Origin of the sequence: Novosphingobium sp. B1, from assembly GCF_900176395.1 — a bacterium.
GTDB lineage: Bacteria > Pseudomonadota > Alphaproteobacteria > Sphingomonadales > Sphingomonadaceae > Novosphingobium.
The window spans coordinates 368,904-415,973 of record NZ_FWXL01000004.1 but is presented as its reverse complement, the minus strand read 5'-3'; the positions used below and the strand labels follow the sequence as shown (position 1 = coordinate 415,973).

General features: G+C 63.9%; 49 protein-coding genes and 2 tRNA genes (1 of these 51 cut by a window edge). 32 read left to right on the top strand and 19 right to left on the bottom strand.

Annotation, left to right across the window (positions count from 1 at the left end; genetic code table 11):
• Positions 1–691 (top strand): IS110 family RNA-guided transposase (locus B9A23_RS09980; RefSeq protein ID WP_084278689.1); only part of this gene is annotated, 691 nt, incomplete at its 5' end.
• A gap of 253 nt (positions 692–944) precedes the next feature.
• Here B9A23_RS09980 and B9A23_RS09975 read toward each other — a convergent pair.
• The 3 genes from B9A23_RS09975 to pepN are packed head-to-tail and all read right to left on the bottom strand — an operon-like array spanning position 945 to position 4,964.
• On the bottom strand, positions 945–1,592 hold the full coding sequence (locus B9A23_RS09975; RefSeq protein WP_084278688.1) for a glutathione S-transferase: 648 nt from the start codon (positions 1,590–1,592) through the stop codon (positions 945–947).
• A 4-nt stretch (positions 1,593–1,596) separates the two neighbouring features.
• The gene (pgeF, locus tag B9A23_RS09970) at positions 1,597–2,358 is read right to left on the bottom strand and encodes a peptidoglycan editing factor PgeF (RefSeq protein ID WP_084278687.1); all 762 of its coding nucleotides are present in this window, start codon (positions 2,356–2,358) and stop codon (positions 1,597–1,599) included.
• Positions 2,355–4,964, bottom strand: coding sequence for an aminopeptidase N (gene pepN, locus B9A23_RS09965; protein ID WP_084278686.1), 2,610 nt, complete (start codon positions 4,962–4,964; stop codon positions 2,355–2,357). The genes pgeF and pepN overlap by 4 nt, the downstream gene beginning before the upstream one ends.
• Positions 4,965–5,020: 56 nt before the next feature.
• Here pepN and B9A23_RS09960 point away from each other — a divergent pair, with 56 nt between their 5' ends.
• A complete protein-coding gene (locus B9A23_RS09960) occupies positions 5,021–5,869 on the top strand; it encodes a Rossmann-fold NAD(P)-binding domain-containing protein (RefSeq protein WP_084278685.1) in 849 nt (282 codons plus the stop codon).
• Here B9A23_RS09960 and B9A23_RS09955 read toward each other — a convergent pair.
• Both B9A23_RS09955 and B9A23_RS09950 read right to left on the bottom strand, forming a co-directional pair.
• On the bottom strand, positions 5,779–6,702 hold the full coding sequence (locus tag B9A23_RS09955; RefSeq protein WP_084278684.1) for a DMT family transporter: 924 nt from the start codon (positions 6,700–6,702) through the stop codon (positions 5,779–5,781). The genes B9A23_RS09960 and B9A23_RS09955 overlap by 91 nt on opposite strands.
• Positions 6,699–7,715: a threonine aldolase family protein gene (locus B9A23_RS09950; RefSeq protein ID WP_084278683.1), complete on the bottom strand. Its 1,017-nt coding sequence runs from the start codon at positions 7,713–7,715 to the stop codon at positions 6,699–6,701. Before B9A23_RS09950 ends, B9A23_RS09955 begins: the two co-directional genes overlap by 4 nt.
• 64 nt (positions 7,716–7,779) lie before the next feature.
• Here B9A23_RS09950 and B9A23_RS09945 point away from each other — a divergent pair, with 64 nt between their 5' ends.
• Positions 7,780–8,070: a GNAT family N-acetyltransferase gene (locus tag B9A23_RS09945; protein ID WP_084278682.1), complete on the top strand. Its 291-nt coding sequence runs from the start codon at positions 7,780–7,782 to the stop codon at positions 8,068–8,070.
• Here B9A23_RS09945 and B9A23_RS09940 read toward each other — a convergent pair whose 3' ends face one another.
• Together B9A23_RS09940 and B9A23_RS09935 are read right to left on the bottom strand one after the other, a co-directional pair.
• The gene (locus tag B9A23_RS09940) at positions 8,071–9,060 is read right to left on the bottom strand and encodes a sensor histidine kinase (RefSeq protein ID WP_084278681.1); all 990 of its coding nucleotides are present in this window, start codon (positions 9,058–9,060) and stop codon (positions 8,071–8,073) included.
• Between the two features lie 112 nt (positions 9,061–9,172).
• Positions 9,173–9,247: transfer RNA gene (locus B9A23_RS09935), tRNA-Thr, on the bottom strand.
• 152 nt (positions 9,248–9,399) lie between these two features.
• On the opposite strand from B9A23_RS09935, the gene B9A23_RS22760 reads away from it, so the two are divergent.
• Genes B9A23_RS22760 through B9A23_RS09895 form a run of 9 tightly spaced genes read left to right on the top strand, consistent with a single transcriptional unit; the run spans position 9,400 to position 17,077 of the window.
• On the top strand, positions 9,400–9,567 hold the full coding sequence (locus B9A23_RS22760; RefSeq protein WP_176217945.1) for a hypothetical protein: 168 nt from the start codon (positions 9,400–9,402) through the stop codon (positions 9,565–9,567).
• Between the two features lie 46 nt (positions 9,568–9,613).
• Positions 9,614–10,300, top strand: coding sequence for a 2,3-diphosphoglycerate-dependent phosphoglycerate mutase (gene gpmA / locus B9A23_RS09930; RefSeq protein ID WP_084278680.1), 687 nt, complete (start codon positions 9,614–9,616; stop codon positions 10,298–10,300).
• Between the two features lie 30 nt (positions 10,301–10,330).
• A complete protein-coding gene (gene purE / locus B9A23_RS09925) occupies positions 10,331–10,828 on the top strand; it encodes a 5-(carboxyamino)imidazole ribonucleotide mutase (protein WP_084278679.1) in 498 nt (165 codons plus the stop codon).
• Complete coding sequence (locus tag B9A23_RS09920) at positions 10,828–11,886, top strand: 5-(carboxyamino)imidazole ribonucleotide synthase (protein WP_084278678.1); 1,059 nt, start codon at positions 10,828–10,830, stop codon at positions 11,884–11,886. The genes purE and B9A23_RS09920 overlap by 1 nt, the downstream gene beginning before the upstream one ends.
• A complete protein-coding gene (locus B9A23_RS09915; RefSeq protein ID WP_084278677.1) occupies positions 11,883–12,392 on the top strand; it encodes a dihydrofolate reductase in 510 nt (169 codons plus the stop codon). The genes B9A23_RS09920 and B9A23_RS09915 overlap by 4 nt, the downstream gene beginning before the upstream one ends.
• Positions 12,389–13,312: a bifunctional riboflavin kinase/FAD synthetase gene (locus B9A23_RS09910; protein ID WP_176217944.1), complete on the top strand. Its 924-nt coding sequence runs from the start codon at positions 12,389–12,391 to the stop codon at positions 13,310–13,312. Before B9A23_RS09915 ends, B9A23_RS09910 begins: the two co-directional genes overlap by 4 nt.
• Positions 13,313–13,356: 44 nt before the next feature.
• Positions 13,357–16,146 carry an isoleucine--tRNA ligase gene (gene ileS / locus B9A23_RS09905; protein ID WP_084278676.1) on the top strand — a complete coding sequence of 930 codons (2,790 nt, stop codon included), beginning with the start codon at positions 13,357–13,359 and terminating at the stop codon, positions 16,144–16,146.
• Positions 16,146–16,664 carry a signal peptidase II gene (gene lspA, locus B9A23_RS09900; protein ID WP_084278675.1) on the top strand — a complete coding sequence of 173 codons (519 nt, stop codon included), beginning with the start codon at positions 16,146–16,148 and terminating at the stop codon, positions 16,662–16,664. The genes ileS and lspA overlap by 1 nt, the downstream gene beginning before the upstream one ends.
• Entirely contained in the window at positions 16,664–17,077 is a 414-nt protein-coding gene (locus B9A23_RS09895) for a DUF3035 domain-containing protein (protein WP_084278731.1), read from the top strand. The genes lspA and B9A23_RS09895 overlap by 1 nt, the downstream gene beginning before the upstream one ends.
• Positions 17,078–17,142: 65 nt before the next feature.
• On the opposite strand, the gene ung is transcribed toward B9A23_RS09895, so the two are convergent.
• Positions 17,143–17,826: a uracil-DNA glycosylase gene (gene ung, locus B9A23_RS09890; protein WP_084278674.1), complete on the bottom strand. Its 684-nt coding sequence runs from the start codon at positions 17,824–17,826 to the stop codon at positions 17,143–17,145.
• A gap of 170 nt (positions 17,827–17,996) precedes the next feature.
• Here ung and B9A23_RS09885 point away from each other — a divergent pair, with 170 nt between their 5' ends.
• Genes B9A23_RS09885 through B9A23_RS09870 form a run of 4 tightly spaced genes read left to right on the top strand, consistent with a single transcriptional unit; the run spans position 17,997 to position 21,235 of the window.
• The gene (locus B9A23_RS09885; protein WP_084278673.1) at positions 17,997–19,301 is read left to right on the top strand and encodes a UDP-glucose dehydrogenase family protein; all 1,305 of its coding nucleotides are present in this window, start codon (positions 17,997–17,999) and stop codon (positions 19,299–19,301) included.
• A gap of 57 nt (positions 19,302–19,358) precedes the next feature.
• On the top strand, positions 19,359–19,976 hold the full coding sequence (locus B9A23_RS09880) for a ribonuclease D (protein WP_084278672.1): 618 nt from the start codon (positions 19,359–19,361) through the stop codon (positions 19,974–19,976).
• Between the two features lie 25 nt (positions 19,977–20,001).
• Positions 20,002–20,646, top strand: a complete 645-nt coding sequence (lptC, locus tag B9A23_RS09875; protein ID WP_084278671.1) for an LPS export ABC transporter periplasmic protein LptC — start codon at positions 20,002–20,004, stop codon at positions 20,644–20,646.
• 28 nt (positions 20,647–20,674) lie between these two features.
• Positions 20,675–21,235 (top strand): LptA/OstA family protein, encoded by a 561-nt coding sequence (locus B9A23_RS09870; protein WP_084278670.1) that lies wholly within the window; start codon positions 20,675–20,677, stop codon positions 21,233–21,235.
• 25 nt (positions 21,236–21,260) lie between these two features.
• On the opposite strand, the gene B9A23_RS22230 is transcribed toward B9A23_RS09870, so the two are convergent.
• The gene (locus tag B9A23_RS22230; protein ID WP_139797407.1) at positions 21,261–21,527 is read right to left on the bottom strand and encodes a hypothetical protein; all 267 of its coding nucleotides are present in this window, start codon (positions 21,525–21,527) and stop codon (positions 21,261–21,263) included.
• Between B9A23_RS22230 and B9A23_RS09865 the strand changes: the two genes are divergently transcribed.
• The gene (locus B9A23_RS09865) at positions 21,500–22,360 is read left to right on the top strand and encodes a nucleotidyltransferase family protein (RefSeq protein WP_084278669.1); all 861 of its coding nucleotides are present in this window, start codon (positions 21,500–21,502) and stop codon (positions 22,358–22,360) included. The genes B9A23_RS22230 and B9A23_RS09865 overlap by 28 nt on opposite strands.
• Before the next feature lie 6 nt (positions 22,361–22,366).
• Here B9A23_RS09865 and B9A23_RS09860 read toward each other — a convergent pair whose 3' ends face one another.
• Entirely contained in the window at positions 22,367–23,014 is a 648-nt protein-coding gene (locus B9A23_RS09860) for an HAD-IA family hydrolase (protein ID WP_084278668.1), read from the bottom strand.
• Between the two features lie 146 nt (positions 23,015–23,160).
• Between B9A23_RS09860 and B9A23_RS09855 the strand changes: the two genes are divergently transcribed.
• The 3 genes from B9A23_RS09855 to B9A23_RS09845 all read left to right on the top strand — a co-directional run bounded on the left by B9A23_RS09855 (position 23,161) and on the right by B9A23_RS09845 (position 27,180).
• Positions 23,161–23,940 (top strand): universal stress protein, encoded by a 780-nt coding sequence (locus B9A23_RS09855; RefSeq protein ID WP_084278667.1) that lies wholly within the window; start codon positions 23,161–23,163, stop codon positions 23,938–23,940.
• Positions 23,941–23,979: 39 nt separating this feature from the next.
• Complete coding sequence (locus B9A23_RS09850; RefSeq protein WP_084278666.1) at positions 23,980–24,468, top strand: COG3650 family protein; 489 nt, start codon at positions 23,980–23,982, stop codon at positions 24,466–24,468.
• 393 nt (positions 24,469–24,861) lie between these two features.
• Positions 24,862–27,180: a CDC48 family AAA ATPase gene (locus B9A23_RS09845; RefSeq protein WP_084278665.1), complete on the top strand. Its 2,319-nt coding sequence runs from the start codon at positions 24,862–24,864 to the stop codon at positions 27,178–27,180.
• A gap of 36 nt (positions 27,181–27,216) precedes the next feature.
• Here the strand turns inward: B9A23_RS09845 and B9A23_RS09840 are convergent, their stop codons facing one another.
• Positions 27,217–28,539, bottom strand: a complete 1,323-nt coding sequence (locus tag B9A23_RS09840; RefSeq protein WP_084278664.1) for a sensor histidine kinase — start codon at positions 28,537–28,539, stop codon at positions 27,217–27,219.
• 192 nt (positions 28,540–28,731) lie between these two features.
• Between B9A23_RS09840 and rpmH the strand changes: the two genes are divergently transcribed.
• The 7 genes from rpmH to dapE all read left to right on the top strand — a co-directional run bounded on the left by rpmH (position 28,732) and on the right by dapE (position 33,892).
• Positions 28,732–28,866, top strand: a complete 135-nt coding sequence (gene rpmH, locus B9A23_RS09835) for a 50S ribosomal protein L34 (protein WP_039336437.1) — start codon at positions 28,732–28,734, stop codon at positions 28,864–28,866.
• 51 nt (positions 28,867–28,917) lie between these two features.
• Positions 28,918–29,319 carry a ribonuclease P protein component gene (gene rnpA, locus B9A23_RS09830; RefSeq protein ID WP_084278663.1) on the top strand — a complete coding sequence of 134 codons (402 nt, stop codon included), beginning with the start codon at positions 28,918–28,920 and terminating at the stop codon, positions 29,317–29,319.
• Positions 29,316–29,525, top strand: a complete 210-nt coding sequence (gene yidD, locus B9A23_RS09825) for a membrane protein insertion efficiency factor YidD (RefSeq protein ID WP_084278662.1) — start codon at positions 29,316–29,318, stop codon at positions 29,523–29,525. Before rnpA ends, yidD begins: the two co-directional genes overlap by 4 nt.
• A 33-nt stretch (positions 29,526–29,558) precedes the next feature.
• On the top strand, positions 29,559–31,370 hold the full coding sequence (yidC, locus tag B9A23_RS09820; protein WP_084278661.1) for a membrane protein insertase YidC: 1,812 nt from the start codon (positions 29,559–29,561) through the stop codon (positions 31,368–31,370).
• Positions 31,367–32,020: a ribosome biogenesis GTP-binding protein YihA/YsxC gene (gene yihA, locus B9A23_RS09815; RefSeq protein ID WP_084278660.1), complete on the top strand. Its 654-nt coding sequence runs from the start codon at positions 31,367–31,369 to the stop codon at positions 32,018–32,020. The genes yidC and yihA overlap by 4 nt, the downstream gene beginning before the upstream one ends.
• 67 nt (positions 32,021–32,087) lie before the next feature.
• Complete coding sequence (locus B9A23_RS09810; protein ID WP_084278659.1) at positions 32,088–32,762, top strand: glutathione S-transferase family protein; 675 nt, start codon at positions 32,088–32,090, stop codon at positions 32,760–32,762.
• Positions 32,762–33,892: a succinyl-diaminopimelate desuccinylase gene (gene dapE, locus B9A23_RS09805; protein WP_084278658.1), complete on the top strand. Its 1,131-nt coding sequence runs from the start codon at positions 32,762–32,764 to the stop codon at positions 33,890–33,892. The genes B9A23_RS09810 and dapE overlap by 1 nt, the downstream gene beginning before the upstream one ends.
• A gap of 43 nt (positions 33,893–33,935) precedes the next feature.
• Here the strand turns inward: dapE and msrA are convergent, their stop codons facing one another.
• Positions 33,936–34,472, bottom strand: a complete 537-nt coding sequence (gene msrA, locus B9A23_RS09800; protein WP_084278657.1) for a peptide-methionine (S)-S-oxide reductase MsrA — start codon at positions 34,470–34,472, stop codon at positions 33,936–33,938.
• A 78-nt stretch (positions 34,473–34,550) separates the two neighbouring features.
• On the opposite strand from msrA, the gene B9A23_RS09795 reads away from it, so the two are divergent.
• From B9A23_RS09795 to B9A23_RS09780, 4 genes are all read left to right on the top strand, one after another.
• On the top strand, positions 34,551–35,420 hold the full coding sequence (locus B9A23_RS09795) for a class I SAM-dependent methyltransferase (protein WP_368655934.1): 870 nt from the start codon (positions 34,551–34,553) through the stop codon (positions 35,418–35,420).
• A 53-nt stretch (positions 35,421–35,473) separates the two neighbouring features.
• Positions 35,474–36,322, top strand: coding sequence for an N-carbamoylputrescine amidase (aguB, locus tag B9A23_RS09790; protein ID WP_084278655.1), 849 nt, complete (start codon positions 35,474–35,476; stop codon positions 36,320–36,322).
• Positions 36,295–36,828: a 2-amino-4-hydroxy-6-hydroxymethyldihydropteridine diphosphokinase gene (gene folK, locus B9A23_RS09785; RefSeq protein WP_368655935.1), complete on the top strand. Its 534-nt coding sequence runs from the start codon at positions 36,295–36,297 to the stop codon at positions 36,826–36,828. The genes aguB and folK overlap by 28 nt, the downstream gene beginning before the upstream one ends.
• Before the next feature lie 36 nt (positions 36,829–36,864).
• A tRNA-Lys gene (locus B9A23_RS09780) sits at positions 36,865–36,940 on the top strand.
• Positions 36,941–36,961: 21 nt separating this feature from the next.
• Here B9A23_RS09780 and B9A23_RS09775 read toward each other — a convergent pair.
• The 6 genes from B9A23_RS09775 to B9A23_RS09750 are packed head-to-tail and all read right to left on the bottom strand — an operon-like array spanning position 36,962 to position 44,562.
• Positions 36,962–38,197: a TolC family protein gene (locus tag B9A23_RS09775; RefSeq protein ID WP_084278654.1), complete on the bottom strand. Its 1,236-nt coding sequence runs from the start codon at positions 38,195–38,197 to the stop codon at positions 36,962–36,964.
• Positions 38,194–38,493 (bottom strand): hypothetical protein, encoded by a 300-nt coding sequence (locus tag B9A23_RS09770; protein WP_084278653.1) that lies wholly within the window; start codon positions 38,491–38,493, stop codon positions 38,194–38,196. Before B9A23_RS09770 ends, B9A23_RS09775 begins: the two co-directional genes overlap by 4 nt.
• Positions 38,486–41,578 (bottom strand): efflux RND transporter permease subunit, encoded by a 3,093-nt coding sequence (locus B9A23_RS09765; protein ID WP_084278652.1) that lies wholly within the window; start codon positions 41,576–41,578, stop codon positions 38,486–38,488. Before B9A23_RS09765 ends, B9A23_RS09770 begins: the two co-directional genes overlap by 8 nt.
• 6 nt (positions 41,579–41,584) lie before the next feature.
• Positions 41,585–42,694 carry an efflux RND transporter periplasmic adaptor subunit gene (locus tag B9A23_RS09760; protein ID WP_084278651.1) on the bottom strand — a complete coding sequence of 370 codons (1,110 nt, stop codon included), beginning with the start codon at positions 42,692–42,694 and terminating at the stop codon, positions 41,585–41,587.
• Positions 42,695–42,754: 60 nt separating this feature from the next.
• Complete coding sequence (locus tag B9A23_RS09755; protein WP_084278650.1) at positions 42,755–43,795, bottom strand: sensor histidine kinase; 1,041 nt, start codon at positions 43,793–43,795, stop codon at positions 42,755–42,757.
• Positions 43,792–44,562 carry a response regulator gene (locus B9A23_RS09750; RefSeq protein WP_368655933.1) on the bottom strand — a complete coding sequence of 257 codons (771 nt, stop codon included), beginning with the start codon at positions 44,560–44,562 and terminating at the stop codon, positions 43,792–43,794. Before B9A23_RS09750 ends, B9A23_RS09755 begins: the two co-directional genes overlap by 4 nt.
• A 125-nt stretch (positions 44,563–44,687) precedes the next feature.
• On the opposite strand from B9A23_RS09750, the gene B9A23_RS09745 reads away from it, so the two are divergent.
• A complete protein-coding gene (locus tag B9A23_RS09745) occupies positions 44,688–45,983 on the top strand; it encodes a tyrosine-type recombinase/integrase (RefSeq protein ID WP_084278649.1) in 1,296 nt (431 codons plus the stop codon).
• Positions 45,984–46,269: 286 nt separating this feature from the next.
• Here B9A23_RS09745 and B9A23_RS09740 read toward each other — a convergent pair whose 3' ends face one another.
• Positions 46,270–47,070, bottom strand: partial view of a hypothetical protein gene (locus tag B9A23_RS09740; protein WP_139797406.1) — the 3' portion only. The gene runs 117 nt beyond the window's last position; the window shows 801 of its 918 coding nt (coding positions 118–918); its start codon lies beyond the right edge, outside the window; it ends in the stop codon at positions 46,270–46,272.

Genomic DNA, 47,070 nt, shown 5'->3' with positions numbered 1-47,070 from the left:
CACCGGCTTCTACAAGGAGGTGCATGTCAAATCTCCGGCAGCGCATGGCGTTCGCAGCGTCATCACCGCACGCAGCCATCTGGTGGAAGCGCGTGTCCGGCTCGACAACACGATCCGCGGTCTCTGCGCGACGTTCGGCTATCGGCCCGGCGCAGGTCAAGGGAAGGCCTTCCTCGAACGGATCATGCAGGCTGCCCACATCCCGGGCCTTGGCGACGCCATCGCATCCTTGCTGTCCGTGCGCGCAGAATTGGTCGAGCAAATCAAGGAAATGGACCGCCGCCTGCGTATCATCGCCAGCCAGTCACAGGCTTGCGAAATCCTGATGACCATCCCGGGCGTGGGCGTGCAGACATCTGCTGCCTTCGCCGCTGCAGTCGATGAAGCCGGACGCTTCCGACAATCACGCAATGCCGGGGCCTACTTCGGCCTTGTGCCCCGACGTCATCAGTCGGGTGAGCTCAACTGGACAGGCAGGATCACCAAACAGGGCGACAGCACGGTGCGCAAGCTGCTCTACGAAGCCGCCAACTCGATCCTCACCCGGAGCCGTGAGACCTTCGCCCTGAAAACATGGGCCATGAAGATCGCCAAGCGTCGCGGCTTGAAGAAAGCCCGTGTCGCACTCGCCCGTCGGCTCGCGGTCATCATGCATGCCATGCTGCGCGACGGCACTTTGTTCCAAGCTTGAGTTGGGGTAGAACCTGCTTGCCAGCGGTGAAGCGTCAAAGCTGATCCGAGGGCGGTGTCCCGAGAGGGAACGCAGGGACGAACGATCTGCGAAGGTAGTCAGATGGGCAGCAAAGCCCGCTTCGAGTCAATGCAACGTTCGCCTCTGTGAGACCCGATACAGCACGACCAAGCTCCGGCTCGGTCAGTGCGGACAGATCCATGAAACCCTCAAGGGATCACACCGCCCAGCTCTGCAATTACAGATCTACGGCCTAATCCTGTGCGGGCGCTGTCGGACCGCGGAACAAGGTGACGGCATCACCCTCGCGCCAGGGGGCATGGCGGACCATGACCGCGCCGAAGAGGCTGTCTTCGAGATGAGCAACCAACCAGCGTTGCAGATGCGGCAGCGGCAGGTCAGCAAACCAGGCACGGTCCACGGCCGCGAACTGCCTCACGAAGGGCATTATGGCCATGTCGGCAAGGCCGCGTCTGGCGCCGCATAGCTGGGGCTGGCAGGCAAGCCGGGCATCGAGCTTTTCAAGAAACCCGAGCCCTGCGGCCCGGTGTACCATGGCATCGCTTTCGTGCCGTTCGGGGTATTTGTAGCGGTCGAGAGCGTGTTTGAAGGGCCCATCGTTCTCGTTGACCAACTCGGGGTCCATTCGCTCGAGCCATTGCTCGGGATCGTGAACGCCCAGCACCCACGCCATCACGTCCAGGCTCTGCTCGAGCACGCCTCCGTCAGGCAGGACAACGACAGGCACGGTGCCCTTGGGCGAGGCCTCGAGCAGTGCTGCGGGTTTGGCCGAGAGCTTGATTTCGCGCAGTTCCACCGTCACGCCGCTGACCGCAATCGCGAGCCGCGCGCGCATCGCATAGGGACAGCGGCGGAAACTGTAGAGAATTGGTAGAGCCATCCCCTCAACCCGGCAGGGCGATCAGCGAGATCTGCCGACCGTAGCCCGGCTCGTTGCGGTGCGTGGCGCGGCGGAAGGAATAGAAGCGCTCCTCCTGCGCGTATGTGTCCTCACCAAGCATCCCGACCCTGGCCAGTCCTGCATCGCGCAGGCGCGAGGCGACGTAGCCTTCGAGATCGAACCAGACATGGCCTTCGCGGCCGGCGCGAAAGAAGCGTTCGTTCTCGGGCGATTGTTCGAGAAAACGCGTCTCGAAGGCAGCGTCGACCTCGTAGCTCTTCTGCGCGATGCAGGGTCCGACCGCTGCAGCTATGTTTTCGCGGATGGCGCCAAGAGCTTCCATTGCGGCGATGGTCGCATCGGTCACGCCGGTGAAGGCGCCCTTCCACCCGGCATGGGCCGCGCCAACCACGCCGGCATTGGCATCACAGAACAGCACCGGCGCGCAATCTGCCGTCAGCACGCCAAGCACGATGCCGGGGCGGTCAGTCACCAGCGCGTCGGCACGGGGTCGGTCCGCATCGGCCCATGGCTGGCAGACCGTCACCACGTCGGGCGAATGGATCTGGAAGCAGGTCTGCAGCATCCCGCCCGGCAGAACAGCGTCCACAGCGCGGCGGCGGTTCTCCGACGTCAGCGTCGGATTGTCCTCGCTGTAGCTGACATTGAGCCCGGCAAGATCACCCGTACTCACGCCGCCCCTGCGGCCGAGGAAGCCATGCGCGGCGCCCGACAGCAGGGGATGGGTCAGTGCTTCGACGCTCACGCTTCCAGGCTCTTGCTCACCTGCTCTCGCACGTCGCGCGACAGCGTCGGCTCGGCAGCGATCCGCTCGAGCTCGGCCCGCATCAGCGCAGCGCGGCCTTCCTCCACCTTCTTCCAGCGACCGAGATAGGGCACGAAGCGGGCGGCAACGTTGCCGTTGATGGGATCGAGCTTGAGGATGAGGTCGGCGATCAGGCGGTAGCCTTCGCCGCCTGCGCGATGAAACGCCTGCGCATTGGCTGCAAAGGCCATCCACAGCGCGCGGACGCGATTGGGATTGGTCATGGTGAAATCGGGATGCTGCGCCAGCGCCTTGACCTGATCGGGCACCTTGGGATTGAGCGAGCCGGCCTGAAGCGAGAACCACTTGTCGATCACCAGCATGTTGCCGGCAAAGCGCGCATGGAAATCTGCCAGCGCCGCGTCGCGCTCCGGACAATCGAGGCTGCACAGCACCATCAACGCGCCCTGGCGGTCGGTCATGTTGGTCGCGGCATCGTACTGCGCCTTGGCGCGGCGCGCGGCTTCGGCGGGATCGGCTGCGCCAAGGTAGACCAGCGCCTGCGTCTTGCACTTGCGTGCGCCCCGCGCTGCCGCCTCAAGGCTATAGGGCACGGCAGAAACGCGGTCATGCAGGGCCAGCCACTTGTCCTTCAGGGTCTCGCCCAGCCAGCGCTTCAGGCCCTCGCGCTCGGCAAAGATCCGTGTCGGGTCGGCGCGATGGAGCTGCTCGGCAAGGTAGGATTCTCCCGGCAGGATCAGCAGTTCGCCGCGCATCAGGTCATCCAGGGCCGCATCGTCGAGGATCGCGCCCATCGCCGCGCCGATGGCAGCTTGCGATTGTTCACGGTTCTCGAGCGTTCCGGCAACTGCTCCCACCAGGTGCCGCACGATCAACTGCTGCATCGCCTCGTAGCGGGCAAAGGGATCGTCGTCATGACGGGCAAGGAAGACGAGGTCGTCGGTGGTAACAGGCGCGTCGATTTCCACGGGCGCCGAGAAACCGCGGTTGATCGACAGCACCGGCAGTGCATCGAACCCTTCGAAGGTGAAGGTCTGCTCCGGCTCGGTCAGAACGATCAGCTCCTCGCCATGGTGCTTGCCGGTCGCGCGATCGAACAGTGCGAGGCGCAAGGGGATCACGAAAGGCTGCTTCTCGGGTTGCCCGGGCGTTGGCAGACATGACTGCTGGAGCGTCAGACCTACCCGTCCGCTCTCGAAACCTATGGCAACCCTTACCTTCGGCGTGCCAGCCTGTTCGTACCAGCGGCGGAACTGCTTGAGGTCCAGGCCTGCGCCATCTTCGATGGCCTTTACAAAGTCCTCGCACGTCGCCGCCTCGCCATCATGGCGGTCGAAATAGAGGGTGGTGCCCTTCAGGAACCGCTCCATGCCCGCCATCACGGTCATCATGCGGATCACCTCGGCGCCCTTGTTGTAGACGGTTGCGGTGTAGAAGTTGCTGATTTCCTGATAGGAATCCGGGCGGATCGGATGCGCCAGCGGGCCAGAATCCTCAGGGAACTGCGCAGCGCGCAAGATCCGCACATCCTCGATCCGCTTGACCGGCGCAGAGCCGCGGTCGGCGCTGAACTGCTGATCGCGAAGGACGGTGAAGCCTTCCTTGAGGGAAAGCTGGAACCAGTCGCGGCAGGTCACGCGATTGCCCGACCAGTTGTGGAAATACTCGTGCGCCACCACGCCCTCGATCGCGTCATAATCGCCATCGGTCGCGGTTTCGGGATCGGCGAGAATGTAACGCGTATTGAAGACGTTGAGGCCCTTGTTCTCCATCGCCCCGGCGTTGAAGTCGGACACCGCTACGATGTTGAAATCATCAAGGTCGTACTCGCGGCCATAGACGTCCTCGTCCCACTTCATCGACGCGATGAGCGAGCGCATGGCGTGGTCCGTCCGTGCCTCGTCACCGGGGCGGACGTAGATCGCCAAGTTGACCTTGCGGCCGGACTTTGTCGTGAAACTGTCGTGGTTGGCGACGAGCTCGCCAGCCACCAGCGCGAAAAGGTACGATGGCTTGGGCCAGGGGTCGTGCCATTCCGCCCAGTGCGTGCCATCGGCACCATCGCCCGAAGCGACGGGATTGCCGTTGGACAGCAGGACCGGGAACAGTGCCTTGTCCCCGCTCATCCGCACCGAATAGACCGAGAGCACGTCGGGCCGGTCAGGGAAGAAGGTGATGCGGCGGAAACCTTCGGCCTCACACTGGGTGCAGAGCAATCCGTTCGAGGCATAAAGCCCTGAAAGCTGGGTGTTTGCCGACGGATCGATCAGCGTCTCGATGCCAACATCATGGGAATCGCCGGGCAGTTCGATGACGAGGTCAGAGCCGTCCATGTGCCAGTCGTTATGGGCATGACCATCGACCGTGACGGCCTTGGGTTCGATCGCATCGCCGTTGAGGCGAAGCAGCGATGTGCCTGATCCTGCGGGGTTTTTCACAACTTTCAAGGTCGCCTGAACCTTCGTGGCATCCAGCGAAAGCGCGAAATCGAGCGCAATCTCGGGAACGAGCCATTCGGGCGGACGATAGTCCGCGCGGTGGATGACCTGTGGGGCGATGACGGGCTGGCCGGAGAGATCGTTCATGCCTGTGAACTTAGGAACGCGTGCGCAGCGGCACAATCGCGGTTATCAGGCTTTTGATGGGAAACTTGCTGATCTTCGGAATGGGCTACAGCGCGCAGGTCATTGCACAGCGGCTGCGTGCGCAGGGCTGGACGGTGTGCGGAACCGGAAGTGCGGGCGATATCGCCTTTGCCGACGGCCCGGCAGTAATCGCTGCGCTTTCGCAGGCAACCCACGTGCTCTCCTCGGTTCCGCCGCTCCGCGAAGGTGGCGATCCTGTGCTGCAGACTTATGGCGAGGCCATTGCCGCCGCACCGCTCGAAGCCATCGGCTACCTGTCATCTACCGGCGTCTACGGCGATGCGGGCGGGGCGTGGGTGGACGAAAGCTCAGTCGTTGGCACCGGGCGGCGCTCAGCGCGCACGCAGGCTGACCTCGATTGGCAGGCGCTATCGCCAAAGGTGCGGGTCTACCGCTTGCCAGGCATCTATGGACCGGGACGCAGCGCACTGGAGCGCGTGGCCGAGGGCAAGGCGCATCGCATTGCCATTCCGGGGCAAGTGTTCAGCCGGGTGCACGTCGAGGACATCGCCAGTGGCGTCATGGCGGGGTTTTCAGGGCCAGCGGGCGTCTACAATCTCGCCGACGATCTTCCGTGCAGCCAGAACGCGGTGATCGAGGAGGCGGCGCGGTTGCTGGGCGTTGCACCGCCGCCAATGCAGTCGCTTGAGGGGGCAAACCTCTCGCCAATGGCGCTCGCCTTCTATGCCGAGAATCGCCGCGTGGCCAATGGCAAGGCCAAGCGCCTGCTTGAGTGGAAGCCCGCCTATCCGACCTACCGCGAGGGGCTGCGCGCCCTCAGCGCCAGCACGAGGCCGAGCATGGCCAGCGCCGAGCCGGCGAGCGCCAGTACTGACCAGCGGTAACCTTCGAACACGGTCGAGAGCAGCATGGCAACGACCGGCACCAGCACGCCGTTATAGGCCCCGCGTCCTGCGCCGAGGCGCTGGAGCAGGCGGAAATAGAGTGGGAAGGTGAGGACAGACCCTATCATGCCGAGATAAAGGACGCCGAAGATGTAGCCCGGCCGGAAATCGAACTGCGGCGGTCCCTCCACTATCCAGGCAAACGCGGCGTCGAGAATCGCGCCGAACAGCAGGGCCCAAGCGAGCATCGGGATCATCGGAATCCCTCGGGCCATGCGGCTCGCTTGCAGGACGTTCGCCGAGGAGGCGCTGAACAGTGCGGCGATCGTCAGGGCTATACCGACGAGGACCTGGCCTTCGGGAGGGGCCATCCGGTATTCGTGTAACAACAACAGCACGATTCCGGCTCCTGCCACCACCGATCCACCAAGAAAGGCGCGGGTTACCGGTTGCTTGAGAAAGACCCAAGCCATCAGCGAATTGGGCACGACCAGAAGGCCGAAGACAACGGCGACGATGCCAGACGTCAGGTGGTGCTCGGCGCGATACACGAACTGGAAGTTCATCACGAATTGGAGCAGACCGAGCAGCGCGGCAACCTTGAGCGCGGTGTTAGAGACGCGCAGGGATTCCCGGCGAAACATGGCAACTGCGGCCATGCCGATGGCCGCCGCTATAAAGCGCCAGGTTACCGACCAGCTTGGCGGCACGCTGCCGATCTGGTCCTTGATCACCAGCCAAGTCGATCCCCAGATCAACGCAACAAGGAAGAAGGGGCCGGCAACGTCTAACTGCCAGAACCGGGCCTCACCCGGTTGCTCTGCTTCGGTCATAGCGCAGAGATTGCCCGCGCAAGCGCCGAGGCATGGGCCGGGTCGGTGTTCCATGCGGTGACAAGCCGAGCTGCGCCCGGGGCACCTTCGGGTGCGGTCCAGTCGTAGAAGTCGAAGCCCTGCGCGCGCAGGGTCGCCTGTTCGGCTGGCGAGAGCACGACGAAGATCTCGTTGGCCTCAACCGGATGGAACACGCGCGATCCGCAGGCCTGTGCGATTTCCTGCGCAGCGGCATTGGCGGCGCGGGCATTGTCTAGCCACAGGTCATCCTCGATCATGGCGAGGACCTGGGCCGCAAGATAACGCCCCTTCGACTGGAGGTGCCCGGCGCGCTTGCGGCGGTAGCGGACGACGTCGGCCAGTTCCATGTCGAAGAAGACCAGCGCTTCCGCATTCATGCCGCCGTTCTTTACGCACCCGAAGGTCAGCACGTCGACACCGGCTTGCGCGGTAACTTCTGCCGGGTGGCAGCCAAGGTGCGCGACGGCGTTGGCAAAGCGCGCTCCGTCCATGTGCAGGCCAAGCCCGCGCCCCTGCGCCAGCGAGCCGATGCGGGCGACTTCTTCGGGTGTGTAGACCCGACCGTATTCAGTCGCCTGCGTGATCGAGATCGCGTGCGGCTGGACCTGATGGACATCATTGCGGATAGGATCGATCACACGTTCGATGGCCTGCGGCGTCAGCTTTGCCCCTTCACCATCGGCCAGCATCAGCTTGGCACCGTGCGTGTAGAAGCCCGGCGCACCGCCTTCGTCCATCTCGATATGTGCCTCGCGGTGGCAGACAACGCCGCCGTGGGGCGGAACCATAGCGGATAGGGCCAGGCAGTTTGCCGCCGTGCCGGTGGCGACCCACAGCGCGGTGCATTCAGTGCCGAAGAGATCGGAGAATGCCTCGTCCATGCGTTTCGACAACGCATCGCCGTCATAGCCCGAATCGGGCGCATCGGCGGCGCGCATGGCGTCCCAGATCCTTGGATGGACAGCGGCGGTGTTGTCGGAGAGAAATTTCATCGGAAACCGCAATGTCGGCAGCGGCGTTTCGGGTCAAGCAGTCACAGAGGAACAGGAAACAACGATGGCCGACGTCAGCATCACCCACCTCGATCAGGGCGCGCGCGGGGAATACCACGCCAAGGTAGAAGGCAGCGATGCGATCGGGCGCCTGACTTATGTTCGCAATGGCGATGCGGTGGTGGCCGACCATACTCTGGTTCCGACCGAGATCGGCGGCAAGGGCGTGGCAGCCGAACTGGTCAAGGCGCTGATGGCCGATGCGCGCAAGTTCGGCTTCAAGGTCGTGCCGCAGTGCAGCTATGTCGAAGCCGCTTTCCGCCGCCATCCCGAATGGGCAGACTTGCGCGCATGATCAGGTGTTGGCGGGCGCACTTGCCGGCAGCGACAGCGTGGCGACAAGCCCATGGTCCTGCCAGTCGATCGCAAAGCGCCCGCCTCTTGCATTGCAGATTCGCTCGATCAGCGACAACCCCTGTCCGCCGCTGCGCGATGTGGCCACCACCTTCGCGTTGGAAATTTCCTGCCACGAAATGACATGGCTGGCGGGATTGCTGTCGTTGGCATCCTCGAACCGGGCGCTGAGGGCAATACGGCCGCCGTTGCCAATCGCACCGTGCTTGGTGGAATTGACGGTAAGCTCACCGACGACGAGCGAGATCACGTCGGCTTCGCGTCGCTCGACGATATGAACGCCCTCGCAGTCCACTTCGACGACTGGTCCGGAGGAATCGCGGAACGGCGATACCAGCGTGGCGAGTAATGCGCACAGGTCGGTCACTTCGGAATCGCCGTCAAACAGCGTCTGCGCAGTCGCCAAGGCCGAAATCCGTCCGACCATCTCGGTGGCAAAGGCGGTGTTCGCAGCGTCGCCGCGCGCAACCGTCCGGAGCATGGCGCAGACCATGGCAAAGCTGTTCTTCAGACGATGGCGCATTTCCGCCAAGAGAACTTTCTGGGCCTCGCGGTCGGCGTGAAGCTGGCTGACGTCGCGCGATACGGAAATGTATCCCGCATTGCTGCCATCACGCGAGCGGACGGGCGAGATGCTCACTTCCCACCAGCGTGGCGCACCCTTTGCCGTGGGACAAAAGGCCTCGAACCTGGCACTGCCCTGGCTTGCCTCGATGAGCGCATTGCGGATCATCTGCTGGGCATCTTCCGGCCACAGCGATGCCCATTCCCGCCCTGTCATGTGGCTGAAATCATCGATTTCCATCGCGCACAAGCCGTTGGGGTTCATCCACAGCAGGTTGCCCTGCGGATCAACCAGCTTCACGCAGTCGATGCTCTGCTCGATGACGTGCGACAGGCTTTCAGGAGAGAGTTCCGTCTTCGACAGCATTTGCGGCCTTACGTGCGAGTGTCGCGCAATTAAACCGCATCTGCGCGCGCAGTTCCATCTATCGGAAGTATGAAACGGCAGATTCTGGCGATTTCCGCACTGTCGGGGGAAATGGTGCTGCTGGGGAGGATTGAACTCCCGACCTCAGCCTTACCAAGGATGCGCTCTACCACTGAGCTACAGCAGCACACCATTTCCGCATGCCACCTCTGCACCGTCGAACGGGCGGGGTGGGCAGGGGCGGGCTAATGACGGGGGCATTGGGCTTTGTCAAGCGACGTTCGGGCGCAAAATCCGGGAAGTCTTGCAGTTGGTCGCTTATCCCGGCAATCGGGCAGCATGAGCGATGCAAAAACCCCGATGACGCGTGAAGAGCGCCTTGCGGCGCGGCTGCGCGAGAACCTGAGGCGCAGGAAGGCGCAGGCGCGTGCCATGGGCAGTGTCGATGGGGCTGCGAGCGAATCGGCCGATTCTCCGGAAACCGGGCTTTCCAATCCGGCCGCCTGACGCTAGGGGCGCGGTTCCCTTTTACAGTCAGTTACAGGATGCCCCGATGCCTCGCCTGATCCTGATTCGCCACGGCCAGTCGCAGTGGAACCTCGAAAACCGCTTCACCGGCTGGTGGGATGTCGACGTTACGGAAAAGGGCGCGGCCGAAGCCTTCGCCGCGGGCAAGCTGCTCAAGGACAAGGGTGTCCTGCCGACACTGGCCTTCACCTCGCTGCAGACCCGCGCGATCAAGACGCTGCATCTGGCGCTTGAGGCCGCAGGCCGGCTGTGGGTGCAGGAAGACAAGGACTGGCGCCTGAACGAGCGCCATTATGGCGGGCTCACCGGGCTCGACAAGGCGGAGACCGCCGCCAGGCATGGCGACGATCAGGTCAAGATCTGGCGCCGCAGCTTCGATGTGCCGCCGCCGGTGCTGGAAGCGGGCAGCGAGTTCGATCTGGCGTCGGACCCGCGCTATGCCGGGATCGCGGTGCCTTCGACCGAAAGCCTCAAGGACACTATCGCCCGCGTACTGCCATGCTGGGAAGAGAAGATCGCCCCTGCCCTGCGTGCTGGGGAAACGGTGATCGTTTCGGCCCACGGCAACAGCTTGCGCGCGCTGGTCAAGCACCTCTCGGGCATTTCGGACGAAGACATCACCGGGCTCGAGATTCCGACCGGGCAGCCGATCGTCTATGAACTTGACGAGAACCTCGCCGAGATCGAACGCTATTACCTCTCGGAGCGCTGAGCGCTCGGGCAAGACTGAAGGGGGCGGGAGATGAGTGACAAGCCGGAAGCTGGGCCTTTGGTCGCCATCGTCATGGGCAGCCAGTCCGACTGGGAGACGATGAAGAACGCCTCGGCCGTGCTGGAAAAGCTGGGCGTGGCGCACGAGTGTCGCATCGTTTCCGCGCATCGCACGCCCGAGCGGCTGGTGACCTTTGCCAAGGGCGCACACCTTGAAGGCTTCAAGGTGGTGATCGCGGGCGCGGGCGGCGCGGCGCACCTGCCGGGCATGGTCGCCTCGATGACGCACCTGCCGGTGCTGGGCGTGCCGGTGGAATCCAAGGCGCTGAAGGGCATGGATTCGCTGCTGTCGATCGTGCAGATGCCGGGCGGCATTCCGGTCGGCACGCTGGCCATCGGCGTGCCGGGTGCGACGAATGCGGGCATTCTTGCCGCTTCGATCCTGGCGACGTCGGATGAGGCCCTGGCAGAGCGTCTGATCGCCTTCCGCACCGCGCAGACCGATTCGGTTGCGGAGAAGCCTGTCTGATGATTGCTCCTGGCGAGACGATCGGCATCCTTGGTGGCGGCCAGCTTGGCCGGATGATCGCGCTGGCGGCGGCAAACCTTGGCTATCGCTGTCACATCTACGCTCCCGAAGCGGATTCGATCGCTGCCGACGTTTGCGCTGCATTTACGCAAGGCGCCTACGACGACGAAGCGGCACTCGCGGCCTTTGCTGCGCAATGCGCTGTCGTTACCTATGAGTTCGAGAATGTCGCCGCTGCGCCGCTTGCGGCCGTGACTGCCCATGCGCCACTGCACCCGCCCGCCAAGGCGCTGGAAGTGGCGCAGGACCGGGTGAACGAGAAGTCGTTCGTCGAAGTATTGGGCGGCCGGCCCGCTCCGTGGGCCACGGTCGATTCGATGGAGGACCTGCGCGCGGCGGTGGCCAGCATCGGCGCGCCCGGCATCCTCAAGACGCGGCGCGATGGCTATGACGGCAAGGGTCAGTGGCGGATCATGACGCCGTCCGATGCCGATGCCGTGGAGCTTCCCGGCAAACCGCTGATCTACGAGGGTTTCGTTACCTTCGAGGCCGAGTTTTCGGTGATCCTAGTGCGCACCGAAGCGGGCGAAGTGCGGTTCTGGGACAGCGCCGAGAACGTGCACAAGGGCGGCATTCTCGATCGCTCGACCGTGCCGGCCTCGCCTGTGATTGTCGCGCAGGTTGAAGAGGCACGGGCGCTGGCGGCGAAAGTGGCCGATGCGCTGGACTATGTCGGCGTGCTGACGCTGGAATTCTTCGCGACGGCGGACGGCCCGGTATTCAACGAGATGGCGCCGCGCGTGCACAATTCCGGGCACTGGACCATCGAGGGCGCGCTCACCAGCCAGTTCGAGAACCACGTGCGCGCGATCTGCGCCCTGCCGCTGGGATCGACCGCGCTTGCGGCCAAGGGCGTGGTCATGGACAACCTGATCGGCGACAATGCGCACGATTGGCCTGCGATCCTTTCCGACCCGGCCAACCACCTGCACCTCTATGGCAAGGCGGCAGTGCGGCCCGGACGCAAGATGGGTCACGTTACCCGGCTGGTGCTGTGAGCGGGGTTTGCCCCGGACTTTTCCTGATCTATGCCCGCGCCGACAACGGCGTGATCGGCAAGGACAATGCGCTGCCATGGCGCCTGCCGGCCGACCTCAAGCGGTTCAAGGCGCTGACCATGAACAAGCCTATGGTCATGGGGCGCAAGACCTTCGAAAGCCTGCCCGGATTGCTGCCGGGCCGCCGCCATATCGTGCTGACGCGCGATGCTGCGTGGGCTGCCGAGGGCGCAGAAGTGGCGACGAGCGTCGAGCAGGCGCTCGACCTTGCAGGCGCTGGCGAAGTCGCCGTGGTGGGCGGAGCGGAAATCTACCGCCTGTTCAGGCCCCTTGCCGAACGCGTTGAACTGACCGAAGTACACGGAGCGTTCGAGGGCGACACCGTGGTGGAACCGCTGGGACCGGAGTGGACAGAGGTATCGCGCGAAGTGCATCAGGCTGAGTCTGGCAGGCCCGCTTTCGATTTCGTCACTTACGCCAGGGCCGGCGGAGCGGTTTCCGCATGATCCGTCTCGACAGCCTGCAGCCGGTTCCGGAAGCGATGCGCGGCGGGATCGTCGCGCTGGGCAATTTTGACGGGTTCCATCTCGGCCACCAGGCGGTGGTCGGCGAAGCGATCCGCTGGGCCAGGGCCGAAGGCCGTCCGGCCATCGTCGCCACCTTCGATCCGCATCCGGTGCGGCACTTCAAGCCCGATGCCGAGCCGTTCCGGCTGACCACGCTCGATCAGCGGCAGGAGCTGTTCGGCGCGGCGGGGGCCGATGCCATGCTGGTGATCCACTTCGGCGCGGACGTTGCCGGGATGACCGCGCTCGAATGGATCGAGGCGGGTCTGGTCGGGCACCTTGGCGCGGTCGGCGTCGTTACCGGAGAGGACTTCACCTTCGGCAAGGGCCGCAGCGGCAATGCGCAAGTGCTGCGCGAGCAGGGGCCGCGCTTTGGCCTGTCGGCGCGCGCGGTCGGGCCGGTCACGCTGGAGGGCGAGGTGGTCTCATCCAGCCGCATTCGCGATGCGCTGAAATCGGGCGACTGCGAGACGGCGACGAAGCTGCTCACGCGGCCCTTCGCGATCCGGGGCATCGTGCAGCATGGCGACAAGCTGGGCCGCACCATCAACTTTCCCACCGCGAACCTCGACATCGGCATGTACCTGCGCCCGCGCTATGGGATTTATGCGGTAACCGGGCGGCTGTCTGACGGGCGCTTGCTCAAAGGTGCGGCGAACCTCGGTATCCGGCCTACCTTCGATCCGCCGAAGGAACTGCTCGAACCGCACTTCTTCGATTTTGCCGGTGATCTTTACGGGCAGGAAATCGAGGTGGCCTTCCACCACTTCCTCCGGCCCGAAGCAAAGTTCGATGGCCTCGATGCGCTGGTGGCGCAGATGGAGCGGGATTGCGACGAGGCCCGGCGTCTGCTGGCTTAGCGGCACTTCCCCAACGCGCGCAATTGCTCTAGTGCCCGCCGGTCATGACTGAACCGCGAGACTACCGCCCGACCGTCTTCCTGCCGAAGACCGATTTCCCGATGAAGGCTGGCCTCCCCCAGAAGGAGCCGGTGATCCTGCAGCGCTGGCAGGACGAGGGCATTTACCGGAAGGTTCGCGAGGCGCGTGCAGGCCGCGAGAAGTTCATCCTGCATGACGGCCCGCCCTATGCCAATGGCGACATGCACATCGGCCATGCGCTGAACCACATCCTCAAGGACATGGTCTGCCGCACCCAGACGCTGCTGGGCAAGGACGCGCCCTATGTACCCGGCTGGGACTGCCACGGCCTGCCGATCGAATGGAAGGTCGAGGAAGAGTACCGCAAGAAGAAGAAGAACAAGGACGAGGTTCCCCCAAAGGAATTCCGCGCCGAATGCCGCGCCTATGCCCAGAAGTGGGTCGACGTGCAGCGCGAGCAGCTGAAGCGCCTTGGCATCAATGGCGATTGGGACAACCCCTATCTGACGATGGACAGTCAGGCCGAAGGCACCATCGTGCGCGAACTGCTGAAGTTTGCCGAAAGCGGCCAGCTCTATCGCGGGGCCAAGCCGGTGATGTGGTCGCCCGTCGAAAAGACCGCGCTGGCCGAGGCCGAGGTCGAGTACGAGGATATCGTGTCGACCCAGATCGACGTGGCGTTCGAGATCGTGGAATCGCCGATCGAAGAACTGGTCGGCGCTTACGCGGTGATCTGGACGACGACGCCTTGGACGATCCCGGTTAACCAGGCTTTGGCCTATGGGCCGGACATCGATTACGTCTTGGTTCATTATGGCGACCGGCGATATCTTGTTGCGGAAGATCTTTGTTACGCCCTGTCCGTGCGCACGGGCGCCAACGAAAATGGAACTGGCGCGCCTGAAAGTGGCGCGAGTAATGTAACGATCTACGGAGGCTCCGACCTCGCCGGAACCATCTGCCGCCACCCAATGCACAAACTTGGCGGATTCTTCGCCAACCCGCGCCCGATGCTCCCCGGCGATTTCGTCACGACCGACAGCGGCACTGGCCTCGTCCACATGGCGCCCGATCATGGCGAGGACGACTTTGCGCTGTGCAAGGCGCACGGAATCGAGCCGGTCTTCGCGGTGCAGGGCGATGGCAAGTATCGTGAGGACTGGGGCTGGCTTGGCGGACAAGGCTCGGTCATCAATCCCAAGTTCAACGCGCCCGATGGTCCGATCTGCGAAGACCTGCGTGCGGCGGGCGGCTTGCTTGCGGCGTCGGCCGATTACAAGCATTCCTATCCGCATTCGTGGCGTTCGAAGGCCAAGGTGATCTATCGCTGCACGCCGCAGTGGTTCGTGCCGATGGACCGCGAGGCCGAGGGTGGCACGCTGCGCGAGAAGGCCACCAAGGCCATCGCCGACACCCTCTTCGTGCCCGAGAAGGGCCGCAACCGCATCGGTGCGATGGTTGAAGGCCGTCCGGACTGGGTGCTTTCGCGCCAGCGCGCATGGGGTGTGCCGATCACGCTGTTCGTCGATCGCAAGACCGGGCAGTACCTCAACGATCCTGAAGTCAACGCGCGCATCGTCGCGGCGGTCATGGCCGAGGGCGTGGATGCGTGGGACGAGGAACGCGCGCAGGAGTATCTCGGCGCGAACTACCAGCTCGAGGATTACGAGCGCGTCACCGACATCTTGGACGTGTGGTTCGATTCCGGCTCCACCCATGCCTTCGTGCTGGAATCGGGGCGTTGGCCTGACTTGCAGTGGCCCGCCAACCTCTATCTCGAAGGTTCGGACCAGCATCGCGGCTGGTTCCAGTCGTCGCTGCTGGAAAGCTGCGCCACGCGCGGTCGTGCGCCTTATGACGCGGTGCTGACGCACGGCTTCACCATGGACCAGAAGGGCATGAAGATGTCCAAGTCCCTGGGCAACACGATCAGCCCCATCGACCTGATGCGCGATTACGGCGCGGATATCCTGCGGCTCTGGGCACTCTCGGTCGACTTCACCGAGGACCACCGCATCGGCAAGGAAATCCTGCAGGGCGTTGCCGACCAGTACCGCAAGCTGCGCAACACCTATCGCTATCTGCTGGGCGCGCTGGACGGGTTCAGCGAGGACGAGCGGCTGCCTGTGGCGGAGATGCCCGAGCTTGAGCAGTACATGATCGGCCTGCTCGGCAAGCTGGATGCGACGCTGAAGCAGGCTGTCGAGGACTTTGACTACAACACCTATGTCCGCGCGCTGACCGACTTCTGCAATGAGGACCTGTCAGCGTTCTTCTTCGATATCCGCAAGGACAGCCTGTACTGCGACGCGCCTTCGGACCCGAAGCGCCGCGCCTATCGCACCGTGCTCGACACGCTGTTCCACGCGCTGGTCCGCTATGGCGCGCCGGTGCTGGTCTTCACGGCTGAGGAAGTGTGGCAGTCGCGCTATCCGGGCAGCGACAGCGTGCATCTGCTGGAATGGCCGGAAGTGCCTGGGGTTTCGGTGGATGAAGCGCATTGGAACGAACTGCGCACCCTGCGTCAGACAGTGAACGAAGCGATCGAACCGCTGCGCCGCGAAAAGGTGCTGGGTTCGGGCCTCGAGGCGGACGTCACGGTCCCCGAAGGCGCGCCCGAGGCTGACCTTGCCGAGCTGTTCATCACCGCGACAGTAAATCGCGGGCAGGGCAGTGAGGTGACCGTCACCCGTTCCACCGACCACAAGTGCGGCCGTTGCTGGCGCCTGCTTCCGGAAGTCACGGAAGACGGTGCGCTGTGCAATCGCTGCGACGAGGTTGTGGCGGCCATCGACGCTGGCGCTGTCGCCTGATGCTAACCCGTCCGCGCATGGCAGGCTTCGGTCTCGCGCTGCTGGTGGCGGCGCTGGATCGGATCGTGAAGGCGATCATGGTCGGGCCACTCATGCTTCGCGAACGCGGGGTGATCGATCTGATCCCGATGTTCGACTTGCGTTATGCCGAGAACTACGGCGTCTCGTTCGGCATGTTCACGGCGACCTCGCTGGAAATGCGCTATGGCCTGATTGTCGTCACCGGGATCATCGCGATCGGCGTGGCGGTGTGGATGCTGCGCGAATCCGTGCGCGGCGATCTGCTCGCGCTGGGCCTTGTCCTCGGCGGCGCGCTCGGCAACATCTATGATCGCATCCGGCTCGGCTACGTGATCGACTACGCCGATCTGCACATCGGCGAATGGCGGCCTTTCGCGATCTTCAATCTGGCCGACGTGGCGATCACGTTCGGCGTCCTGATACTGCTTGCCCGCTCGTTCAAATCGCGCGAAAAGCCACACGATAGCGGCGACCATACCGCCACGGAGAATGCATGATGCGTAAAGCTGCCGCCCTTGCCCTTGTCGTCTCGGCGGCGACTCTTCTGTCGGCCTGCGGTGGCGGCGGTTCGCTGCTCAATCGTGACCGCCCCGATGAAATGGCCGTGACCCGCGCCGCGCCGCTGGTGGTACCGCCAGATTTCGCGCTGACGCCGCCGAACCCCGGTGCGCCGCGTCCGCAGGATTCGGAAATCGGCAAGCAGACGCTTGAAACGCTGTTTGGCGGTCCTTCGGCGCGTTCCAGCGTCGAGACGGACGCGATCAACCGTTCCGGCACGGCAGCAGCCTCGATCCGCTCGACCGTGGGCGATCCGGCCACGCAGACCGTGGCCAAGGGCCAGGTCGTGCGCGATATCCTCGCCGCGCCGGAAGGTGACGGGCAGGCTGCCTCGGCCTCTATCCCGGGCTGATCAGCTTCCGGAACAAGATGCGAAAGCCCCGCTCCGGCGGGGCTTCTTGCGTCAGCGCGGGTCTCTCAGGCCCGCCAGTCGATCGTGCCGCGTCCATGCGCCTTCAGGAAAGCGTTTGCCTGGCTGAAGGGCTTCGATCCGAAGAAGCCCTTGTAGGCGGAAAGCGGGCTGGGATGCTGGGCCTTCAGCACGAGGTGCGGGCCGTTCTGCAGCGCGGCGACCCGCCCGGCCTTCTTCTGGGCATGACTGCCCCACAGGATGAATACCGTAGGCTCCCGGCGCGCCGCGACGGCTTGCACCACGGCATCGGTCAGGATTTCCCAGCCCCTGCCCTGGTGTGATCCCGCACTCGCCGCTTCCACCGTCAGCACATTGTTGAGCAGGAGCACACCCTGCTCGGCCCAGTGCGTCAGTTTGCCATGGGGTGCGCGGGGGATGCCAAGGTCAGCCTCAAGCTCCTTGTAGATGTTAGCAAGGCTGGGCGGGATCCTGACGCCGTGCTGGACGGAGAACGCGAGGCCATGAGCCTGACCGTGACCATGATAGGGATCTTGCCCGAGGATGACCACGCGCACGGCGTCCGGTGCTGTTATCTCGAGCGCAGCAAAACGCTGATCCCGCGGCGGAAAGATCGCCTTGCCGGCATCTTCCTCGGTCCGCAGGAATTGTTTGAGTCGCTGCAGGTCTGGCGATTGCAACACCGGGTCGAGGACTGCACGCCAGCTTGAGGGAATATTCTCGAAGGTCATCCTGCCGATCTAGGCCGATGGTGCCGGAGCGGGCAAGCTGGAAGGATCAGCAGCTCCTGCCATCCCCGCAAATGCGATGATCGCTTGTGCTGCATCTGTAAATTCCCCTATGCTGCACGTGCGAATGAGCGCGCTTTGGCGTGCGGCCACAACTTTTGGATGATGAGCGAATGAAGATCGCGATGGTTGGCTCGGGCTATGTCGGGCTTGTTTCGGGTGCCTGTTTTGCCGATTTCGGCCACGACGTGGTCTGCATCGACAAGGACGAGAGCAAGATCGAGCGCCTGCATCAGGGCATCATGCCGATCTATGAGCCGGGCCTGGCCGAACTTGTCGCGGCGAACGTCAAGGCCGGACGGCTTTCATTCTCGACCGATCTTGCCAGCGCCATCGAAGGTGCCCAGGCCGTCTTCATCGCTGTCGGCACGCCTTCGCGCCGCGGCGATGGCCATGCCGATCTGACCTACGTCTATGCCGTGGCGCAGGAACTTGCAGCCAACATCAAGACGCCGACCGTCGTTGTGACCAAGTCGACCGTGCCGGTGGGTACCGGCGACGAAGTCGAGCGCATCATCCGTGACAGCGGCACCGATGTGCAGTTCGCGGTTGTCTCCAACCCCGAATTCCTGCGCGAAGGCGCGGCGATCGGCGATTTCAAGCGGCCCGACCGCATCGTGATCGGCGCCGAGGAGGAATGGGCACAGGGCGTGATGAAGGACGTCTACCGGCCGCTGTTCCTCAACAAGGCGCCGATCCTGTTCACTTCGCGCCGCAGCAGCGAACTGATCAAGTACGCCGCCAACGCTTTCCTCGCCACCAAGATCACCTTCATCAACGAGATGGCCGATCTGTGCGAGAAGGTGGGCGGCGATGTACAGGACGTGGCGCGCGGTATCGGGCTTGATGGCCGCATCGGCTCCAAGTTCCTCCATGCCGGGCCTGGCTATGGCGGCTCGTGCTTCCCGAAGGACACGCTGGCGCTGCTCAAGACGGCAGAGGACTTCAACAGCCCGGTGCGGCTGGTAGAAGCGGTGGTCAAGGTCAACGACAGTCGCAAGCGCGCCATGGGTCGCAAGGTGATCGAGGCCCTGGGCGGCGATGCACGTGGCAAGCGCGTCGCGCTGCTTGGCCTGACCTTCAAGCCGAACACCGACGACATGCGCGACGCACCGTCGATCGCCATCGTGCAGACGCTGCTCGATGCCGGGGCCGAGGTGATTGCCTACGATCCCGAAGGCATGGAAGCGGCCGCCTCGATCATGCCTGACGTGACGATGGCGAGTGGCACTTACGCCGCGATCGAGGGCGCCGACGCCGTGGCACTGGTTACCGAATGGGATGCCTTCCGCGCGCTCGATTTCGCTCGCGTGAAGAACCTGATGAAGGCGCCTGTGCTGGTCGACCTGCGCAACGTCTATGATCCTGCCGAGGCTCGCGCTGCCGGCTTTGAATACAGCAGCGTCGGACGGGTTTGACGGTCGACGCGGGACTGAATGCTTGCGAGGCCTTGCCGGAGCGCCTAAGCGACTGGCATGGCCGTTTATCTGCATGAAGAAGATCTGCCGGAAGGCGTGCTCGCGCCCGGTCCGGTTGCTGTCGACACCGAAACGATGGGGCTTATCACCCCTCGTGACCGCCTGTGCGTGGTGCAGATTTCCGATGGCAGGGGTGATGAGCATCTCGTCCGCTTCTCGCCTGGCAGCAACTTTGCCGCACCCAACCTCAAGGCCGTGCTGGCCGATCCCGCTCGCCTCAAGCTTTACCATTTCGCTCGCTTCGATCTTGCCGCTGTCGAACATTACCTTGGCGTTGTGGCAGCGCCGGTATTCTGCACCAAGATCGCCTCGAAGCTGGTGCGCACCTATACCGATCGCCACGGCTTGAAGGATCTGGTGCGCGAGCTGCTCGGCAAGGAGATTTCCAAGCAGCAGCAGTCGAGCGACTGGGGCGGGCCGGTCCTTTCCGACGCGCAGCAGGAATATGCTGCTTCGGACGTGCGCCACCTGCATGCCATGCACACGATTCTGGTCGAAAGGCTGGAACGCGAAGGCCGTACGGCGATTGCCCAGGCATGCTTCGATTTCCTGCCGATGCGCGCCCGGCTAGATCTCGCCGGGTGGGCCGAGCGCGATATCTTCAGCCACGAGTAAGGCGCAAGGCGGCAAGGCTCAAGGAATGACCGTTCAGGCCGACATGATCAGGACGCAGCGTCGCGGCTTTGCGGCGCCCGGCGGATTCCACGATCGGCTGGTACATTTCCTTGCGCGTGCGCTTCCGGCTGCGGTTGGCGCGCTGCTGGCGATCATGATCATTGCGCCGCTTTCTCCACGTGGTGAAATCAGCTTCCTGCTCGACAGGCGCAAGGTCGCGGTTGTCGATGACCGGATGCAGGTGTCGAGCGCGATGTATCGGGGCCAGGACGACGATGGCCGCAACTTCTCGCTGACAGCCGGGTCGGCCGTACAGCGGACCAAGACCCGCCCGCTGATCGAGCTCGACCAGTTGACGGCCCGCATCATGCTGGACGAGGGGCCGGCCCTGCTGACGGCAAACCGGGGCGATTATGATTTCGGCAAGGAAATCGTCGATATCGCGGGGCCGGTGAACTTCCAGAGTTCGGACGGCTACAGGATGACCGCGTCGAACGTCGACATCGACCTTGGCGCAAAACAGCTGAAAAGCCGTGGCCCCGTCGAGGGCAGGATACCGGCTGGCACCTTCTCGGCCGACCGCATCGCTGCCGACTTGCAGGAACGTACGGTGACGCTTGATGGCAATGCGCGCTTGCGCATGGTCCCCGGACAGATGAAAATGCCATGATCTTGCCGCTCCCAGGACAGTTTTTCGCATGAACCGCACTTCACAAGACGTCATCCGTTCCGCTCTGCGCAGCGCGCGTCCCCTGCGTTGGGGTGTGATCGGCTTTGCCGCATCAACAGCGCTCATTGCGGGCGCGCAGCACCTTTCTGCACAGGGTCTCGCCAACCATGACAGCAAGGCGCCGGTGAACTATGCAGCCGACCGGATCGAAGTGCAGGACAAGGCCAAGCGGGTCGTCCTGTCGGGCAATGTCGATATCACCCAGTCAAACCTTCGCCTGCAGGCCGCCCGGACAACCGTGGCCTACACCAACAACAACGAGATCCAGATCGATCGCATCGACGCCACAGGTGGCGTGCGCGTCAACCGCGGCAACGAAAGTGCGCAGGGCGACGTGGCGGTTTACGATTTCAACCGCAATATCATCACCATGACCGGCAATGTCGCGCTGCGCCAGAATGGCGATATGCTGAACGGCGGGCGCCTCGTGATTGACCTCGATTCCGGGCTTTCAAGCGTTGACGGACGATCCGGAGCTGGCGGAAGCGGCCGCGTGACCGGCACTTTCCGCGTGAGGGACCGGAACTGACCTGATCGGCTCGGGCTGACGGTCGTCAGCTGCTGCAATGCTTCCGGGTGGCAACCACCACGGGATCATCGGCTTCTGGCGCATTGCCGACGATCAGCTTGAGCCGGCCGCAATCAAGATTTGCGCCCTTCTGCAGTGCCAGGGCAATCGTCGACCGGGATTCCGGCGCCTTGGTCAGTGCTGCTGCATAGACAAAGCCTTTGGTCCAGTGACCGCCTGCGACCAGCGCATCGGCGCGACTATCCCGAACCGGGCCTTCGCCCGATGCGCGACGTCGACCTGCTCCTGCCACCCGAGCAGGCGGCCCGTGCTCAGGCTTTCCTTCTGGCCCACGAATACTACCGTTTGGCGCCTTGGGCGACCGACAAGACGGTCGAGCCGGCCCATCATTTCTGGAATCTCCAAGACATCGCGATGGAGCTCACCATCGAGGTGCACCTTAGACTCAATGCCACGCCGCGCTGGCAGCACGAACACAAATTGATCGCGCGCATCCTCGAAAGCGAATCCACCATGCGGGTCAGCGCGCGGGAGATCCGCGTGACCGATCCGATCACGAACCTGCTCCATCTGGTAGAGCACGCAACGCTCCACCACGCATTTGACAATGGCCCGCTGATTCTTGCGGATCTGCATTATCTGGTTCGCCGTCACCAGATCAACTGGCCCAGCCTGATCACGCAGGCACGCGAACTCGATCTCCTGCGGCCGCTGCAGCTCATTGCCGAGATCGCGCGGGCGTTCGGTGCCGCCTGGATTCCCTCAGAGCTCCCGCCCCGCGCGGACCTGCAGCACTTGTTCCTGCCAGCGGCATGCCGCGCCATGCTGCAGGGCGACCAACTGGCCCAGCAAGGCAAGATGTTGCGGCCTGTTGATCCTGGCTCGGGCAAGCGGGGTATGTGGCGCGATGCCCTGTGGCGAGCGCTTCATCCCGATCCACGGCAACTCGCGCTCATCGCCGGAGTGGGTGAAGACAGCGCGTGGCGCTGGGTCGCCTTGCCGCGTTGGCTGGTGGATCGCGCCACGAAGTATCTGGCGGCGCGCCGGAACTTGCGAGACCTGCTGAAGGATGGAGCCTTGCCGGAACTGCAAGGGTGGCTGCTCGGCGAAGGCACTGAGCGCTGACACCGTTCAACCCAGCGTGAGGCCAAGCGCCTTGCCGAGATCTGCCAGCGCCTGCTCGCCGCTCGTCACCTTGATGGCGTGCATGCCCATGGCCGCGGCCGGCTTGCAGTTGATGCCAAGGTCATCGAGGTAGATGCAGGCGGCGGGATCGACGGCAAGAGCCTCGCACATCATCGCGTAGATGCGCGGATCGGGCTTGCGGACACCCGCCTTGCTGCTCTCGATAACGTGCTCGAAGCGGGCGAAGATGCGTTCGAGTTCGTCGCTGCCATTCGCGCTGCGCGCCATGCCGGCGCCATGGCCGGTGGGCACATTGTTGGTGATGCACCCGAGCCGCAGGCTTTCGGCGGCAAGCTGATCTAGCGCCCGCACCATCGCCGGACGGACGGCGCCGGCAAGAACTGCCAGCACCGCAGCGCCGTCCAGTTCGTGACCCAGCGCCCGGGCCTCGTCCGAAAATCGCGCATCGAACTCGGTGGCACTGATTTCGGCCCTTTCGAACATTGCCCAAGCGTTGGTGTCGGGATCGCGCGCGTTGACCTGTCGAATGAAGTCGCGCGGCAGGCCGCGTTCTGCCTCGAGTCTGTTGAAGGCCTCGAAGGGCGAAGAAGTGATCACGCCGCCGAAATCGAAAATTACTGCCTGATAGGTCATCGCCGTTCCCGAAGCTTGTTATTGACCTCGTTTAACTGCGCGATGAAGGCTGGCCAAGCAGACAATCTGCACGGCTTTGACCTGGATCATCGCAAGGTGTGATGCCCCGGCGCAGACAGGGTGTACGTCCAGCAGGAGGAAACACCATGCGCTCCATTTTTTGCCCGATCGAGAATTCGGAGACTCTCGACGACCGCGTCGAGACTGCGCTTGCTCTTGCCCGACATGCCAATGGACACGTGACGTTTCAGATCGCCACCCCCTTCTCGCAGTTGGCGACCTGGGAGCCATTCGGCGGTGCGGCGATATCGGCAGCGGCAATCAACGAAGCGCGCGAGAACGACCGGGTCTTCGCCGCGCAGATCGACGCACGAATCGCCCCGCAGGATGTCCCTTTCGATGTCGTGGTTGTCGACGAGGATCGTCTTGAGGCCGCCGCGGCAGCCGCGCGCTTTGCCGATGTATTGGTGGCAAGCCTTGCCGATCCGGCGCTCGAGGAACTGGGCCTGGGCTTGCGTTCTCCAATCCTGGCCGTGCCCAAGGGCGCGCCATTGTTGGCCTTCGATCAGCCAGCTTTGATTGCCTGGGACGGCGGCCACGAAGCCGCGAACGCACTGCGCGCCTCTGTCCCGCTGCTGTCGTCGGCCTCGGCCGTCCATATTGTTACTGTCTGCGAAAAGGACCGGACCTTCCCCGCGGTCGATGCGGCGCGCTATCTTTCGCGGCACGGCGTCCATGCCGAATTGCATGAGCGTGAGCGGAACGGCTCGATCGCGTTCACGATCGAGGAGTGCGCATGCGAACTCGGTGCCGGGCTTATCGTGATGGGCCTGTTTGGCCATAGCCGCCTTCGCGAACTGCTGATCGGCGGCGTGTCGCGCGAGATGCTCGATCGGTCGCAGATACCGTTGCTGCTCGCGCATTGAAGCTTGGGCTTGTCAGTCGGATGGGTCACAGATGGGTGCATGTCCAAGGCCTGCACCGTTACCCTGCTCGTCTTCGCTATCGAAGCAGGCGTTCTGCTCGGCGGTTGTGCCAAGCCAGCGGCCGTCGGGCCTGCGGACGAGCCTTCGCCGGCGTCATCGTCGATTCCGCCTGCCAAAGTCCCGACGCCATTGGTTCCGCCACCGGGTCAGGCAAGCGACGCGGCGAGTCCGGCCCGTACGCCGGTGCCGCCATCTTTCCGGGCCTTGGGCACCGAGCCGTTCTGGTCAGCCACCTATGCGCGCGGCAAGGTGATCTGGTCGACGCCCGAGCAGCCTGACGGAGTGACGGTGCCGGTCAGCAGGGCAGACGCCGACGGACAAGCAACCGTGACCGGCAAGCTCGATGGCCGCATCTTCGAACTGCAGGTGCGACAGGAACCATGTTTGGATGGCATGTCCGATGCCGTGTATCCACTGTCGGTGGTCCGCAGGATCGGAGATGACACCGAGGCCGGATGTGCACGTTGAACGCGGCGGGAATCGGATTGTGCGACGCACCATCAGGCCTCGCGAGGTGCCAATGCAAACAATTGCCAACTGAACGAACCGGTCTCGTTGCGAGTGAAACAATTGAAGAATGCCATTCTTCCATAGGTTTGGCAAGCAAGTTGCAATAATCGCAACCGCTTTCGATCATTTCGCAATTGCACAAAATCCGTGTGCACTGCATACCGAACCTGCCTTTCAGGCATCCTCTCCCAAAACTTTCCGACCCGGCGGGCAACTGCCGGGTCTTTTTTTGCTCTGGTTCCAGGCTTGCATGCGCGCCTCGCAACCATCGCAGCGCAGCCGCGTTTGAAATCCCGTACGGCGGTCCCCACATCGGAACCCGTCGATAGTTCAAGGGGATTTCTCAAGCTCATGGCAGATGCGGCAACCGAAGCCCGGACCGATGCGCGCACCGTGCGCCTGCAGGTCGCTGGTGCACGTCAGGAAGAAAGTGGCCACGGCATTGCCCGCATCAGCAGGCACGTGATGTCGCATTTGGGCGTGACCGAAGGCGACGTGATCGAGATCGTCGGCAAGCGGTCTACGGCCGCACGCGTGATCCAGCCTTATCCCGAAGACGAGGGGCTGGAATTGATCCGTCTCGACGGCTTGCAGCGCGCCAATGCCGATGTCGGCTCGGGCGAGCACGTTGAAGTGCGCAAGATCGATTCGCGCCCTGCCCAGCGGGTAGTCTTCGCGCCTGCGCAGAAGGACTTGCGTCTGCAGGGTCCGGCGGTGGCGCTCAAGCGAAACTTCGCCGGACGTCCGCTTGTAACGGGCGATCTGGTGGCCACAGCCGGACAGCAGCAGGTCAACCGCACCGACATGCCGCCGCAATTGCGCCAGATGCTCAACGCGCCGGCCTTCGCACTGACGCAGATCCGCCTCACCGTCGTATCGACCAGCCCCAAGGGCGTGGTTCATATCGACGAGAACACCGAGGTCGAACTGCGTCCTGAATACGAGGAGCCGCGTTCGAGCCGTGCCGACGTCAACTATGACGACGTCGGCGGCATGGGCGATACCATCCGCCAGTTGCGCGAGATGGTCGAACTGCCGCTCCGCTATCCCGAATTGTTCACGCGCCTTGGCGTCGATCCGCCCAAGGGTGTGCTGCTGCACGGGCCCCCGGGCACCGGCAAGACTCGCCTTGCGCGCGCTGTCGCCAATGAAAGCGATGCCTCGTTCTTCACCATCAACGGCCCCGAGATCATGGGGTCTGCCTATGGCGAGAGCGAGAAGCGCCTGCGCGAGGTGTTCGAGGAGGCTACCCGCGAAGCGCCGGCGATCGTCTTCATCGACGAGATCGATTCGATCGCACCCAAGCGCAGCGAAGTGCAGGGTGAGGCAGAGAAGCGTCTGGTAGCGCAGTTGCTGACGCTGATGGACGGTCTGCAGGCGCGTTCCAACCTTGTCGTCATCGCCGCTACCAACCGGCCCGACGCCATCGACGAGGCCCTGCGTCGTCCCGGCCGTTTTGACCGCGAGATCGTCGTCGGCGTTCCGGATGAATCTGGTCGCCGCGAGATCATCGGCATCCACACCCGCGGCATGCCGCTGGCCGAGGATGTCGATCTGCAGGAGCTGGCCCGCACGACCCACGGCTTCGTCGGCGCAGACCTTGCCGCGCTGTCGCGCGAGGCTGCGATCGAGGCCGTTCGCCGGATCATGCCGCAGCTTGATTTCGAGCAGCAGACGATCCCGCAGGATGTGCTCGACAACCTGCGGGTCGAACGTGACGACTTCCTTCAGGCACTGAAGCGCGTCCAGCCTTCGGCCATGCGCGAGGTGATGGTGCAAGCGCCGACGATCGGCTGGTCCGACGTTGGCGGCCTCGACGAAGCCCAGGACAAGCTGCGCGAAGGGGTCGAACTGCCGCTCCGCAATCCCGAGGCCTTCCACCGCCTCGGCATCCGTCCGGCCAAGGGCTTTTTGCTCTATGGCCCGCCGGGCACCGGCAAGACCCTGTTGGCCAAGGCCGTGGCGAAGGAAGCGGAAGCCAACTTCATCGCGATCAAGTCGTCCGACCTGCTTTCCAAGTGGTATGGCGAAAGCGAACAGCAGATCGCGCGCCTCTTCGCGCGTGCACGGCAGGTCGCACCCTGCGTGGTGTTCATCGACGAGATCGACAGCCTCGTTCCGGCGCGCGGCAGCGGGCAGGGTGAACCCAACGTCACGGCGCGGGTGGTCAACACCATCCTGGCCGAGATGGACGGGCTGGAAGAGCTGCAGTCGGTGGTGCTGATCGGCGCGACCAACCGGCCCAACCTGGTCGATCCGGCCTTGCTGCGCCCGGGTCGCTTCGACGAGCTGATCTACGTCGGCACGCCGAGCGCGGCCGGTCGGCAGCACATCCTCGGCATCCATACGCGCAACATGCCGCTGGCAGGCGACGTGGATCTTGCCCAGATCGCCCGTGAGACCGAGCGGTTCACCGGGGCGGATCTGGAAGACGTCGTGCGCCGCGCTGGCCTCAATGCCATTCGCCGCGCTGGCGGCAATGTCGATCAGGTCAATGGCGAGGACTTCGCCCAGGCGCTCGAAGCTTCACGCGCTACGGTGACCGAGCAGATGGAGGAAGAGTACGGGCGGATGAAGGGCGAACTCAAGAAGCGCGCGATGAATCCGGAGCCGCTTGGCTTCATCACCCCCGGCATGGTCACGCCGTTGCGCGAATCCAAGCACGGGTAGGCAAGTCGGGAAGAGGTAACAGGCGGCGAGGGAGGGTCATCCGTCCTCGCCGTCCAGCGTGAAGTCCATTTCCACGACGATGCCGCGCGCATCGAACCTCCGGACGATCGTGCCGCCAAGTTGCCGTTCAGACGAACGGATCAGCGCAGAGCCGAACCCCTCGCGGCCGGACTGTCCGGGTTGCGGCGGGTCGCCGGCGCCGATCTCTTCCCAAACCACGCGGGCACGATCGCCATCGCGCTCCCATCGCACGCGCAGAAGGCCACCGGGTGCCGACCACGCGCCATACTTCACCGCGTTGGTTGCCAGCTCGTGCAGCACCAGTCCCAGCGGTACGGCGTGGCGACCGGGCAGGGTCAGCGTGCCGCCGTCCAGTTCGCACTGTTCGCTTGCCGAACGGTAGGGCGCGATGACCTTGCCGATCAGTTCGGCGAAATCCACCGTCTGGTCCTTGCCCGCGCCTTGTGTCACTTCGTGCGAGGTTACCAGGGCATGGACGCGCTTGGCGATGCGATCCACCGCGGGAGCAGCCGCTGCATCGCCCCGCGCACTCATCTTCACGATGGCCAGGATCACCGCGAACAGGTTCTTGACGCGATGGTTGAGTTCCTTGGCGAGCAGATCAGCGCGGTCGCGCGCTTCGGAGATGGCGGCAGCCCTTTCGGCCAGCGCTTCGGCCTCGGCCTTGCGGATCGCCTGCCATAGCCCCAGCGCCAGGGCGCAGACGATGACCACGAACAGCGCTGCCAGCGACGGCAGGATCTTGGCCTCGGCAGAGGCAGCGCGCTGGACGGCCTCTTCCAGGCGAGCGCGCTCGATCTCTTCCAGCTGCGCCACCGACTTGCGCAAGCCGTTCATCGCCAGCTGCCCTTCGTCGGACAGCAGGCGCGCGTGGGCATTGGGGATGCGCCGTGCTTCGACGAGTTCGACGACTCCGGCCATTTCGGCCCACTTTGCATCACCCAGGCGGGAAATCGCGGCAAGAATGCCGGCTTGCTCCTCGGGCAAGTCAGTCCCCAGCTGCCGGCGAAGTTGGCGCATGCCCTTGGCATAGCGCACCTGCCCTTCGCGATAGGGCTCGAGATAGCGGGTGTCGCTGGTGATGAAATAGCCGCGTTGGCCGGTCTCACCGCTCATCGTCGCCCGAACGATCTCGTCGAGCGATGCGAGGATCCCGCTGGTGCGGGCGGCCTGCTGTCGCTGCGTGCGTTCCACCTCGACCGTGCTGAGGATCAGCGTGAAGGTGCCGAGCAGGGCAAGCGCCACGACAACAAACAACGCCAGCGTCGGCACGCGCGGTGCCCGCTGCCACCAGCGCAGCCGCATTTCCGGCGGCCGGGATTCGCTTTCCCTTTTCATCGCGCGTGCCTAACGCCTAAGCTGATGCGGGGCAACGCATTGAACGCGCGTGCTCTTTGCCGAAGCGTTTGGCCCGGTCCGGCCTTCAGGGTTGACGCAAATGTCCCCTTCGCCTATCGGCCACCCCCTGATTCCGGCGCTTTGCTATGCGGCAAGCGCCAGTCCACAGATTCGATATAGAAGAGAAAAGCCATGAAGCGCACTTTCCAGCCCAGCAACCTCGTGCGTGCCCGCCGCCACGGCTTCCGCGCCCGCACCGCCACCGTCGGTGGTCGCAAGGTGCTTGCCGCCCGCCGCGCGCGGGGCCGCAAGAAGCTGTCGGCCTAAGCCCGACAGATTGAGACTGACAGTCTAACTCCGGTTCCGGCGAAGGCGGGGATGACCCGAATCGCCACCATCAGGAAACGGGCAGACTTTGTCGCTGCCAATCGCGGAATCCGGGTCGCAAAGCCCGGATTCGTGCTGTTGGTAAACCGCGACGTTGTTGCGGCTGAAGAAGCCGACCTGCGCTTTGGCGTCACCGTCACCAAGAAGATCGGTAACGCCGTCGTTCGCAACCGCATGAAGCGGCGCTTCAGGGCCTTGCTGCGCGAAGCATTGCCAAGTGCCGGAATTGCTGGCGCAGACCACGTGATGATTGGCCGCGAAGGCGGAGTGGAGCGTGATTTCGCCCTGCTGCGCGAGGAATTGGCCGTTGCACTTTCCCGCGCCGCCGCCGGCAAGGGCGATCCGCCAAGACGGCGTGGCGGCGAGCGCAAGACGCAGGGCAGGGGCAAGTGAAGCGCCTGCTCATCCTCATCGCCCGAGGCTGGCAACTTGGCCCGTCGCGCGTGCTGCCCCCCTCCTGCCGCTACAGTCCGTCGTGCTCGCAATACGCGATCGAAGCGCTGGAAAAGCACGGCGCGATTAAGGGTGGCTGGCTCGCGGCGAAGCGGCTATTGCGCTGCCATCCCTGGGGCGGACACGGCTACGACCCGGTCCCCTGACCGATAGACTTCAAGATCTAGGACGCGAACACGGTGCAGAATCAGCGCAACGTCATCATGGCAGTGGTCCTTACCGGCCTGCTGCTGCTCGGCTGGGAATCGGCCATGCGCTGGTTCTATCCTGCGCCGCCGCCCAAGCCGCAGGTTGCCGCAGCATCGGGCGCCACTGCTACTGCCTCCACCGATGGCTCGAAGCCCAAGCCCACGCGCGAAGGCGGGCTGCAGAATGCGGCCGACATCGCGCTGGAAAAGAAGGACCTCGCGCAGGAACTGGCTGCTGGCAATCGCGTCGTGATCGACGCACCGGGGCTCAAGGGGTCGATCAACCTCAAGGGTGCGGTGGTCGATGACGTGACGCTCGTGCGCCACCGTGAAGCGGTCGACAAGAACAGCGCGCCGGTGCGCCTGTTCTCGCCTGCCGGCACGCCTGCACAGCACTATGCGCAGCTTGGCTGGGTGGGCGAAGGCGTTGCCGCACCCGATGCGAACACCGAGTGGACCGCCGATGGCAATCGCCTCACGCCGCAGACCCCGGTCACGTTGCGCTGGGCCAACCCCACCGGCCAGACCTTCTCGATCCGCTATGCGATCGACAACGACTACATGATCACCGCAACGCAGGGCGTGGCCAACGCCGGCGGTGCGCCCGCTGTGGTCAAGCCCTTCGCGCTGGTTGCGCGTACCGACAAGACTGCCAGCCTCGACACCTGGAACGTGCACTCGGGCCCGATCGGCGCCTTTGACGGTTCGGTGAACTTCTCGAACAACTATTCGACCGTCGCCGAAGCGCAGGGGCAGACCATCCCCTTCAAGGGCACGACCAACTGGATCGGCTTTACCGACATCTACTGGCTTTCGGCGCTGGTGCCGGATGCCAGTGCCAAGGCGGAAGGCGCATTCCGTTCGCTCGGCAACGGCGTCTATCGCGCCGACCTGATCTTCCCCAACGTCTCGGTCGCACCCGGCCAGGCCCAGAGCCAGACCGTGCGGCTCTTCGCTGGGGGCAAGGAAAATGCCGTCCTCGAGAAGTACGAGGCGGCGGGCGTCACCAACTTCAGCCTTTCGATCGACTGGGGCTGGTTCCGCTGGTTCGAAAAGCCGATCTTCTGGCTGCTCGATTCGCTGTTCAAGCTGGTCGGCAACTTCGGTGTCGCCATCATCCTGCTGACGCTGATCGTGCGCGGGATCATGTTCCCGATTGCGCAGCGCCAGTTCGCCTCGATGGCGGCGATGCGTGCGCTGCAGCCCAAGATGAAGGCGCTGCAGGAACGCTACAAGGACGACAAGCAGACCCAGCAGCAGAAGATCATGGAGCTGTACAAGACGGAGAAGGTCAATCCTCTCGCCGGCTGCCTGCCCATGTTCCTGCAGATCCCGGTGTTCTTCGCGCTCTACAAGGTGCTGGTGCTGACCATCGAAATGCGTCACCAGCCCTTCGCGCTGTGGATCAAGGACTTGTCCGCGCCCGATCCGCTGCATGTGCTGAATCTGTTCGGCCTGCTGCCCTTCACGCCACCCAGCTTCCTTGCCATTGGCGTGCTGGCTATCCTGCTCGGCTTCACCATGTGGCTGCAGTTCAAGCTGCAACCGGCCGCGATGGACCCGGCACAGCAGCAGGTCTTCTCGATCATGCCGTGGATCATGATGTTCGTCATGGCGCCGTTCGCCGCCGGCCTGCTGATCTACTGGATCACCTCGAACCTGCTGACCATCGCGCAGCAGAAGTATCTCTACAGCCGCCACCCGCAATTGAAGGCCCAGGCCGACAAGGACCAGCTCGATGTCGATCGTGTGGTCGCGCGCGAGCAGAAGTCGGCTGCCAACCGGAAGCCCAAGACGCGGTGACACCTGAAGAAGAAGCCGCCCGCGCCGAACTGATCGAACAGGCGCGCCTCCTCTTTGCGGGGCGTGTCGAGTTCATCAAGTCGGCCCCGGCCCTCAAGTTCCTGCCTGATCCGGACGTGCCCGAGATTGCCTTTGCCGGGCGCTCCAACGTTGGCAAGTCGTCGCTGCTCAATGCGCTGACGGGCCGCAAGTCGATTGCGCGCACCTCGGTCACGCCGGGGCGCACGCAGGAGCTGAACTACTTCGAAGTGGGTGAGCCTACCCGCCTGCGCCTTGTCGACATGCCGGGCTACGGCTTTGCCAAGGCTCCGCCCAAGGTGGTCGAAACCTGGCGCCGACTGGTGCGCGACTTCCTGCGCGGCCGCGTCGTCCTCAAGCGCACGCTCCTGCTGATCGACAGCCGCCACGGAGTGAAGCCTGTCGATGAAGACATGATGCAGATGCTCGACGAGGCCGGCGTCGGCTATCGCGTGGTGCTGACCAAGGCCGACAAGATCAAGGCCAGCGAGCTGCAGGCCGTGACCGAGGCGACCATCGCCGCTGCCCGCAAGCGCACGGCGGCCTATCCCGAGATCATCGTGACTTCATCGGAAAAGAAGATGGGCATCGAGGAACTGCGCGCCGCCGTGCTGCAGGATTCGCTGGTCTGAGCCGTTCAGCCTCGACAGCGTTTGGCTGAACGGCTAGGCGCTGCCCCAAGGCAACGGGGCAATCACGATGAAGCTGATCATCGGCAACAAGAACTATTCGAGCTGGTCGCTGCGCGGCTGGCTGGCCTGCAAGCAATCGGGCCTGCACTTCGAGGAAATCACCGTCCCGCTCTACGGCGAGGATTGGGAAGAAAACCGCCGCGCCGACGATCTGGCTCCTTCGTCAGGCAAGGTGCCGATCCTTTGGGATGGCGACGGCGAAGACGCGCCCGTGGTGTGGGACAGCCTCGCAATCATCGATTACCTTGCCGACAAGGTCGGGCGCGACCGGTTCTGGCCCAAGGACGAGACCGCGCGCGCCATGGCCCGCTCGATGGTTGCGGAAATGCATTCGAGCTACCTCGCGCTGCGCCGCAACCTGCCCATGAACATCCGCAAGCGCGTAGAAGGCGTGGAGATCAAGTCCGAGGTCCGCGCCGACATCGTGCGCATCCTCTCGCTCTGGGCAGAGGCCCGTGCCCGCTTCGGCAAGGGTGGGCCGTTCCTGTTCGGCACCTTCTGCGCTACCGACATCATCTATGCCCCCGTCGTCTCGCGCTTCATGACTTATGGGGTGCCTGTGCCGGGCTTTGCCGTGACCTACATGGAAGCGGTCTGGACGCACGACTGGATGCAGATGTGGATCGATGCCGCCGAGAGCGAGGGCTGGACCATCGAACAGTTCGAGGAGCCCGCCCGGTGATGTCCGCATGCGATCCCATCACCTTGGCAGAACGCTTGATCGATTGCGAGAGCGTGACGCCAGCGACCGGCAGCGTGTTTGATTGCCTGCAGGGTATGCTCGCGCCGCTGGGCTTCGAGATTAACCGTTTCGTGGCGGGCGAAGCGCCCGATGGCCCGGTCGAGAACATGTTCGCGATCCGACGTGGTCCTGCAGGATCACGCCATTTCGCCTTCGCCGGGCACCTCGATGTCGTACCGCCGGGCGAGGGCTGGACTTCTGGTCCATTCAAGGCCGAGCGCCGGGGAGGGCTGCTTTATGGCCGCGGCGCGGTGGACATGAAGGGCTCGATCGCCGCGATGGTTGCGGCAGCTGCCGAGGTTCCGACCGAGGCAGGAACGCTCAGCTTCATCATCACTGGCGACGAGGAAGGCCCCGCACGCTACGGCACGGTGCCGCTGATAGAGCTGATCCGCGAGATGAAGGCCGACCCGGACCTGTGCCTGGTGGGGGAGCCGACATCGGTCCATCGCCTGGGTGACATGGTGAAGATCGGCCGTCGCGGCTCGGTGAACATGTGGATCGCCTGCAAGGGTGCGCAGGGCCACGTCGCTTATCCACACCTTGCCGATAATCCGATCCCGCGCCTGATCGCGCTGCTCGCTGACCTCGATTCGCTCGAGCTCGACGAGGGCACTGAGTGGTTCCAGCCCTCCAACCTCGAGATCACTGATCTCGAAGTGGGCAACAAGGCCACAAACGTCATCCCGGCAGAGGCCCGCGCGCGCATCTCGATCCGCTTCAATGACCGACACACCGGGGCCGGGCTGGTTGCGATGGTCGAGGACATTGCACGTCGCCACAAGGGCGAGGTTCGCGCGGTGATATCGGGCGAGAGCTTCATCACCCTTCCGGGCGATTATTCGACGCTGATCGCCGAGGCGGTCAAGGCGGAGACCGGCCTGGATCCTGAACTTTCCACCAGTGGCGGCACCTCCGACGCGCGATTCCTGCGCGCCGTCTGCCCGGTCGTGGAATTCGGCCTGTGCAATGCTACCATGCACAAGAAGGACGAGGCCGTGGCGCTGGAAGACCTGTCAGTCCTCCAGCGCATCTACCGGCGCATCACGATTTCTGCGCTGCGCGCCTGAGGCGGCACCGGGGAGGGGAGCGGGCCGGTGGCGGTCAAAGGCCTCAGCCTTTGACTTTCGCCGCGAAGCTCTTGCGCAGCTTCATCAGCTTGGGCGGGATCACGGCGAGGCAGTAGGTGTTCCGCTGGCCTTCGCCTTCCCAGTATTCCTGATGGTAGTCCTCTGCCGGATACCATGTCGCCATCGGCTCGATCGTGGTGACGATCGGCTTGGGCCAATCGGGCTGGGCGCGCTCGATAGCGGCTTCCATCGCGGCCTTCTGCGCCTCGTCCGCCGGGAACATTGCCGAGCGGTACTGCGTGCCCACGTCATTGCCCTGGCGATTGAGTTGCGTCGGGTCGTGCGTGGCCAGGAAGATGTCGAGGATCTGGTCGAGGCCGATCGTCTCGGGGCTGAACGTCACGCGGATAGCTTCCGCATGGCCGGTGTTGCCCGAACAGACCTGCTTGTAGGTCGGATTTTCAACCGTACCGCCGATGTAGCCGCTTTCGACATTGCTCACGCCAATGACGTCGCGGAACACCGCCTCGGTGCACCAGAAACATCCGCCTGCGAGGATGACCGTTGCTTGTTCGCTCATGCGCTATATTCTCCTGATTTGCGTGAGAGATAAGCATCCCCGGTCCGCTTGTCACCGGCACGAAGGAGAATCCCCCCAATGCGTTTCCCCATGCGTCGAATGAGCCTTGCCCTGCTTGCCTTGGTTGCCGGCAGCAGCCTTGCCACGCCGGTAATGGCCGAAACTGCAAAGACCGCATCGGCAAAGGTCGACCCTGCGCTTGCTGCCGCCGTCGCCGACCCCTTGCGCGAAAAGGACCGGGCCCGCGACGTCTATCGCAAGCCTGCCGAGACGCTCAGATTCTTTCAGGTTTCGCCGACGATGAAGGTCGGCGAATATGCGCCGGGCGGTGGCTGGTACTCGCGTCTGCTCGGGCTCTATCTCGGGCCGAAGGGCAAGCTGGTCGGCCTCTACTTCGATCCGACTTCAAGCGCCTTCAGTGACAAGATGAAGGCAGGCATCCGCGAAGGCGCAACCAAGTATCCGGCCGAAGTCGCCGAATGGTCGGGCCAGCCCGCGGACCGCTTCACGGCCTACACGCTTGATACGCTTCCGGAAGGGGAGAAGGGCACGTTCGACCGCATCCTCGTCATGAGAATGATGCACAACCTGCTGCGCTGGAACCTTGCCGCGCACGAGATCAAGCAGATGCGCGAATTGCTGAAACCCGACGGCATGATCGGCATCGAGCAGCACCGCGCGAAGCCTGATGCGCCCTATTCCTTCACCGACGGCTCGAAAGGCTACCTGCGCGAGGCGGACGTGATCAAGTTCATGGAAGTAAACGGCTTCACCTATGTCGGCAAGAGCGAGGCCAACGCCAACCCCAAGGACCCGGCGAACTGGCCGGACGGCGTGTGGACCTTGCCGCCGCAGCTTGGGGGCAATCCCGATGCCGCCACCAAGGCGAAGCTGCAGGCCATCGGCGAAAGCGATCGCATGACGCTGCTGTTCCGCAAGCGCCCCTGAATTGGCGTTCGGCGACGGTTGAATTGCGGGGGCAGGGGTCTTAGGTCCCTCCCATGACCGAGATCTCCGTCGCCGCCCTGCAACTCGCCCTTCCCGGGGGCGAGGCCGAGAACATCGCTGCCACTGCTGCGCTGGTGGAAGAGGCCGCGCGCAGCGGCGCGCAGATCGTGCTGCCGCCTGAACTGTTCGCAGGGCCATATTTCTGCAAGGTCGAGGACGAAGCCCTGTTCTCGATGGCCTACCCGCTCAATGCGGACCCGTCGGTGCGCGAGATGAAAAAGCTCGCCAAGGCGCACGGCATTGCCATCCCGACCAGCTTCTTCGAACGCGACGGCCATCACTACTACAACACGTTGGCGATGATCGGTCCGGACGGCGACGTGATGGGCATCTATCGCAAGAGCCACATCCCCGACGGCCCGGGCTACGAGGAGAAGTATTACTTCCGCCCCGGCAACACCGGGTTCAAGGTATGGGACGTGTTCGGAACGCGCATCGGCGTGGGCGTGTGCTGGGACCAATGGTATCCCGAATGCGCCCGCGCGATGGCGCTGATCGGGGCAGAACTGCTGTTTTACCCCACTGCCATCGGCAGCGAGCCCTATGACGCCGATCTCGACACCAGCCGCATGTGGCGCCGCGCGATGATCGGCCATTCTGTCGCGAACTGCATGCCGGTGATAGCCGCCAACCGCATCGGGATGGAGGATGGCCAGCGCTTTTATGGCCACAGCTTCATCTCCGACGAATGGGGCGATTACCTTGCCGAGTTCGGCGCCACCGAAACGGGGGTGCTGCACGCCACCATCGATCTGAAGCGCGCTGCCACGCACCGCGCCGGCATGGGCTTCTTCCGCGATCGCCGCCCGCAGCTATACGGGCGCCTGGCCGAGGATATCTGATCCTGCACCGCTACCTGATCGCACTCGGTTCGAACCAGCGGCATCCGGGGCACGGGGCGCCGTCGGCAATACTCTGGGCGGCGCTCGATGAGATCGGGCGGCATGGCTGCAGGATAGATGCGGTGTCTCCCACCATGCGGAGCAGGCCGATCGGCCCCTCGCAGCGCGTTTACTCGAACAGCGCCGCGCTTGTTTCGACGGACCTTGCGCCCCGCGCCCTGCTCGGCGAACTGCAGGCGGTGGAAAACAGCTTCGGCCGCAAGCGCCAAGGGCAACGCTGGCGCTCGCGCACGCTCGATCTCGATATTGTGCTCTGGTCGGGCGGTTGCTGGAGCGACGAGCAATTGACTGTTCCGCACACGGAGTTCCGCAAGCGGGATTTCGTGCTTGGGCCTGCGGCAGGGATCGTTCCCGACTGGCGCGATCCGATCACCGGCCTGACCATACGGCAGTTGTACCACCGCCTCGCCAAAGGCTTGACCCGCCCGCCCCCGCCCCCTAGGTGACGCGCCACGCCTCGCGCATGATCGCGCAGCTTTGGCGGGCCCTTAGCTCAGTCGGTAGAGCAACTGACTTTTAATCAGTAGGTCGCTGGTTCGAACCCAGCAGGGCTCACCATTCCCAGCATCATTCCCCGCATCATCCCTCGTCTTCGGCACCCATCCAGATGGTGTGCGAATCGATCTGCAGCTTGAGAATGGCGCGGATGGCGTCGGCGCGGGCGGTGATTTCCATGCGCCGGGCTTCATGGTCCTGACGGCGCGCCAGCAGCAGGTCGGCAAGGTCGATCGCACCCAGCTTGTGGCCGGTTCCGACGCGTTCGGCAGCTTGCGCCGCGGTGCGCGCGGCCTCGGCAAATCGTCCCCATGATCCGAAGCGGTTGCGCGCGTCGACAAGGTCGGCATTCGCGGTCGCCTCGATCGTGCGGCGCACGTTGACCGTGTCGAAGTTCGCTGCACTGGCGACGGAGGCAGCCTCTTCAGCCTTGGCCTTGCGGTAGCCGCCACCCAGGGGGATCGATAGCTGCAACCCGGCGCCACGCTCGCGCCCTTCGAATTCGCTGAACACGCGCAAGCCGACGGTCGGATCGGCGAGCCGGTCCTTGCGCGATCGTTCGGCGACCACGCTCAGGCGGTCGGCTTCGCGTTCTGCGGCGCGGATTTCGTGGCTCCTTGCGATGACCATGTCGCGCAGGGCGTCGAGGCCTTGCGCGGGCAATTCGGGCAGGCCCATGGCCGGCGGCGCCTCTCCGATCGGCAGGTCGGGAAAGTTGGCCGCGAGCATGGCGCGCGCGCGTTCCATGTCCGCCCGCGACCGCGTCGCCTGACCCTCGGCCTGATCCATCGCCGCACGCGCCTGGTCGACCTCGAGCTGGGCAGCATCGCGCAGTTCGCGCCGTCGTTCGAGCGCGCGCAGTTCCTGCCCCAGCAGTGCAACCGTTGCATCGTCGTTGCGCAGCTGCTCTCCGGCGGCCAGCCAGTCGATCCACATTTCAGCCAGGACCAGCGCGGTGTGGTGGCGCGTGTCCTCCATCATGTTCTGCGCGACTTCGACGCCCAGCTGGCCAGACTTGCGATCGAGCGCGGCCTTGCCGGGCAGGCGGATACTGCGCGAGAACGTACCGTCGAATTCGTCGTAGCGGCGATCCATCCGCACCTCGCGCGAGGTGTAGTTGCCCTGTACGGTGAATTCATACGGCCCGCGGGAAAGCATGTCGGCCGCCGAACGCGCGGCAGCCACGCGCTCGCCTGCGCCCGATACGGTAGGATGGTTGTCGAGCGTGGCGACCACCGCGGCTTCGGGGGGCAGCGTCGGCCCGGCGCTTGCGGCGGTGCTGGCAAGAAGGGATACCAGGAATACGCCCAAGTTCCTCACGGCATCCTCCCCGAAGCGTGGATCGCTATCGCATTCCAGCGAAACGGCAGGCGACGGCGCGCCTTGCCGGCGGCTCCGATCAGATCGTCGATCAGCGCGTCTTCGCACAAGATTTCCAGCGCTGTCCGGCGCAGGCGGGCGGTTACCTGTTCGCCGGCTCCGGCATCGCCGAAATCGGTGCCGAGCACGGTCTCCTCGCGCAGGTGGATCGGAGCAGTGCTGATGCCGCGCAAGGCTTCGCCGATCACTTCGGCGTCCGCACTGGCGCAGTGAAGGGTCAGCAGGACCTTAGTCACGGGTCGGCTCCCCTTCGGTACTGTCGCGCTCGCCGGGTCCTTCGCCGAAGCGCTCGAACAGGATCGGCAGGAGCACAAGGGTGAGCAACGTCGAGGTCAGCAGACCGCCGGTCACGACGATGGCCAGCGGTCGCTGGATTTCGGATCCTGGGCCGGTCGCGAAGAGCAGGGGGACCAGACCAAATGCGGTGATGCTTGCAGTCATCAGCACCGGTCGCAGACGCCGCTCGGCACCCGCCCGGACAGCCTGTGCCATGGCCATGCCTTCATAGCGCAGTTGACGGAAACCGGCGACCAGCACCAGCCCGTTGAGCACGGCTATGCCGAGCAGGGCGATGAAACCGACGGACGCCGGCACCGAAAGGTATTCGCCGGTCATCCACAGCGCGACGATGCCACCAACCATCGCAAAGGGAATGTTGGCCAGGATCAGCAGCGATGCGCGCATTGAGCGCAGCGTGGCCAGCAACACCAGCAGGATCAGGACCAATGCCAGCGGTATTACCGTCATCAGCCGGGCCGAAGCGCGTTGCTGGTTTTCGAATTGCCCGCCCCAGACGATGCGATAGCCCGCCGGCAGCACGACCTTGCTGCCCACGGCCGCCTTGGCTTCTTCGACAAAGCCGACAAGATCGCGGCCCGAAACGAAGGCTTGCACAAGGGCGAAGCGCGAACCGTTCTCGTGGTCGAGCTTGACCGGCCCGCTGCTGCGCTCGATCCGCGCCATGTCGCTGATCCGTGCGACGGTCCCGGTGGGCGTGAGGACTTGCAGGTCGGAGAAGCGGGCGGGATCGGAACGCAGGTTTTCATCGCCCTTGATCATCACCGGCACGCGGCGCTGGCCTTCGATCACAACGCCTGCGTCCATGCCTTCGACTTGCGCGCGCATGGCATCCTGCAACTGGCTGACCGGCATCCCGAAACGCCCCGCAGCGGCATGGTCGATGTCAAGTTGCAGATAGTCGACGCTGTCGTTGGCCACGGTGACCACTTCGGCAGCACCTTCGATGCTGCCGATGGACTGTTGAACCTGCCCGGCGAGGTCGGCCAAAGTCGCGTTGTCCGGGCCGAAGATCTTGACGGCAAGGTCGCCACGCGACCCGGTCAGCATTTCCGATACGCGCATCTCGATCGGCTGGGTAAAGGTCGTCTCGATCCCCGGCAGGCCCTCCACCGCCTTGCGCAGTTCCTCGACGACGAAGTCCTTGTTGCCGCGCCATTCCGACTGCGGCTTGAGGCGGACGAAGCTGTCGGTCTCGTTAAGACCCATCGGATCGAGACCCAGCTCGTCCGAACCGACGCGGGCGATAACTTCCTGCACTTCCGGCACCTTGAGCAGGGCGCGCTGCACCGCCATGTCGCCCTCGGTCGATGCGGCCAGGTTGATCGACGGCAGCTTGGTAAGCTGGACGATCATCGAGCCTTCGTCCATCGTCGGCATGAAGGTCTTGCCCACGGCAACATAGGCCAGGGCGGCAATCACGAGGCCGGAGCCCGAGAGGGCGTAAACCAGCCGCTTGCGCTCGAACGCCTGTGCCAGCAACGCGCGATAGCGCGGGGTAAGCCAGCGCATGATGGCCGGTTCGGCATGGTGCCCGGTGCGCAGGCCGAACGAGGCAAGCACCGGCACCAGCGTGAGCGCCAGTACCAGTGACCCTGCCAGCGCAAAGACGATGGTCAATGCCACGGGCGCGAACAGCTTGCCTTCAAGACCTTCGAGCGAAAGCAGGGGCAGGAATACCAGTGCGATGATCAGGATGCCCGCCGATACCGGGACAACTACGTCGGCCGTGGCGCGATAGACTTGATTGAGGCGCGGTGCGCCGTCGCCTGCCCGGTTGGAAAGCCGTTCGACCACGTTCTCCACCACCACCACCGATCCGTCGACCAGCATGCCGATCGCGATGGCAAGGCCGCCAAGGCTCATGAGGTTGGCCGACAGGCCAGCCCCGCGCATGAACAGGAACGTGATCAGGGCGGCCATCGGCAAGGTCACGGCCACGATGGCAGCCGCCCGCCAATCGCCAAGGAAGACGATCAGCAGGATAACTACCAGCACGGTTGCTTCGATCAGGGCTTTTTCGACAGTGCCGGTAGCCCGCGCGATGAGGTCGGACCGATCATAGAACACGCTGATCGTGGTGCCCTTCGGGAGCCCGTTTTCGATCTCGGCGAGGCGCGTCTTCACGCCGCTGACCACCGTGCGCGCATCGGCCCCGCGAAGCGCGATGACCAGGCCTTCGACGGTTTCACCCTTGCCGTTCTGGGTCACGGCGCCGTAGCGCGTAAGGCTGCCCATGCCGACGCTGGCAACATCGCCCACGCGGGTCACGCGGCCATTTCTGCTCGATACGACCAGAGCGGCAATGTCTTCGACGGTCTGCAATGTGCCGACCGAGCGGACGATCAGAGATTCCTCGCCACTGGCCAGGCGCCCTGCGCCATCGTTGCGATTACCGGTTTCGATCGCGCTCTTCAGGTCGTCGACCGAAAGCTGTGCAGCGGCCAGCGCCACCGGATCGGGGCGCACCTCGAACGTCCGCACGAATCCGCCCAGCGCATTGACATCGGCCACGCCCGGCACTGTTCGCAGCGCCGGACGGATCGTCCAGTCAAGCAGTTCGCGCTTCTGCTGCAGGCTCAACGGCCCTTCGATCGTGAACATGTAGGCATCGGACAAGGGCGTGGAAATCGGCGCAAGTCCGCCGCTTACCGATCCGGGCATGTCGGCAAGCACGCCCGAAAGCCGCTCTGCCACCTGCTGCCGGGCCCAATAGATGTCGGTGCCCTCGGCAAAATCGATGGTGACATCGGCGATCGCGTACTTGGCTGTAGAGCGCAGTACTGCCTGGTTGGGGATACCGAGCAATTCGGTTTCGATAGGGGTGATGACCCTCGTCTCGACTTCCTCGGGCGTCATTCCCGGCGCCTTGAGAATGATCTTGACCTGCGTCTGCGCAATGTCCGGATAGGCATCGACCGGCAGCTTTGCGAAAGCCCACGCCCCTGCGACTGCCACGACGAGAGCCAGCGCCAGAACAAGCAGGCGCCTCGACAGCGATTGGGCGACAACAGTCTGGAGCACGCCCGCTTACCCGCCTACGACCACAGCCTTGAGTGCGCTGGTCCCCTTGGACACCACACGCTCGCCGCTTGTCAGACCCTCGAAGATCACCGCCCTGTCGGGCGAGACCGGGCCAGCCTTGACCTTGCGCTTCAAGAACCCGCCCTTGGCCGCAACGAACACGTAATCCTTGCCGTCGATCGAAGCGATTGCGCCAGCAGGTACACTAACCGCCCCTGCCGGTGCCGGGCCGAGCACGGTCACGCTGGCATTGCGGCCGGCCAGAACGCCCGGTGCCGGCGGCAGGGTCGCCTTGAGCATGGCGGACCGGCTGGCCGGATCGATCGTCGTGCCGACAGACGTAATTCGTCCAGTCTGGTTGCCCAGCCGTATGCTCATGCCCGGAAGCACCGTGCCAACGAGGCGCTCGGGCAGTTGTCCGGTCACCTCATAGCGGCCTTCGGCATCGATCACGAACGGGGCGGTCGCACCGTCCACGGGGTTGCCTGCAGCGATATCGGCGTGGCTTACACGGCCGCTCATCGGTGCCGTGAGCGTATAGGTTCCGCTGCTGCCGCTGCCCCCGACCAGGCGCAGGATGCGCGATTTCTCGGTAACGTCGGCGCGGGCCTCTGCTGCCACGGCGCGGGCCTCGTCGGCGCGGGCCTCGGCGATGATGCCCTCCCTGCTCAATCGCGACAGCCGCGCTGCACTGGCCTGCGACACACCGAGCCGCGCATTCGCGCGCGAAAGATCCGCGCCAAGCGTAAGCACGTCGCGGCTGACGATCACTGCCAGCGGCTGTCCGGCGCGCACCAGATCGCCTTCGTTCACGAAAGTGCGCTGCACCGTGCCCGGAAGCGTTGCCGCAACAGCAACGCGCGAATTGGGTGGCGGGGCAATGGTTGCAGGGATATCGGCCAGAGGCACCTCGCCTGCGCTGGTGGCGGCAGCCATCTCGATCCCGAGCGCGGCGATGCGGGCCTTGTCGGCCAGGACGAGGTCGGGATTGCCGGAAGGCGCGGCCGCTTGCGTCCCGGCTGCAGTGTCCGCATCGGGGCGCGTCACGGCCCACCAGCCTGCCGCCACGGTCGCCAGCAGCGCGGCGCCGCCGATAAGTGCCTTGTTCTTGCCCATCTGCAACGCCCTATGCCGGGTTCCTGACGCGAACCTGACGGCGGCTTGCAAAAGGCAATGTCAGGCGGGCGTCATGCCCTCGCCCCGATCGGGAAAGACCATCGCCAGTTCGCGCCGCTCAGGGATGGTTTCCAGACGTCCCCCGTGCGCTGCCATGATCCGTGCGACGATCGCCAGGCCGAGGCCGGCACCCCTTGCGCCTTCAGCTCGCTGCTCCTCGTCGGCACGTCCCTTGCGCTGAACGATCGCCGCGAGCCGCGCGGGGTCCAATCCGTGCCCTCCGTCGCGCACGAACAGCCGGTTTCCCGGCCCTGTGCCCACCGTGATCACGCTGCCCTCGGGCGTGACGCGCAGCGCATTGTCGAGCAGGTTGCGCAACGCCGATGACAGCGCCTCGCGATGGCAGGCGATCGTCCCGCTCCCCCCGCTGTCCTCGAAGGCGATCGTCCGCCCCAGCCGCAGCGCCAGCGGTGCGAAGCCGCTGGCCGTTTCTGTCGCCAGGTCGGCCAGAGTGGAAGTTTGCATCCGGGATGGCACCGCAGCCTGTGCATTGGCTTGCGTCAGCAGCAGCAACTGCTCGACCAGCCGCCGCATGCGCGAGACTTCCTCACGCAGCGCGGCGGTATCGGGCGACGTATCCTCCAAAGCCAGCGACATGATTGCCAGCGGCGTCCTGATCTGATGGGCAACATCGGCTGCAAAGGCCTCATGTTCCCGAGCCGCAGCGTCGAGGCGGCTTAGCAGGCCATTGATTGCGTCGACAAAGGGCATCACTTCTTCGGGCATGGGGCCATCATCCACCCGCACCCCGCGCACGGCCGGGGTGTCGCGAATGACCTCGGCCGATTCCTGCAATGCGCGAAACGAACGCTGGATCACGAACTGCCCAGCCAGCAGGGCCGGTACCGTCAGCAGAAGCAGCGGCAGGCCGACATGGTCGCTCACTTCGGCCAAGGCAAAGCGCGAGGCATCATCACCCGCCAGAGTGTCGATGCCGAGGCGGTATTCGATGAACACCAGCACCAGAAGGATCGTGGCCCCGATCGCCGCCACCAGCGACAGCCCTGCCGAGAGCCGGCGATTGATCGACGGGCGTCTCATTCCCGGGCCTCTTCCAGCAGGTAGCCCAGACCCCGCAGCGTATGGATGCGCTCGCCTGCGCTGCAGGCCTGCAGGCGTCGGCGCAACCGCGAAACCAGCGCATCGATGGCATTGGGCGACACGACATCGTCGAATGCATAGAGCGCCGTCTCGATACGCTGCCGAAGCACGACCTTGCCGGCATCGCGCATCAGCAGTTCGAGCAGGTCAGCCTCGCGCCGGGTCAGGTCCAGCATCACCCCGTCGTGCGTCGCCCGCCGCGCCACGGTGTCGAAGCTGAGCCTGCCGAAGCTCAGCACCGGGCTGCTGCGGCTGCCGGGTCGGCGCATCAACGCGCGTACCCGCGCCAGGATTTCGTCGATGGCTGCGGGCTTAACCAGATAATCGTCGGCGCCGGCATTGAGTCCGATGACCCTGTCGTCCAGCGCACCGCGAGCGGTCAGGACCAGGACCGGACCGGCAAAACCGCCGCGTCTGCGTTGACGCAGCCAGTCGAGCCCGTCGCCATCGGGCAGCCCGAGGTCGAGCAGCACGGCATCATATTCGGCAACATCAAGCGCGCTTCCTGCCTCGGCCAATGTTCCGGCGCGGTCGCAGGCAAAACCGCCCCGCGCCAGCGCCGCCATCACCAGCCCGGCCAATCGCTCATTGTCTTCGATGATGAGCACCCGCATGCCCGAGCAATGCCCACCGCCGACCCTGCTGTCAAAGCCACGGGCGGTGATCTTGGGGAACATGGCAGGGAATGGAGCGGGTGAAGGGATCATAACAAAGTACTATAAAGAAACAACATTTTTTGCTATAATCACCCACACAGAACCTGCACAGGTATGGCAGATCAATGGGTTAGGACGCCATTCTGCACAGTTTCTGCACAGTGGGAAGCGAAGAGATGCGTTTCATCATCGACAAAGAGCAGGTGAAAAAGGGCCTGATCATCTTTCGGCGCGGCGATGTCGCGCACGATGAGTTCTATTGCCGAGTAAGGATCAAAAACGAGGATCGCTACAAAACGATCTCGCTACGTACTTCAGATCGGCAGACGGCGCGCGATCTTGCGCTGGAAGCAGATTCCGACATCCGAAACCGTCTGAAATACGACGTTCCCGTATTCAACCGCACCTTTGCGCAGATGGCGGAAGAATACGCCAAAACACAGCAGCGGCGCGCGAATGTCGGCGAGGTCAGTCAAGCGCGCGCTAAGAACGTCCAGAACAAGATCGACGGTCCGCTGAAGGCCTATGTCGGCAGCACGCAAATTCATCTGATCGGCCAGGATCGCTGGGCTGAATATCCCCTTTGGCGCAGAGAGAACGGCTTAGGGCGTCGCAACGGCGTCATTAGCGATGCGACGATCCGTATCGAGATGAGCATTTTCGCGGCGATCATGCGGTATGCAATCAGCAAGAAATATGTACCTGCCAGCAATCGCTTTGAGGGCATGCCAAAACTGAAATCCGCACGCCGCGACGAATTCACTCTGGAGGAATACCGCAAGCTGCACAGCGCCGGACGGAAATGGATGAAGGAAGCAACGACGCCGCAAGGTGTCTGGTATCGGCAGATGTGCTATAATTTCATTCTGATCATGTGCAACACAGGCATGCGTCCGCCGGAGGCAAAGAACCTGCGCTGGCGCGATATCACCAAAGCCAAGGATAAAGATGGCCAGGAGATTCTGGTCATCTACGTGCATGGCAAAGGGAAGGAGCGCAATCTGATCGCCCCCAAAAGCGTGGGGGACTATCTGGATCGGGTCCGCCAACTGTCAAAGGCGACCAACCCTGATGACCATGTGTTTACGATCATCAACGGTAAGCCCGCTGTCTGGCTGTACCGCGATACCGTTGAAGAGCTCCTGAAATACGCAAACCTGCGTGAGGGGCCGAGCGGCATTCCGCGAACCACCTACTGCTTCCGCCACACCTATGCGACGTTCCGGCTTTCGGCGGGTGTGGATGTCTACATTCTCGCTCAGCAGATGGGCACATCGGTCAAAATGATCGAACAGCATTATGGGCATGTGAACACCATCAAACACGCCGACCGCGTGCTGATGGGGATCGGCGGATGGGATAACATGCACGCCGAAATGAACGCTGAAATTGATCAGCTGGAGGCAAAGGCGAAAGCCATTCAATCCATCAAGGCGAAGCAGCCTGCGAAGCCCCCTCGTTCCAAACGCTGACGCCGCATCGCTGATGCTTTCCAGGCGTTTGCGTTATCGCCGCGCTTGCCCGATGCACCGCTGGTGCTTCCCGGTCGGGCAACCGGCCAAGCGGGGCCGTGGAATCAGGTGCGCCGAGCCTCAAGCACCCCATTGCCCCGCGTCTTCTGTCGATGCTTTCCCCTGCGCCGCTGGCGAGCTTGAGGGGGATGCACGCAGGCTCAGATCGTGAACAGCCAAGATTTCAATCGCAGCCAGTAAATACCACCCTTTCACATAGTGCGCTCAGCATGCTGGCGTAAGATAATTATTCTTCGTTCAAGAGCGCCTTAAACTCATTTCGACTTCTCTCAGGCCAGTCTGGCACGGGTATCAGATCCAACCCGTCCACTTCCTGAAAAGTCTTGCCCGTCTTGGCGAGGTTATAGGCCGCCACGCGCCCACCGGCGCCCACGCAGGCTTGCATATCAAGCGCGGGGTTGTCCTGCTTAATGCAGCTGCGCATGGTGGCGCGGGCTTCTTGCACCACATCTACCCCCGGCTTGGCGGCGCGGGCGGCTTGCAAAAAGGCTGCTGGGGTTTGCTGGCCGGTCATCAACGCCGGTTGGTCGGTCACTGCAATGAACGCGACGACCGAGGCCATTCCGGTGCCCATCGGAATAGCGCGGCGTGGATTCATGTCCGGCGAGATCAGCGTATGGCCTGCCAGCAATGAGCTGAGTTCTTCTTGCATGAATGGCTTCACGATCGGATCTTGGGTGAAGGCCACGTTCAGTGCAATGGTGCCACGGGGCGCTTTGGCGGCCTGATCGACCAGCCGTAAGGTCAGTTCCCGGGCGTTATCCTGCCCGTTGGAACCATAGCGGGGCGTTTGCCGCAGGCCGAGCAAAGTCACCGGCATATCGTACAAGAAGCCGTTCTCGACCGATGCTTCTAATGCCGCAATAGAACGGTCGCCATCTCTGTCCGTGGCGGTACGATCTAGCGGTAATCCGATGCGGCTGGCAGCCATTACAATGGCTGCATTCTTATTTCTTACACCTGCAGCTTCTTCATCGATTTTAATTGTTCTATCTGCAGGCAACGTGCGCGAATTAAAGCGAAGCGG

Bases quoted from the DNA above. Each gene is read 5' to 3' on its own strand.
- msrA (WP_084278657.1), bottom strand. From the start codon at position 34,472: ATGAGCGAACAAGCAACGGTCATCCTCGCAGGCGGATGTTTCTGGTGC.
- B9A23_RS09755 (WP_084278650.1), bottom strand. From the start codon at position 43,795: ATGAGACGCCCGTCGATCAATCGCCGGCTCTCGGCAGGGCTGTCGCTG.
- B9A23_RS09745 (WP_084278649.1), top strand. From the start codon at position 44,688: ATGCGTTTCATCATCGACAAAGAGCAGGTGAAAAAGGGCCTGATCATC.
- B9A23_RS09895 (WP_084278731.1), top strand. From the start codon at position 16,664: ATGCGTAAAGCTGCCGCCCTTGCCCTTGTCGTCTCGGCGGCGACTCTT.
- B9A23_RS09870 (WP_084278670.1), top strand. From the start codon at position 20,675: ATGAACCGCACTTCACAAGACGTCATCCGTTCCGCTCTGCGCAGCGCG.
- B9A23_RS09880 (WP_084278672.1), top strand. From the start codon at position 19,359: ATGGCCGTTTATCTGCATGAAGAAGATCTGCCGGAAGGCGTGCTCGCG.
- B9A23_RS09840 (WP_084278664.1), bottom strand. From the start codon at position 28,539: ATGAAAAGGGAAAGCGAATCCCGGCCGCCGGAAATGCGGCTGCGCTGG.
- B9A23_RS09855 (WP_084278667.1), top strand. From the start codon at position 23,161: ATGCGCTCCATTTTTTGCCCGATCGAGAATTCGGAGACTCTCGACGAC.
- B9A23_RS09940 (WP_084278681.1), bottom strand. From the start codon at position 9,060: ATGCTGTCGAAGACGGAACTCTCTCCTGAAAGCCTGTCGCACGTCATC.
- B9A23_RS09910 (WP_176217944.1), top strand. From the start codon at position 12,389: ATGATCCGTCTCGACAGCCTGCAGCCGGTTCCGGAAGCGATGCGCGGC.
- dapE (WP_084278658.1), top strand. From the start codon at position 32,762: ATGTCCGCATGCGATCCCATCACCTTGGCAGAACGCTTGATCGATTGC.
- gpmA (WP_084278680.1), top strand. From the start codon at position 9,614: ATGCCTCGCCTGATCCTGATTCGCCACGGCCAGTCGCAGTGGAACCTC.
- ung (WP_084278674.1), bottom strand. From the start codon at position 17,826: ATGACCTTCGAGAATATTCCCTCAAGCTGGCGTGCAGTCCTCGACCCG.
- B9A23_RS09920 (WP_084278678.1), top strand. From the start codon at position 10,828: ATGATTGCTCCTGGCGAGACGATCGGCATCCTTGGTGGCGGCCAGCTT.
- ileS (WP_084278676.1), top strand. From the start codon at position 13,357: ATGACTGAACCGCGAGACTACCGCCCGACCGTCTTCCTGCCGAAGACC.
- lptC (WP_084278671.1), top strand. From the start codon at position 20,002: ATGACCGTTCAGGCCGACATGATCAGGACGCAGCGTCGCGGCTTTGCG.
- B9A23_RS09750 (WP_368655933.1), bottom strand. From the start codon at position 44,562: ATGATCCCTTCACCCGCTCCATTCCCTGCCATGTTCCCCAAGATCACC.
- B9A23_RS09945 (WP_084278682.1), top strand. From the start codon at position 7,780: ATGGCCGACGTCAGCATCACCCACCTCGATCAGGGCGCGCGCGGGGAA.
- pepN (WP_084278686.1), bottom strand. From the start codon at position 4,964: ATGAACGATCTCTCCGGCCAGCCCGTCATCGCCCCACAGGTCATCCAC.
- B9A23_RS09955 (WP_084278684.1), bottom strand. From the start codon at position 6,702: ATGACCGAAGCAGAGCAACCGGGTGAGGCCCGGTTCTGGCAGTTAGAC.
- B9A23_RS09860 (WP_084278668.1), bottom strand. From the start codon at position 23,014: ATGACCTATCAGGCAGTAATTTTCGATTTCGGCGGCGTGATCACTTCT.
- B9A23_RS09885 (WP_084278673.1), top strand. From the start codon at position 17,997: ATGAAGATCGCGATGGTTGGCTCGGGCTATGTCGGGCTTGTTTCGGGT.
- lspA (WP_084278675.1), top strand. From the start codon at position 16,146: ATGCTAACCCGTCCGCGCATGGCAGGCTTCGGTCTCGCGCTGCTGGTG.
- B9A23_RS09850 (WP_084278666.1), top strand. From the start codon at position 23,980: ATGTCCAAGGCCTGCACCGTTACCCTGCTCGTCTTCGCTATCGAAGCA.
- B9A23_RS09845 (WP_084278665.1), top strand. From the start codon at position 24,862: ATGGCAGATGCGGCAACCGAAGCCCGGACCGATGCGCGCACCGTGCGC.
- rnpA (WP_084278663.1), top strand. From the start codon at position 28,918: ATGACCCGAATCGCCACCATCAGGAAACGGGCAGACTTTGTCGCTGCC.
- B9A23_RS09975 (WP_084278688.1), bottom strand. From the start codon at position 1,592: ATGGCTCTACCAATTCTCTACAGTTTCCGCCGCTGTCCCTATGCGATG.
- rpmH (WP_039336437.1), top strand. From the start codon at position 28,732: ATGAAGCGCACTTTCCAGCCCAGCAACCTCGTGCGTGCCCGCCGCCAC.
- B9A23_RS09760 (WP_084278651.1), bottom strand. From the start codon at position 42,694: ATGGGCAAGAACAAGGCACTTATCGGCGGCGCCGCGCTGCTGGCGACC.
- B9A23_RS09960 (WP_084278685.1), top strand. From the start codon at position 5,021: ATGGGAAACTTGCTGATCTTCGGAATGGGCTACAGCGCGCAGGTCATT.
- B9A23_RS09810 (WP_084278659.1), top strand. From the start codon at position 32,088: ATGAAGCTGATCATCGGCAACAAGAACTATTCGAGCTGGTCGCTGCGC.
- purE (WP_084278679.1), top strand. From the start codon at position 10,331: ATGAGTGACAAGCCGGAAGCTGGGCCTTTGGTCGCCATCGTCATGGGC.
- aguB (WP_084278655.1), top strand. From the start codon at position 35,474: ATGACCGAGATCTCCGTCGCCGCCCTGCAACTCGCCCTTCCCGGGGGC.
- B9A23_RS09795 (WP_368655934.1), top strand. From the start codon at position 34,551: ATGCGTTTCCCCATGCGTCGAATGAGCCTTGCCCTGCTTGCCTTGGTT.
- B9A23_RS09950 (WP_084278683.1), bottom strand. From the start codon at position 7,715: ATGAAATTTCTCTCCGACAACACCGCCGCTGTCCATCCAAGGATCTGG.
- B9A23_RS22760 (WP_176217945.1), top strand. From the start codon at position 9,400: ATGAGCGATGCAAAAACCCCGATGACGCGTGAAGAGCGCCTTGCGGCG.
- B9A23_RS09865 (WP_084278669.1), top strand. From the start codon at position 21,500: ATGCGCGACGTCGACCTGCTCCTGCCACCCGAGCAGGCGGCCCGTGCT.